The 55664-nt window shown below is 37.8% G+C and carries 67 protein-coding genes and 1 pseudogene (1 of these 68 running past the window's edge); 12 read left to right on the top strand and 56 right to left on the bottom strand.

Features of this window, described 5'->3' with window-relative positions; genetic code table 11:
• The 3 genes from EGI31_RS21565 to EGI31_RS21555 all read left to right on the top strand — a co-directional run.
• On the top strand, positions 1-455 hold the end of the coding sequence (locus EGI31_RS21565; RefSeq protein WP_255039262.1) for a sugar phosphate isomerase/epimerase family protein. The gene continues 535 nt to the left of window position 1, outside the view; 455 of the gene's 990 nt are visible here — the last part of the coding sequence; its start codon lies off the left edge, out of view; it ends in the stop codon at positions 453-455.
• A 101-nt stretch (positions 456-556) separates the two neighbouring features.
• Positions 557-2068: a GMC oxidoreductase gene (locus tag EGI31_RS21560; RefSeq protein ID WP_255039261.1), complete on the top strand. Its 1512-nt coding sequence runs from the start codon at positions 557-559 to the stop codon at positions 2066-2068.
• Positions 2065-3000, top strand: coding sequence for a helix-turn-helix domain-containing protein (locus EGI31_RS21555; protein WP_255039259.1), 936 nt, complete (start codon positions 2065-2067; stop codon positions 2998-3000). Before EGI31_RS21560 ends, EGI31_RS21555 begins: the two co-directional genes overlap by 4 nt.
• 60 nt (positions 3001-3060) lie before the next feature.
• Here EGI31_RS21555 and EGI31_RS21550 read toward each other — a convergent pair whose 3' ends face one another.
• On the bottom strand, positions 3061-4467 hold the full coding sequence (locus tag EGI31_RS21550) for a DUF1593 domain-containing protein (RefSeq protein WP_255039257.1): 1407 nt from the start codon (positions 4465-4467) through the stop codon (positions 3061-3063).
• 39 nt (positions 4468-4506) lie between these two features.
• Entirely contained in the window at positions 4507-5796 is a 1290-nt protein-coding gene (locus EGI31_RS21545; RefSeq protein ID WP_255039256.1) for a nucleoside hydrolase-like domain-containing protein, read from the bottom strand.
• Between the two features lie 1233 nt (positions 5797-7029).
• On the opposite strand from EGI31_RS21545, the gene EGI31_RS21540 reads away from it, so the two are divergent.
• The 4 genes from EGI31_RS21540 to EGI31_RS21525 all read left to right on the top strand — a co-directional run bounded on the left by EGI31_RS21540 (position 7030) and on the right by EGI31_RS21525 (position 11512).
• Complete coding sequence (locus EGI31_RS21540; RefSeq protein ID WP_255039254.1) at positions 7030-8022, top strand: VOC family protein; 993 nt, start codon at positions 7030-7032, stop codon at positions 8020-8022.
• A gap of 150 nt (positions 8023-8172) precedes the next feature.
• Positions 8173-9261 (top strand): alpha/beta hydrolase family protein, encoded by a 1089-nt coding sequence (locus EGI31_RS21535; protein WP_255039252.1) that lies wholly within the window; start codon positions 8173-8175, stop codon positions 9259-9261.
• A 27-nt stretch (positions 9262-9288) separates the two neighbouring features.
• Entirely contained in the window at positions 9289-10425 is a 1137-nt protein-coding gene (locus EGI31_RS21530) for an FAD-dependent monooxygenase (RefSeq protein ID WP_255039250.1), read from the top strand.
• A gap of 133 nt (positions 10426-10558) precedes the next feature.
• The gene (locus EGI31_RS21525) at positions 10559-11512 is read left to right on the top strand and encodes a fumarylacetoacetate hydrolase family protein (protein WP_255039249.1); all 954 of its coding nucleotides are present in this window, start codon (positions 10559-10561) and stop codon (positions 11510-11512) included.
• An 85-nt stretch (positions 11513-11597) separates the two neighbouring features.
• Here EGI31_RS21525 and EGI31_RS21520 read toward each other — a convergent pair whose 3' ends face one another.
• The 31 genes and pseudogenes from EGI31_RS21520 to EGI31_RS21370 form a co-directional block, all read right to left on the bottom strand.
• Positions 11598-11801: a hypothetical protein gene (locus EGI31_RS21520; RefSeq protein ID WP_255039248.1), complete on the bottom strand. Its 204-nt coding sequence runs from the start codon at positions 11799-11801 to the stop codon at positions 11598-11600.
• Positions 11802-11821: 20 nt separating this feature from the next.
• Positions 11822-12463, bottom strand: a complete 642-nt coding sequence (locus EGI31_RS21515) for a porin family protein (RefSeq protein WP_255039247.1) — start codon at positions 12461-12463, stop codon at positions 11822-11824.
• 41 nt (positions 12464-12504) lie between these two features.
• Positions 12505-12681, bottom strand: a pseudogene (locus tag EGI31_RS21510) (hypothetical protein); the annotation flags it as partial.
• A 12-nt stretch (positions 12682-12693) separates the two neighbouring features.
• Positions 12694-12942, bottom strand: coding sequence for a hypothetical protein (locus tag EGI31_RS21505; RefSeq protein ID WP_255039245.1), 249 nt, complete (start codon positions 12940-12942; stop codon positions 12694-12696).
• Positions 12943-12974: 32 nt separating this feature from the next.
• Positions 12975-13163, bottom strand: coding sequence for a CsbD family protein (locus tag EGI31_RS21500; RefSeq protein ID WP_255039243.1), 189 nt, complete (start codon positions 13161-13163; stop codon positions 12975-12977).
• Positions 13164-13378: 215 nt separating this feature from the next.
• The gene (locus EGI31_RS21495; protein ID WP_255039242.1) at positions 13379-13774 is read right to left on the bottom strand and encodes a hypothetical protein; all 396 of its coding nucleotides are present in this window, start codon (positions 13772-13774) and stop codon (positions 13379-13381) included.
• Complete coding sequence (locus tag EGI31_RS21490; protein WP_255039240.1) at positions 13771-14124, bottom strand: hypothetical protein; 354 nt, start codon at positions 14122-14124, stop codon at positions 13771-13773. The genes EGI31_RS21495 and EGI31_RS21490 overlap by 4 nt, the downstream gene beginning before the upstream one ends.
• 61 nt (positions 14125-14185) lie before the next feature.
• Positions 14186-14539 (bottom strand): YtxH domain-containing protein, encoded by a 354-nt coding sequence (locus EGI31_RS21485; RefSeq protein ID WP_255039239.1) that lies wholly within the window; start codon positions 14537-14539, stop codon positions 14186-14188.
• Entirely contained in the window at positions 14536-14694 is a 159-nt protein-coding gene (locus tag EGI31_RS21480) for a lmo0937 family membrane protein (RefSeq protein WP_255039238.1), read from the bottom strand. The genes EGI31_RS21485 and EGI31_RS21480 overlap by 4 nt, the downstream gene beginning before the upstream one ends.
• Positions 14695-14823: 129 nt before the next feature.
• The gene (locus EGI31_RS21475; protein WP_255039236.1) at positions 14824-17184 is read right to left on the bottom strand and encodes a glycosyltransferase; all 2361 of its coding nucleotides are present in this window, start codon (positions 17182-17184) and stop codon (positions 14824-14826) included.
• Positions 17162-18223 carry a glycoside hydrolase family 130 protein gene (locus EGI31_RS21470; protein ID WP_255039235.1) on the bottom strand — a complete coding sequence of 354 codons (1062 nt, stop codon included), beginning with the start codon at positions 18221-18223 and terminating at the stop codon, positions 17162-17164. Before EGI31_RS21470 ends, EGI31_RS21475 begins: the two co-directional genes overlap by 23 nt.
• A 13-nt stretch (positions 18224-18236) precedes the next feature.
• A complete protein-coding gene (locus EGI31_RS21465; RefSeq protein ID WP_255039234.1) occupies positions 18237-18359 on the bottom strand; it encodes a hypothetical protein in 123 nt (40 codons plus the stop codon).
• A 151-nt stretch (positions 18360-18510) separates the two neighbouring features.
• Positions 18511-19395, bottom strand: coding sequence for an MlaD family protein (locus EGI31_RS21460; RefSeq protein ID WP_255039233.1), 885 nt, complete (start codon positions 19393-19395; stop codon positions 18511-18513).
• A gap of 48 nt (positions 19396-19443) precedes the next feature.
• Positions 19444-20184 (bottom strand): ABC transporter ATP-binding protein, encoded by a 741-nt coding sequence (locus tag EGI31_RS21455; protein WP_255039232.1) that lies wholly within the window; start codon positions 20182-20184, stop codon positions 19444-19446.
• Positions 20185-20275: 91 nt separating this feature from the next.
• Positions 20276-21034 (bottom strand): MlaE family ABC transporter permease, encoded by a 759-nt coding sequence (locus EGI31_RS21450; protein ID WP_255039231.1) that lies wholly within the window; start codon positions 21032-21034, stop codon positions 20276-20278.
• Positions 21035-21134: 100 nt separating this feature from the next.
• On the bottom strand, positions 21135-21737 hold the full coding sequence (locus EGI31_RS21445; protein ID WP_255039230.1) for a porin family protein: 603 nt from the start codon (positions 21735-21737) through the stop codon (positions 21135-21137).
• Positions 21738-21855: 118 nt separating this feature from the next.
• A complete protein-coding gene (locus EGI31_RS21440) occupies positions 21856-22248 on the bottom strand; it encodes a low affinity iron permease family protein (RefSeq protein WP_255039229.1) in 393 nt (130 codons plus the stop codon).
• 13 nt (positions 22249-22261) lie between these two features.
• Entirely contained in the window at positions 22262-22480 is a 219-nt protein-coding gene (locus tag EGI31_RS21435; protein ID WP_255039228.1) for a hypothetical protein, read from the bottom strand.
• Positions 22477-23325, bottom strand: coding sequence for a universal stress protein (locus EGI31_RS21430; RefSeq protein ID WP_255039227.1), 849 nt, complete (start codon positions 23323-23325; stop codon positions 22477-22479). The genes EGI31_RS21435 and EGI31_RS21430 overlap by 4 nt, the downstream gene beginning before the upstream one ends.
• A 36-nt stretch (positions 23326-23361) precedes the next feature.
• On the bottom strand, positions 23362-23949 hold the full coding sequence (locus tag EGI31_RS21425) for a YceI family protein (RefSeq protein ID WP_255039226.1): 588 nt from the start codon (positions 23947-23949) through the stop codon (positions 23362-23364).
• Between the two features lie 474 nt (positions 23950-24423).
• Positions 24424-25410, bottom strand: a complete 987-nt coding sequence (locus tag EGI31_RS21420; RefSeq protein ID WP_255039225.1) for an MlaD family protein — start codon at positions 25408-25410, stop codon at positions 24424-24426.
• Entirely contained in the window at positions 25407-26174 is a 768-nt protein-coding gene (locus EGI31_RS21415) for an ABC transporter ATP-binding protein (protein WP_255039223.1), read from the bottom strand. Before EGI31_RS21415 ends, EGI31_RS21420 begins: the two co-directional genes overlap by 4 nt.
• Before the next feature lie 5 nt (positions 26175-26179).
• Positions 26180-26977 (bottom strand): MlaE family ABC transporter permease, encoded by a 798-nt coding sequence (locus EGI31_RS21410; RefSeq protein WP_255039221.1) that lies wholly within the window; start codon positions 26975-26977, stop codon positions 26180-26182.
• 12 nt (positions 26978-26989) lie between these two features.
• Positions 26990-27460, bottom strand: coding sequence for a Dps family protein (locus tag EGI31_RS21405; RefSeq protein ID WP_255039220.1), 471 nt, complete (start codon positions 27458-27460; stop codon positions 26990-26992).
• Between the two features lie 20 nt (positions 27461-27480).
• Positions 27481-27771, bottom strand: coding sequence for a hypothetical protein (locus tag EGI31_RS21400; RefSeq protein ID WP_255039219.1), 291 nt, complete (start codon positions 27769-27771; stop codon positions 27481-27483).
• A complete protein-coding gene (locus tag EGI31_RS21395; protein ID WP_255039218.1) occupies positions 27768-27962 on the bottom strand; it encodes a hypothetical protein in 195 nt (64 codons plus the stop codon). The genes EGI31_RS21400 and EGI31_RS21395 overlap by 4 nt, the downstream gene beginning before the upstream one ends.
• Before the next feature lie 91 nt (positions 27963-28053).
• On the bottom strand, positions 28054-28221 hold the full coding sequence (locus tag EGI31_RS21390) for a Thivi_2564 family membrane protein (protein ID WP_255039217.1): 168 nt from the start codon (positions 28219-28221) through the stop codon (positions 28054-28056).
• A 93-nt stretch (positions 28222-28314) separates the two neighbouring features.
• The gene (locus tag EGI31_RS21385; protein ID WP_255039216.1) at positions 28315-28872 is read right to left on the bottom strand and encodes an NADPH-dependent FMN reductase; all 558 of its coding nucleotides are present in this window, start codon (positions 28870-28872) and stop codon (positions 28315-28317) included.
• A 216-nt stretch (positions 28873-29088) separates the two neighbouring features.
• Complete coding sequence (locus tag EGI31_RS21380) at positions 29089-29763, bottom strand: BON domain-containing protein (RefSeq protein ID WP_255039215.1); 675 nt, start codon at positions 29761-29763, stop codon at positions 29089-29091.
• A 102-nt stretch (positions 29764-29865) separates the two neighbouring features.
• Entirely contained in the window at positions 29866-30735 is an 870-nt protein-coding gene (locus tag EGI31_RS21375) for a cupin-like domain-containing protein (protein ID WP_255039213.1), read from the bottom strand.
• A 10-nt stretch (positions 30736-30745) separates the two neighbouring features.
• A complete protein-coding gene (locus EGI31_RS21370; RefSeq protein ID WP_255039212.1) occupies positions 30746-31288 on the bottom strand; it encodes a heme-binding protein in 543 nt (180 codons plus the stop codon).
• Between the two features lie 275 nt (positions 31289-31563).
• Between EGI31_RS21370 and EGI31_RS21365 the strand changes: the two genes are divergently transcribed.
• The 3 genes from EGI31_RS21365 to EGI31_RS21355 all read left to right on the top strand — a co-directional run bounded on the left by EGI31_RS21365 (position 31564) and on the right by EGI31_RS21355 (position 36453).
• Positions 31564-32025, top strand: coding sequence for a chemotaxis protein CheB (locus tag EGI31_RS21365; RefSeq protein WP_255039210.1), 462 nt, complete (start codon positions 31564-31566; stop codon positions 32023-32025).
• A 62-nt stretch (positions 32026-32087) separates the two neighbouring features.
• Positions 32088-32522, top strand: a complete 435-nt coding sequence (gene tnpA, locus EGI31_RS21360; RefSeq protein ID WP_255039209.1) for an IS200/IS605 family transposase — start codon at positions 32088-32090, stop codon at positions 32520-32522.
• Positions 32494-36453: a CheR family methyltransferase gene (locus EGI31_RS21355; protein ID WP_255039208.1), complete on the top strand. Its 3960-nt coding sequence runs from the start codon at positions 32494-32496 to the stop codon at positions 36451-36453. Before tnpA ends, EGI31_RS21355 begins: the two co-directional genes overlap by 29 nt.
• Before the next feature lie 238 nt (positions 36454-36691).
• Here the strand turns inward: EGI31_RS21355 and EGI31_RS21350 are convergent, their stop codons facing one another.
• From EGI31_RS21350 to EGI31_RS21300, 11 genes are all read right to left on the bottom strand, one after another.
• Positions 36692-36829, bottom strand: coding sequence for a hypothetical protein (locus tag EGI31_RS21350; RefSeq protein WP_255039207.1), 138 nt, complete (start codon positions 36827-36829; stop codon positions 36692-36694).
• Positions 36830-37035: 206 nt separating this feature from the next.
• On the bottom strand, positions 37036-38025 hold the full coding sequence (locus EGI31_RS21345) for a 2-hydroxyacid dehydrogenase (RefSeq protein ID WP_255039206.1): 990 nt from the start codon (positions 38023-38025) through the stop codon (positions 37036-37038).
• 131 nt (positions 38026-38156) lie between these two features.
• Positions 38157-38498, bottom strand: a complete 342-nt coding sequence (locus EGI31_RS21340) for a hypothetical protein (RefSeq protein WP_255039205.1) — start codon at positions 38496-38498, stop codon at positions 38157-38159.
• A gap of 209 nt (positions 38499-38707) precedes the next feature.
• Positions 38708-38980: a hypothetical protein gene (locus tag EGI31_RS21335; protein ID WP_255039204.1), complete on the bottom strand. Its 273-nt coding sequence runs from the start codon at positions 38978-38980 to the stop codon at positions 38708-38710.
• A gap of 17 nt (positions 38981-38997) precedes the next feature.
• Entirely contained in the window at positions 38998-39390 is a 393-nt protein-coding gene (locus EGI31_RS21330; protein ID WP_255039202.1) for a hypothetical protein, read from the bottom strand.
• Between the two features lie 205 nt (positions 39391-39595).
• Complete coding sequence (locus EGI31_RS21325) at positions 39596-40174, bottom strand: porin family protein (RefSeq protein WP_255039201.1); 579 nt, start codon at positions 40172-40174, stop codon at positions 39596-39598.
• A 10-nt stretch (positions 40175-40184) separates the two neighbouring features.
• The gene (locus EGI31_RS21320; RefSeq protein ID WP_255039200.1) at positions 40185-40871 is read right to left on the bottom strand and encodes a YiaD family glycine zipper/OmpA-like lipoprotein; all 687 of its coding nucleotides are present in this window, start codon (positions 40869-40871) and stop codon (positions 40185-40187) included.
• 63 nt (positions 40872-40934) lie between these two features.
• Positions 40935-41249 carry a hypothetical protein gene (locus EGI31_RS21315; protein WP_255039199.1) on the bottom strand — a complete coding sequence of 105 codons (315 nt, stop codon included), beginning with the start codon at positions 41247-41249 and terminating at the stop codon, positions 40935-40937.
• A 423-nt stretch (positions 41250-41672) separates the two neighbouring features.
• Entirely contained in the window at positions 41673-42098 is a 426-nt protein-coding gene (locus EGI31_RS21310) for a response regulator (protein WP_255039198.1), read from the bottom strand.
• On the bottom strand, positions 42091-44358 hold the full coding sequence (locus tag EGI31_RS21305) for an ATP-binding protein (protein WP_255039197.1): 2268 nt from the start codon (positions 44356-44358) through the stop codon (positions 42091-42093). Before EGI31_RS21305 ends, EGI31_RS21310 begins: the two co-directional genes overlap by 8 nt.
• Positions 44359-44459: 101 nt before the next feature.
• Entirely contained in the window at positions 44460-45023 is a 564-nt protein-coding gene (locus EGI31_RS21300) for a helix-turn-helix domain-containing protein (protein ID WP_255039196.1), read from the bottom strand.
• A gap of 348 nt (positions 45024-45371) precedes the next feature.
• On the opposite strand from EGI31_RS21300, the gene EGI31_RS21295 reads away from it, so the two are divergent.
• Positions 45372-46670 carry an MFS transporter gene (locus tag EGI31_RS21295; RefSeq protein ID WP_255039194.1) on the top strand — a complete coding sequence of 433 codons (1299 nt, stop codon included), beginning with the start codon at positions 45372-45374 and terminating at the stop codon, positions 46668-46670.
• A 115-nt stretch (positions 46671-46785) separates the two neighbouring features.
• On the opposite strand, the gene EGI31_RS21290 is transcribed toward EGI31_RS21295, so the two are convergent.
• The 12 genes from EGI31_RS21290 to EGI31_RS21235 all read right to left on the bottom strand — a co-directional run bounded on the left by EGI31_RS21290 (position 46786) and on the right by EGI31_RS21235 (position 54724).
• Positions 46786-47406 carry a dihydrofolate reductase family protein gene (locus tag EGI31_RS21290; RefSeq protein ID WP_255039193.1) on the bottom strand — a complete coding sequence of 207 codons (621 nt, stop codon included), beginning with the start codon at positions 47404-47406 and terminating at the stop codon, positions 46786-46788.
• Positions 47407-47503: 97 nt separating this feature from the next.
• A complete protein-coding gene (locus tag EGI31_RS21285; RefSeq protein WP_255039191.1) occupies positions 47504-47944 on the bottom strand; it encodes a GNAT family N-acetyltransferase in 441 nt (146 codons plus the stop codon).
• A gap of 37 nt (positions 47945-47981) precedes the next feature.
• Positions 47982-48344 (bottom strand): VOC family protein, encoded by a 363-nt coding sequence (locus EGI31_RS21280; RefSeq protein ID WP_255039190.1) that lies wholly within the window; start codon positions 48342-48344, stop codon positions 47982-47984.
• Positions 48345-48432: 88 nt separating this feature from the next.
• Entirely contained in the window at positions 48433-48879 is a 447-nt protein-coding gene (locus EGI31_RS21275; RefSeq protein WP_255039189.1) for a DUF1801 domain-containing protein, read from the bottom strand.
• Positions 48876-49259 (bottom strand): VOC family protein, encoded by a 384-nt coding sequence (locus EGI31_RS21270; protein WP_255039188.1) that lies wholly within the window; start codon positions 49257-49259, stop codon positions 48876-48878. Before EGI31_RS21270 ends, EGI31_RS21275 begins: the two co-directional genes overlap by 4 nt.
• A 122-nt stretch (positions 49260-49381) precedes the next feature.
• Positions 49382-49846: a DUF1579 family protein gene (locus EGI31_RS21265; protein WP_255039187.1), complete on the bottom strand. Its 465-nt coding sequence runs from the start codon at positions 49844-49846 to the stop codon at positions 49382-49384.
• A gap of 512 nt (positions 49847-50358) precedes the next feature.
• Positions 50359-50853: an SRPBCC family protein gene (locus EGI31_RS21260; RefSeq protein ID WP_262925398.1), complete on the bottom strand. Its 495-nt coding sequence runs from the start codon at positions 50851-50853 to the stop codon at positions 50359-50361.
• A gap of 191 nt (positions 50854-51044) precedes the next feature.
• Positions 51045-51923, bottom strand: coding sequence for a hypothetical protein (locus tag EGI31_RS21255; protein ID WP_255039186.1), 879 nt, complete (start codon positions 51921-51923; stop codon positions 51045-51047).
• Positions 51920-52630: a hypothetical protein gene (locus tag EGI31_RS21250; protein WP_255039184.1), complete on the bottom strand. Its 711-nt coding sequence runs from the start codon at positions 52628-52630 to the stop codon at positions 51920-51922. Before EGI31_RS21250 ends, EGI31_RS21255 begins: the two co-directional genes overlap by 4 nt.
• 201 nt (positions 52631-52831) lie before the next feature.
• On the bottom strand, positions 52832-53305 hold the full coding sequence (locus tag EGI31_RS21245) for a DUF4265 domain-containing protein (RefSeq protein ID WP_255039182.1): 474 nt from the start codon (positions 53303-53305) through the stop codon (positions 52832-52834).
• A gap of 2 nt (positions 53306-53307) precedes the next feature.
• Positions 53308-53637 (bottom strand): hypothetical protein, encoded by a 330-nt coding sequence (locus EGI31_RS21240; protein WP_255039181.1) that lies wholly within the window; start codon positions 53635-53637, stop codon positions 53308-53310.
• 382 nt (positions 53638-54019) lie between these two features.
• Positions 54020-54724 (bottom strand): hypothetical protein, encoded by a 705-nt coding sequence (locus EGI31_RS21235; RefSeq protein ID WP_255039180.1) that lies wholly within the window; start codon positions 54722-54724, stop codon positions 54020-54022.
• A gap of 96 nt (positions 54725-54820) precedes the next feature.
• On the opposite strand from EGI31_RS21235, the gene EGI31_RS21230 reads away from it, so the two are divergent.
• Positions 54821-55664, top strand: an 844-nt coding sequence (locus tag EGI31_RS21230; RefSeq protein WP_255039179.1) for a transposase, incomplete at its 3' end; no start/stop codon positions are given.

Raw genomic sequence — 55664 nt, 5'->3', positions numbered from 1 at the left:
TGCGTGCTATTCCTGATGCTTTACTCACCAGCTTCAAGACTTCGGGAGTAACCGATGAAATGATAGCAATTACCAAAGAAATTTGGCATAAAGATATGCCAACAACAGCCAAATTTGGAGAATTGGCTCAAACATTGATTCCAATGGGTGCCACACCACCACAAATAGGTCGTTTGAATATGGCTTTCAGCATGAATGGACGCCAACCTATTGAGGCTTGGGCAGAAATTATGCCTTATGTAGTGCATATACACGGTAAATTTTATGGTTTTGATGAAAACGGAGATGAACCAAGCATAGATTATCCTACTATTTTCAAGGTTTTCAATGAAGGCGGTTACAATGGCTATATTTCATCAGAATACGAAGGTTCAGCCTTTACCGATGAGTTCGATGCCTTCGACCAAGTTGAAAAACAACATCAACTTTTCAAAAGAATAGTAAATGATTTGTAACTAATGGAAAAAATGGTTTGGCACATTTCAAATCAAAAAATTAATAGAAAACGCTCTATTGAAAGAACACATAGCAGTAGATGCTTATTAAAATAACTAAAATGAAAACCGACGTATTAATTATAGGCTCTGGGCCAATAGGTGCCACTTATGCCAGAATTATAGCTGAGCATAAACCTGCTACTAAAATCGTAATGATAGATTTAGGCCCGAAAATTTCGGATAAAATAGGGCAGCACGTAAAAAATATTACTGACCTAAAAACTGCTGAAACAGCTCAAATCTTATCGCAAGGCAATAAAAAAGAGCCATATCCAATGATTTCGGTGGCCGAGCGTGCAGCGGCAGTTCAACGTGGCGACCTACGTCCTGAATTTTTGGCACGTGCCGGCACGCATTTAGTGATTGATGAAATAGCAGATTTGCAAAAAAATGAAATGCCCGCTCTTTCACTTTCGAGTAACCTCGGAGGAATGGGAGTTCATTGGACTTGTGCCTGCCCAAGACCCGGAAATGACGAAAGAATCCCTTTTATTCCAGCTTCAGAAATGGACGATGCTCTTACAAAAGCCGAAGAAATTTTAAGCGTGAGACAAGATGCGTTTCCGAAGAACGAAGTAGGTCAAACCATCTTAAATGTGCTCAATCAAACCCTCGGTACGGCACATTCTACTAAGCGAGAAGCCCAAGCAATGCCTTTGGCTTGTGGGAAAGATGCCGACGGAAATCGCTATTGGACAGCCACCGATACGATTTTAAAAGATACTTTGGAAAATACAAATTTTGAAATTCGTTCAGAGACTATTTGCCGAAAACTGATTCATTCTGAAGGTAAAATTACTGGTGCTGAAATTGAAGATTTGACCTCAGGAATTAAAGAAATGATTGAAGCCAAAATAGTTATTGTGGCTGCCGATGCAATCCGAACGCCTCAATTATTATGGGCCTCGGGTATTCGTCCAAAAGCCTTAGGACATTATCTCAACGAGCATCCATTTATTTTTACATTCGTAGAACTCAATATTCCAAATGCTCAAAGTACTACGTCAAAATCTCATGACCCTCTGACAGGAGTATTTTGGGTACCTTTTGATGCACCAAACCATCCATTTCATGGACAAATTATGCACATGGATTTGTCTCCCATGAAAACAACAGTTTCTGATATATCAAAACACATTGTCGGATTAGGCTGGGGCTGTTTGAAAGAAGTAAATTTTGATGACCAAATCGTTTTTTCAGAAATAGAAAAAGACTACCTTGGAATGCCAAAAATGACTTTCAAGTATAAATATTCTGAAAATGATTTAGCATCTATAGAAGCGGCCAAACAATTTCAAGCTAAAGTCATTGCATCTTTCGGAAAAGAAATCGAAAATGGGCAACAAACTTTAATGCCTGCCGGTTCGTCGCTGCATTACGAAGGCACAACCCGAATGGGAGTTGAAAACAATAGCGAATCGGTATGTGATACATTTGGCCAAGTTTGGAACTTTGAAAACTTATTTGTTGGTGGAAATGGTGTAATTCCAATGGCAACAACCTCAAATCCAACACTTACGAGTGTGGCTTTGGCGGTGCGTTCGGCAGAAAAAATTGTAGAAAAACTATGAAAAAGAGCATTGGTGGTGAGGCTATTCCGATAATTGATACAACTCAATTGGAGTCAGAATTATTATTTCAGGCTGGTATTCCTGTTTCGTCGCTTACCGCCAACGCTCATACATATTTTCATATTAATCGAGTGGAGGATTATTTCAGAATGATTGATTTTCCACTTCCTTCAGACCTACAACCTCGCCGTATGACGGTTTATAATTTCTTTTTTCTAACAAAAGGATTAAGTAGTCGAAGTAGTGGTTTAGATACCTATGAGTTTGGCGAGAATACTTTTTTTTTCGTACCAGCTCATCAGATTACAACTCATAAATTTATTCGTAAAGATGTTGAAGGCTTCTATTGTCATTTCGATATCGAATTATTGACCGATAAAACCAACCTAAGGAATCTACTAAACGAATTTCCATTTTTAGAATTTAACAGCTTCCCGTTAGTAAAAATTGATACACTAACAAAAGGCTACGTGCTACCTCTGCTCGAACGATTATTGATTGAATACAAATCTGATAAAAAAAACAGTTTTGATATTTTTAGGTCTTATCTAATAGCACTTTTTTCGGAATTAAAACCATTTGTCGAAACTTCAACTCCTGTTTCGGCAAATGCTGCTTCCTTGATTACTGAACAATTCAAAAAAGCACTTTCAAAATACATTTACGAAAAAAATAAGATTACCGACTACGCTGAGCTGCTCTCGATATCGCCCAATCACCTCAATAAATGTGTAAAAAACACATTGGGTAAATCAGCCCACGATTTACTCAACGAGATGCTGTTGCTCGAAGCCAAAGTTTTGTTGAAGCAAACCAATCTAAACGTTACCGAAATTGCCTATAAAATTGGTAAAAACGAAGTAACCGATTTTGCTCGCTTTTTTAAGACTCAGACAGGCATGCGACCGAGCGAGTATAGATCAAATAATTAAAGGTTACTCCTTCAGCATAAAGACCTATAATAGTTCTAAGATTCAGAATGATTCTGATTATTATTCTTCAACCTCCACAATCACCCGCTCATAGCGAGTCAAAGCAGGGCTTCCATTATCTGTTACAGCTAAAAGGATGTGCATGGTACCTAAGCGGATACTCTTGGGTACAGTAAACCAAGCCTTTTGTTTGTCGGCATCTTCAATTTTTAAGGGATTCCCTGTTCGGGCGGTTCCAATGGTGAAAGTTCCCACCTCTGGATAGTAAAACCATTTGTATGTAAGTTCATTTCCATCTGGGTCGGTCGAGCCTTCGGCACTTAGGTGGATTTTATCGCCAACTTTAGCTTTAATGTATTTTTCACTACTGACTTTCACTACTGGTGGGTGATTGGCCTCTTTGTAAGGCTTAATGCTCCAATCCATTCTTGCCACAAAATCATTCTGAAAGGCTTCTCTCCAACGCCAAATAGTGGCTTTATTGCTGGTGTGCCAACTGCTATCTGCTCCGAAAACTTCATCTTCGGCATTTGTCCATAAAGGACGGGTTTCGGGTTCTAAAAACCACTTTTCGGTACGGGGTTGATAAAATTCGTATCTACCTCCCCAACTTCCCCAATTTGGATTTTCAGAATTTCCTAAACCATTATTTATCAAATACAAAAAACTTGGAGTATCGCCCTCCATCAAAAACTTGGCAAAAGGATATTGCTGCCCCAAAGGACCTTTACTACGAATGTGAAGGTCGAGCCAAGGATTATCAACGATTTTGAAATTTCCACCTGCAAAACGCCCATGGAATTTATCGCCACTGATACCCGACCAAATGGCGTGATGATAGCCACCCAAAGCATGAAAACCTGGACTGGCAATATAAAATAATTTTGGAAAGGTCTTTCTAATCCACGGACCACTATCATCTTGGTCTGAAATGGTGTAAACCCGCAGCTTAGCCACAAATTTTTCGACTTCTTTGGCATTTCGCGTATTTTTTACTTTCCAAAGTGCCTGTGCAAGGCAATTTGGGCCGCCCCAAACCAATACCCAAACAGGACGTGTATCGGATTTGTCAACTGATTTTATTATCAATTCAGAACCATCCGAATCCATACCTTTACCAACCGCTTGCATACCATAATCTGGTCGGCCATCTTTTATAAGCGAAAGAAGTTTTTCGGCACTCGGATAGCCTGATTCGTGGAGCGAAAGATTGGGCTGAACTTTTCCGTAGGCTTCTACAATTTCTTTGAGTCGCCATGCAGCTACTTTGTCCTTTTGGTGAACAGAAGTCGTAGCAACTAAGCCTTCCACATCAAACTGATTGGAATAAGTAAGAAAACGCACCGTTGACATGGCATCATCGGGTTCGTTTTCGATATCGGTCAATACAATTACTCTTGGCTTAGTATTTTGGGCGTAGAGTTTAGTACAAAAAAGTAGGATAATAATTAGTTTAAGGATTTTCATTGATAATAATATTTAATATTTAAGGTTGAATTTAAAGGGCTATTTTAGCCATTCCCAGCGTTTTGCCCAATCGTTAAGGTAGGCTTTTCGGTGTTTAGAAAGTGTTTTTGCTCCTTGTTGCCCATCCAAAAAGTACTCAGGATTTGGTAAGTCACCGTACCAATTTTTTCCTAATTTGTAATCATCTTTATTTGGCTTACCAGGCCATGGAGCAATACTGGTGTATTCTCCTTTTTGTCCGTTCAATTCCTTGATTTTACTGTGAATAATATATGAACTGACCTCTGGTTTTTTGGAAGAATATCGAACTCCATAAACACCGTTTCCAAGATAATAACCTGGCCATTCTTGCTTTTGGATTTCCAACGTAAAACAAGAGGAATCGGCTGGAATTGTAATACTTGGACCGTTAAACCGCCATTCTACTACTCCATAAGCAGGGAAACTATCTGCTTTGGTGGTATTTCTATCAAAAACATGCCTTGAACTGTAATTAATCGGTTTATATTTTCCGCCCCAATTTTCCCCCTTTGGGTCGTTTGGATTTCCATTCATCAAATAAGCCAACGAGGGTGTGTCACCCATTTTGATATGCCCATTGTAATAGTTAATAAAATCTGCTCCCATTATACCCCGACCTTTGAAGAAATTATTATAATAAGCAGCATCGTGCATGTTCGCGGGAGCGTTTTCATCTTCCATAAACCACCCCCGATAGGTGGCATTGGACTCTATCATCCAGAGGTTTGGGTGATGTTCTACAATGTATGAATAGGCATTGATACTCCATTTTTTATTTGGTCCACCAATCCAAAATACCCTAATCTTACTTTCAATTTCAGGGGAATCATACAGAGCTTGAGCTAAATCTTCCAAACCTCCCCAAACCAATACCCAAAGTGGCTGGTTTGATTTCTTTTTGGCACATTTAACTATCCAATCTGAGCCTTCAGATGATTTTCTGATTCCCGAATATGGTGCTGATTCTGTTTCTCCTTGTTTACATACTGCCCTTAGTGCATCGGGTGTGGCTAACTTTGAATTATACTTTTTAAGCTTTGGGAAATCCTTTTCGAACAAGTCAATCATTTCCAAAAGGTCTTTTTTTCGTCCTTTTCCGAATGGAGAAGAAACTAAACCTTCTATCTGGAACAAGTCAGAATACATCATTAAGTGAATCATTGACTGATTATCGTCGGGGTCGGTTCCGCCAATGTCGGTGCTGATGACAATTCTTGGTTTAGGCGTTTTTTTGGCAAATAATAAGGGATGGAAAACAATAATTATCGTCCACGAGAACAAAGTGCTTTTAATAATATTTTTAATCATAAATTTCATTCTAATTTGCTCTACAAACTTTTTTGAGTAGCAGCCATTTACAAATATATCGAAGGTTATTTTAACATACTACTGCAAACTGAGTTTTGGATTTAAGGGCTTTTTGCAAAATCGTTCCTTCGACTTTTTTTCGTCAGAATATCTGATTTGTATTTTGTTTTAATATATTGAGACCCCATAAAGTTAAGCCCTTAAAAATAAAGAAATAGTCATATTGACGTATGGATATTTGTCTTAATCAATAAGTTAACTGTTCGTATTGACGGCAGTGAGACGTTTCACTTCGACATCATTTATATCAATAATTTTACGCTTATTAATTGTTTAAGGTTTATCAAAGATCACTACTTTTCTACGACAACCGACTTAATATCTATTTGATTGACAGTTTTAGTTGACCAATAAAGAAATGTATCAAGGCAAATAGCTGAATCGAAATAATTTTCATGAAAATACTTTTTTTTGCCACTATACCCAATCATCACTTTTGATTATATTGAACATTACTTTTACGTACAATACTGTGATTTAAGTTAAAACAATTAACTCAAATGTCTTATTATAAGGAATTATATTAAGAATTACCCTTTTTTTGGAATTCCACAGTTTTCCATTGTTAAGCATCAGCAACTTACCACGAGATACCCAATAAGTTTGGTCGAACGGATTTTGGAAAAATAGAAAGTTGATGGAATATGCCCAATGCGTGTTCTCGGTAATTATCTCATTACTATAGTAAGTTAATTGAAGCCTTTGTCGCCAATTCGAGACCTAAAGTTACTTTAATGACCGAACAGATCCCCAATCTTAACTCATTACATCTTTGAAAAATAACAGAATCAGTGACTTTGATAGAAAATTTCTTGGTTTTACCAATCATTTAAATAAATCTGCCAGCGATTCATAAAAATGCCCCTTCGCGAAGCAGAGGTATACTTAAGTAAAACAATATATACATCACTGAAATTAATTCTTGAATAGGCAAAAATGAATTGACTGACTATGTTCGCTTTTTATAAACCAAAATAGGCTTGCGGCCAAGTGAATATCGTGAATTGACTTAAATTATTGTAAATTCGAATATTACTATGCGTCTATTTGTTGGATATAATACAATATAGATTGATAATGAATATTATTGGATTAAAATCGATTAATTAATTTTTAGTGTATATGTTAGTTTTGTAATATTAAATAAAAGTATTTTACAAAAAAAGATATTGTATGGCAAAGAATCCTCATTTTCTTTCCCAAATGGCTCATGTTGAGGTATTGACTACTGATTTAAACAAATCGGTTGAATTCTTCAGGGATGTGGTTGGCATGGATGAAACCGGTCGCGAAGAATCATCAGTTTACCTCAGAGCTTGGGGAGATTATTTTCATCATACCCTCAAACTTACTCAAAGCGAAAAGTCTGGTCTTGGGCACATTGGATGGCGTGCGGACAGTCCCGAAGCTCTTGAGGAGTGTGTGGCTTATTTAGAAAAAATTGGTGCAGGTCGTGGCTGGATAGAAGGCGATCTAGGTCATGGAAGAGCCTATCGTTTTCAGTCTCCAGATGGTCATACACACGAAGTTTTTTGGGATGTAGTGTGGCTTCGAGAGCAAGGCGAAAGAGGTAGTGTTTACGCCGATCGTTACGCAAGTAACCGTATGAAAGGTGCCAACCCGCGTCGCTTTGATCATGTGACTTATATGGTTGCCAAAGGTAAATATGTCGCTGAGAAAGAATTCTGGAAAAATATGGGTTTTAAAAACCCAGACGAAATTAGAATTTCAGATGATATGCCACCTATCGGTGGATTACACACTATTGCAAATCTTTCACATGATATTGCTGTCTTTACAGATCCTAATATTGGAGAAAATGAAGGTGTTCTCAATCATATTTGTTGGAATGTTGACAGTCGCGAGGAGGTACTCTTAGCACTTGATTATTTTATAGAAAAAGGCTACAAGAGTGTAATGGGAGCTCCAACTAGACACAAAGCTGACGAAGGTTTCTTTATTTATATTATTGATCCAGGCAGTGGTATTTTATTTGAATATTACGCTTGTGCTAGGTTGGTTTTTGCTCCTGATCATTTGGATGTTCATTATCTAAAAGACAATCCAAACGATGCGTGGGGAAGTGCAAATCCATTTGCTGAGATGGGTAAAGGTAAAAAAATGGGTCTTTCAGAAGACGGCACTGTGAAGCCTGCGGATGTGTAAGCCCCCTTACCCCCAAAGGGGGGATTTAAACGGAGACTTTTATTCCAATTTGGCCGATTATTTTTAAATATTTAAACCAACTGACCCCAAGTTGAAACCCCCTTTGGGGGCATGGGGGCTAATATGTGGCATTTTTATCCCGGGCAGTACATGCCCTCATATCAAGTTAATAGAGCATTGAGTCAAGCCCATTATGGGGGTGGCGAATTTGCTGAAATTATAGAAGTTGCTCAAAAAATCGACCCAGAAAATCGAGAGAGTTTTAATGTTGCATGGCTCGAAAAAGGCAATCAGGTATTTGGTTGGGCGGAAGATTTTGAAAAGAATAATGCTCCTGTTTCAGCCAGAAGAACCTATTTGAGAGCATTTAACTATTTGCGTACGGCCGAGTTTTTCATGAATCTGAAGGATAGCAGGAAACTCGATACTTATACCAAAGCAAGAGAAGCTTTCATCAGAGCTATTAAATATTTCGATGAAAAACCGCTGCAAATCGAAGTTCCATTCGAGAATTCGTTCTTACCTGCTTATTTGTTTAAACCCGCTGGAGTTAAAAATCCACCGGTGATGGTGATGTTTGGTGGGCTGGATAGCCTGGCAGAAGAACTTTATTTTGGTATCGGAAATCACCTCAACGAAAGAGGAATTGCTCTTTTGGCTGTGGACGGGCCGGGTCAAGGAGCTGCTTTGCGTTTAAATCATATCCATTCACGTTATGATTATAATGTAGCCGGAACAGCTGTATATGAGTATGTTGTGGCAAATCTCAAGGATGAAGTGGATGCAACCTGCATTGGCATAGCAGGTGTATCTATGGGTGGATACATGGCTGCACGTTGTGCGGCATTTGAGCCGCGTTTTAAGGTTTGTATGGTTTATGGAGCCGTATGGTCTTATTACGCAGTGTGGGCTGGCCGAACAGAAAGGCATCCATTGGCCGAAATTGTGATGCACATCTTGGATGCCAACAGTTATGAGGAGGTTTTGGAAAAATTAAAAGGTTTTACCTTGGAGAATGGTGTGGCAGAAATGATTTCGATGCCTACCTTCATTATGCATGGCGGAGACGATAAACAAAACTTTGTAGAGCATGCCATTTCGCTTGAAAAACATTTGACTTGTGAACACAAAATGAAAATAGTACCTGCTGGCGAAAGTGGTTCACAACACTGTCAGGTAGACGATTTTATGCCTACTTTGGAAATGTATGATTGGATTGCAGAAAAAATAAAAACTTAACCCATTTAATTTTCAACCCTAATTAAAATGAGTAACGTAAAAAAAATCTTAATTGTCGGAGCAGGTATTGGTGGACAGTCGGCCGCTATTGGTTTAAAAAAGGCGGGTTTTGAGGTAGACATCATAGAACTGCACAAAGAATTCAACGTTTATGGAGTAGGAATAATCCAGCAAGCCAATGCTTTACGTGCTCTGGATGCCATTGGCGTGGCGGACGAGGCCATGCGAAGAGGGTCGCCTTATGGCAAAGTAAAGCTTTGCCTATCACATGGGGTACAAATAGGGGAGGCAGGAACACCACCAATAGGTCGTTTTCCTAGTCATAATGGTATTTCTCGGAAAATATTACATGAGGTTTTATATGAAGAGGCTCAGCGAGTAGGATTGAAATATCGTATGGGTGTATCAGTTGAAAGTATTGATAATCAGCCTGATGTAGTTAATGTAGCTTTTACAGATGGCACCTCTGGTAGTTACGATATTGTTATCGCGGCGGATGGTGTTAACTCAAAAGTTAGAAAACTGGTTTTTGGAGAATATAAAACCAGCTACGTGGGTCTTTCCGTTTGGCGATATGCTTTCAAACGTCCCGCAGATTTAGATACTGGCTATATTTTCTTTAATAAAAAACATAAACTCGGGGTGATTCCGATGACTGCCGAAGCGTGTTATATATTTCTGAATTCTGCTGAGGGAGATAATCCGCATATTCCTGAAGATCAGCTGGTTGAAAAATTGAAAGCTTATATGTCAGCCTATCCAATCCCTTTAGTTCAGGGATTAATTTCGCAAGTAACTGACGCAAAATTAGTGAATTATAGAATACTAGAAACTCTCAAAATGCCGGCTCCATGGTACAAAAACCGGGTTGTCGTTTTAGGTGATGCTGCTCATACTACCATTCCACAACTCGGTTCTGGTGCCGCTTTAGCAATCGAAGATGCGGTGGTTTTGATTGAGGAATTGCAAAAAGAAGGTTCGGTAGAAGAAACTTTCGACAGATATATGAAACGCCGCTACGACCGATGCAAAATGGTTGTTGATGTTTCTGAAACTTTGGGTGCATGGGAATTACTCGAATATAATGACCAACCACTTCCTGAAGGTGCAAATATGGGTATGCTCATGGGCAAAACTGGAATGGCCTTGACGGAGGAGATATAGTGGATTGGTTACTGGTAAACTGATTATTAGTAAGCTAGTTATTTGGAAAGGGAATTAAAGAGTTATCTCCCAGAACAGCAACTAATTCTCCAGTCAATCAGTAACTAATTTCCCAATAACAAATAACTAAATAATGAAACTCGTATCATTCTTAAATAAAGTCCAAGAAAGCCGCATTGGTTGGCTACAGGGCGAAAGTGTTGTAGATATGCGTTTGGCAAGTGAAAAATTGCCAACTGATATGCTCACATTTATAGACAATCATGAAGATTACTTTCAGATTATCAAATCATTGGGTGCTGTCGAGCCGCATTATACTTTGGATGAAGTAAAACTTTTAGCACCATTGCCTAATCCTCGTAGTATAAGAGATTATGTTGGCTTCGAAATGCACATGCTAAATGCTTCGAGGTCATTTGGGCATACGGTAGGGGAGGCTTGGTACCAAATGCCAATATTTTATTTTACAAACCACCACAATGTATTCGGGCCAAATGATGAAATCAAAAGACCAGCTGGCGAGGCAAAATTGGATATTGAGTTAGAAATGGCTTGCATAATTGGGAAAAAAGGCACAAATATTAAAATAGAGGAGGCAAAAGATTTTATCTTCGGTTATACCATTTTCAACGATTGGACGGCACGAGCAACACAGAGAGTAGAAATGACCGTACCTCTCGGACCGCACAAAGGCAAGGATTTCGCCAATGCTTTTGGACCATGCATCGTGACTGCCGACGAATTCGAACAATATGAGGTTCCTTTTTCTGAGAGTTATTTTGAGTCCCCGCTTAAAGTACCGATGGTGCCTGATGCTAGATTTGATGTAAAAATGACCTCTAGAATCAATGGCGTGACTGTTTGTGAAGGAAACTATAAAACGGTCCATCACTCGTTTGGTCAAATGCTCGAAAGAGCCTCTGAAAATGATGTGAATATTATGCCCGGAGATATATTAGGTTCGGGCACAGTAGGTTGGGGAAGTTTGATTGAGAATAATTTTTCGGTTCATAGGCCGCTAGAACCTGGTGATGTGGTGGAGTTAGAAATAGAAGGAATTGGTATTCTCAGGAATAAAGTGGTATAAAAAGTGCCTAAGCGGTATTACAAAAAAACCACCTTAAATTTAAGGTGGGATTTTCTTGCTAACCCTATTAACCACTATAAAAAAGTCAAGTATTTGAAATGTAATAAGTTATTTTAAATTTCTGAGCATCAGTATTTTTCAACCCTTTTTCGAAGACTCCTAAATGCTTCAATGATTTTTTCCAAAACAAAGACATGTTTTTTTCTGATTTTGGTCTGATGCTGAGCGTAACTAGTTCGTAAGTGCCAATTATCAAAAGCAATGCTAATAATATCAGTTGAATGTCCATGGCTTTGTTTATTGAAAAAATTATAAAATATTAAAACCTATCGTTGCCTGAGTCCATGCGTTTTTGTAACGTGGGTTTGTTGAGGTACCGTCGCCGTTGTTGTTCTGAATATCCCAACCAGCTCTAGCCCCAATAATTACCTTACCCACATTTACGTCAAGTCCGCCAATAAAGCCCAAAATATTTTTACGAATGTTATCATTCTTAAATTCATTTTGTTGTTCGACAGTAGTAAGTGGATTCTCAAAAACATCTTTTTGCTTTAACAAATAAGAATATTGAGGTCCAGCTTGTATCGTCAGGAACTTGGCAGGTTTGATGGATAGCAACAATGGCACGTCTAAATAGTCGGTGGTTCTGGTTAAGGAATATGTGCCTCCAAGAAATTGTCCTGTTTCTTTGTAACCTTTTTGAGAGTACAATATTTCAGGTTGAATGCCCAGGAATTTACCTATTGGAATCCCAAAAAATAATCCTCCTGCCAAGCCAAATTTACTTTCGGCTGTAAATTCCTCGCCCTGTGAGTCGTAGTTGTTGGAGTAATTACCACCAACCTTGATGCCTACTTTAACCTTACCACGGTCGTCAGACATGCTTTCTTGTGCAAAAGTTGTGAAACTTAGTAGCGTTATTATTGTTAAAAATATGTGTGCCTTTTTCATTGTATTGTTTTGATAATTGTAATTTCTTCTCGACTGATTTTTTACTGCTTAACATTTTTTACAGTCAAATCTTTGAATGCCTGTCCGAGTTCGTCCATATCTCGTGAAAATTCAACTTTGAATTTTTCCCAGTTTTCTTTACTGTCGGCTTTGTAGGTTTCCATCTTCATTTTCAGATCAGAATTTTTTGCCTCCAAATCCGCAATTTTCTTTTTGTAGTCCTCTCTTGCTTATTTCTTTTCCGTGCTTATTCTGGTATTGAATTCCGCGATACTTTTTTCGTTGGCCGCAATTTTGTCAGCTGTTTCGATTTTGTACTTGGCTACTTCAGCTTGGTAATCATCGGTGGCTTCTTCCAAGTCCTTACCTGCTTCTACGACATCTGTGGTGGCATCTTCTACTTTTTCTGTATCGGTTTTACAATTTGTAGCCGTAAAAAGTATGGCTATTGCCGCAAGTGTTAGATATGTTTTTCTCATTTTGTCTATTGTTTTTTAGTTTTTAATAATTATTATAATCCGCTGATAAGCGTTTGAATTTCCTCTTTTGTTTTGCCTAATTTTTGTTGAAGTCTGCCCATCAATTCGTCTTGTTTGCCGTCGGCGAGTAGCAGATCATCGTCTGTTAAGATGGCAAATTGTTGCTTTAGTTTGCCTTTTATTTCGTTCCAATTTCCTTTCAATTCAGTAAGATTTGCCATGATTTGTTATTAATGTTTTTTATCTTTTATTGTGAGTCAAAGGTCAGCTTTTTGATTTTCATAAGTCTTACAGAATGTTATTCAAAGTTTATGAAATTCACACATTTAGTTTTATTTAATTGAAATTCAATTATTTGTGAATTTCTTTTAGCTAAAAAATCAACTTCTCAGAAAAGAGAGATTGAGTTTGTTTTGAATTTTTTCAAATGGTATGATTACTTTTCTTCTTCTCCTTTGAAGACTTGGGTGGGCGTGAGTTTTTGGATCAATACCTCACCTATGGCCTGCAACCTTTCTGAGTTATTTGCCACAAATCTGCCAATAGCAAACTGCATAATGGAGCCAATTACTTTTTTGAACGGGTTGGAAGTAGTGCCAAACATTAATTTTTTTGAAATAAATCCAGTTGACATTCCTATTACATCACCCATCAGATTTGAGCTCAAACTCTCGCTTGTATTCTCAGAGCTAATAGCGTTTTTAATGATTTCGAAAGGACTTAAACTACTAAATATTGAGCGAATATCTTCTTTTATAAGTACAAGCTCCAGTTTTTGTTGTTCCTCTAATGCCTGGATTCTCAACTCTAAAATTTCCTTGGGGTTACTCATAAGTTTTCATCTTTAAGGATTTTTGTAAGTACCATTAAGTTGATTTGAAGTTGAAGATATTTGTAAATACTTGTTTTGATGAAAATAGCGGCAATAGCATAAAATGCCGCTAAAAGAAAGAATCCATAGTAGATTTTGCCGAGTATTTCACCCAACCATAGAGACAGACCTATATTCAAGAAAAGGAAAAACAAACCCAAAACCGTAACTATTATGGCTTTCATGGCCAAAAACGTGGCCAAATCCGCGGTTTTATTATACAATTTGAGTTTTATAAGTTCGGTTTGATTGCTAGTCAAATTCTCAATTCTCTTAAAAACCGTTTCTACAATTTCATAATTTGTGTCCATAGCTTTGTTCGTATTTAAAAAACACCCAGCCCCATCGTAAGGCTAGGTGCTTTGTTATTTCTCAGACATTTTCGTTTTTCTGATCCATTATTTTGTTTTTGCCGTTAGTCACCAATTGGTCCACTTCGTGCATGGCTTGGTTATACTTGTTTTTGCCTTTAGCTACCAAACTGTCTACTTCTTGCATGGCATTGCTGTATTTTTTGGTCAAATTAGTGGTCATATCCTCAAACTTTTCTTTCAGTCCTTCGGCATAGTCTTCGCTTTTGTCCATAATTTGTTTTCTGGTTCTAGAACCCTTATCCGGAGCAAATAAGATACCTGCAATAGCTCCAACGGCTGCACCAGCCAATACGCCTAATAATACTTTTCCTGATTTCATTTCATCGATTTTTAATTGTTTCCTATTCTTCATTTTATAATACTTATGCCTTGTATGATTCTCAAAATAACGGCTATCAGTGCGATCACCAGCAGGACATGTATAATACCTCCAGCACTGTAGGCAAAAAATCCTATTGCCCAAAAAATCACCAAAATCACGGCCACGATATACAGTAAGTTGCTCATTTTGTCTTTTTATTAAGGTTTCGAAATCCTAAATTTCTCTTTACAAAGGTCGGAATCATGAACTCTCTATGCATTACACAATATTCCCGAAAACTTATAAAATTCACACCTAGGCATCTCTGCCTTTGCTCATAAGTAAACCTCGACCTGCTGCGGCAATTCTACGGTTCGTATTTGATTGGGCTTTTTTACATTTTCCATGGTTAGTCTGGCCATTAAGTAACTCACGGTAGATTCCGCTCCTTGATTGATATTGATATAGGTGTCTTCAAGACCGTCATAACAACCTCCTGTGCAGGGATTGTAGACTATTTGATGCAAATGATTATTTCCCAAAAACCAGCTAAAGGCCGTTCGCATTTTCTCAGAATAGTTGTTTTCATGAAATACCTTCCTGAATTTATCCAATGCCAAGATGGTGTAGGTAATGTCTATAGCCTGTTCACCGCCTTGTGTAATGCGGTTATCTTCTTCGCCGCGGTGAAGCCAACCATTGTTTGAGATCACGCTAATACCTTCTCCAATGAATATTTTAGAAAGTAAAAAATCAAAGCTAGACTTGGCGATTTCTTTATAAATGGGCTCACTTGTAGCCAAATAGGCACATAACAAAGCCTCGGGTAAAATACTGTTTCCGTAGGTCAGGTAGCTTTCGTACCAGTCCCAGTTTTTTTCAGACTCATGCAGGTACATCTGTACCAATCTATTGGACATTTGCGACAGCAAAATAATATCCCTTAGGTCTTTGTTGACCGTGTTTCTGTAGTATAAGCCTTTGATAATAAAAGCCATAGCTCTGGAAGAGTGAATATCGATTATATTGGTTAAGGCAAAGTCAAGGGCTGTGTGGGCTTGTTTTACCAACTCCTCTGGAAGCGAATCACCTACAGAAATTAAATAACCCAAAGCCCAAATGGCCCTACCGTTGGAGTCCTCAAGATTGGTTTCGTAGTTTTGCTGGGTAAATTGCTTGTTTTCGTCAACATAGTTTAAGAAACGAGTATTAGTCTGCAAGCAAAAAACTATGAAGTTTAGATATATTTTGATGTACGGCAGGTCTGCGGGGTCGTTGGTATTTTGAAAATGCATACAAGTAGCCACCAAAGCTCGGGCGTTGTCGTCCACCGTATAACCCGAGTTTATGTCGGGCTCGTGTATGATAGAAAATTGAATGATGCCAAAATTCGTGGTCATTTTTTTGAGATAATTCAAATTTGCCTCTGGCATTTTGTATTCTAAAACTATCTTTTTCGAAGCTACCTTTTGAAACAACAAGGCATGTGCTATGGCTGCGTTTTCCCATGCTGTGGGAGCCATGCTGTGCAGACCAATCGAACTTATGTTTTTTCTTAACGAATTGCTTTTTAGTAATTTGTTGATTTCCAGAGATAATTTTTTGGAGTCACCAAAATCAAAAATAACTCCAGCATCGTGTTTCAAAACTTCTACCGCGTGCGGTATGGGAGTAGAAACAATAGGACAACCACAGCTGATGGCATACGAAAAAGTTCCACTAACCGCTTGGTTGGGGTCTTTGGATGTAAATACATAAATGTCAGTCAGTTGTAAATATTCAAGCAGGTCGTGCAGGGGTAAAAAATAGTTGACAAATCTTACATTGTTTGTCAAACCCAAAAACTCTACCTTTTCTTTGAGCATGTTTCGGTATTTTTCACCTTCTTGGTTAAACACCGTTGGATGTGTTTTGCCGATAATTAAAAACATGACATTTTTGTTTTTTTTGACTATTTCTGGCAAGGCATCTATGGTAGTTTCTATGTTTTTTCCAGAACTCAATAACCCAAAAGTTGAGAGTACTTTTTTGCCTTCGAGATCATACTTTAATTTGAGTAAATCTTTGTCCTGATGTTCAACTAAATGCGTTCCATGTGGTATAATGACAATTTTATCTTCTTCTATTCCATAGTCTTCTACCAATATTTTCATAGAAGATTTGGTCATCACGACTATTGACGTACTTTCGGCAGCTATTTTAACCACATTGAATTTCAGAGAGGCATTTGGGTTTGGCAAAACAGTATGAAAACCCAAAACGATGGGTTTGTTTATCGCTACCAAAAATTGCTGAAACTCGAATTCTCTTTTTACATAAAAGCCAAACTCATGCTGAATCATAACCATGGCTATGTTTTGGTCCTGATTTATTTCATTTGCAAGAACTGCAAAAGACCCAGGTTGATCGGTATTGAGTTTAAACTTTATTTTTTCTTGATAAGAGTGTTTTTCATTGTCCGACTCTAAAGCACAAATGCTGATATTGAAGGAGTTAACGAATTTGTTCTTCAAGGCAAGGATTAAGTCTTGCGAGTAGGTGGCTATGCCACACTCACGAGGCGGAAATGATGTTATGAAGAGGATTTCGGGTAATTTGGATGCATTTTCCAGATTATTGTGGCTCTTTAAAAATTTAATATTCAGCTCATTACCTCGGATATTATTATTGTAGTTATACGTTTTTTGATTTCTCATGATGTATTGTGTTTAGCTTAAGTTCTTTTAATAATGCGGAAATACTAACTGATGCATAGGCGATGCGTTCGTCAGCCGCACCGTAATAGATGTAAAGATTGTCGTCAAACAATGCCGTCCCAGTAGGAAAACATACGTTGTTCACTTCCCCATTGATTTCCCAAACACGGTTTGGCTCGAACAAAGGATAGGGGAGTCTGGCTATTTCGGTATTTGGATGTTCTAAATCTAACAAAGCGGCACAGGCCGAATAAACATAACCATTTATAGAGTCTTTGACACCGTGATAGATAAATAGCCAACCCTCAGAGGTTTCTATGGGCGGGCAGCCACCACCTATGTAACTTACCTCATGATCGTATTTGGGTGACATCAGAATGTTGTCCTCAAAGTTTAGGAAATATTTTTGCCAAAAATCTTTGGTGATGTCAGTTATGGATTCTACACTCACCAATATCTGAATATCGGGCTTGATACGGTGCAAAAAACAGAATTTACCATTTATTTTTCTCGGAAAAAAAATCAAATTTTTGTCCCACAGCAATACTTCTTTGTTTGTATTTGTTTGAAGGTGATTTTGATCATTAAACCTGCTGTATTTATCATTTAGGATATTTTTTTGGTCCGTCAAATCGTTGAACTCGTCGTAGGTTAGTTGCGGAACAATGATTCCTTTCTTTTCCCAATGGATTAAATCCGAGGAGGTAGCCAACGCTCCGAGGGCATTTATACCATCGTAGGCCGTGTAGCTCAGGTAATAGATTTCGTCTATTTTTACCACCCGTGGATCTTCCACACCACGTGATTCATACTCAAACTCTGGTACGATAATGGGTGTGTTGTTTCGTTTAAGAATAGTTGATGGTCCCTCCAGTTTGCAATAGCCGATAGTGGAAAAGTTGTTAAAGCTAACGGCTCTATAAAATATATGAACAATGTTTCCCTCCTGTACTACTCCAGGATTCAACACGCCACTATCTTCAAATTCAATGGGTGTTTTTTCAAAAAGTATCCCTTGTTTTATCACTTCAACCATCATGTTTTTGTTTATATCAGGTTGAAGATGGACTACGTTTTTCTGCACGTTTCGCCACTTTAGCCGAACGTTTCTCTTTCAGACTTTTGGCGGGAGATTTCTTGCCGGACTTATCTTTGTTATCTTTTTCGTTTGACATTGGGAGTGTTTTTTTATACTCCAAAGGTCTCTTTTTCTATAATAAAATTGTTACGAAATTCTTGCACATTATTATAATATTCACACCTTCAAAAGGCTAAATGCAGAGTGAAATTGCGTCTTAGGATTTAGCTTTGAATAACTTATATTGTTTATTTTAGGCTGTCCTTAGGGGTTTTTATCTTATTTTTTGTATCGTATTTGGCGTCCCGAAGTTTTTGTTTTTCGGTTTCTATTTTTAAGTCTTCTTTGGCTTTTTTCTTGAAGTATCCCTTTAGTAAAATACTGCTTTTGGCAGCATCAATGGTTTCGTTGAGTCCTTTGGTGCCGTTTTGAATATTCATCATGGTCGAGTCTAGCGTTTTTCCGAATTTCTCATCAATCATAAGTTTTGACAATGCACCTTTGCCGTTGTTCATATTAACTGCAAATTTGGCGAATTCGTCAGAACTGTTCTGTAGATTTATCAGTGTCATTTCTAAACTCTTGGAAAAATCCTCGTCTGAAATTAGCTTTGAAAGTGCACCATTGCTATTGTTGATTTTATAACTGAACTGGGCCAAGTTGTCAGATATGAGAGCCACATTATCCATGCTTTTTTTCATGCTCAACATGACATCCTCCATTTCTATGGCCGTTTTTGATCTCAAAATGTCATTGTCTTTTACAGACTTAAAAGTAAATGTGCCCGGAGAAATAACCAGTACTTTTTCACCCATAAGTCCGTCCGAACTGATTCCAACCTTTGCGTCGGTTTTTATAAATGGTTGTGCATTTTTCTGTATAACCAACTCCACCATTACCGAGGTATCAGATATCATTTCTATGGCGTCGACGGTGCCAATATTAATGCCTGAAAAACGAACGTTATTGCCTAGTTTTAAGCCGCTTACCGTTCTGAAGTGGGATTTTAGGTGAATTACCGAACCAAATAGGTTTTTTTGTTTGCCTACAAAATATATCGTGACTGCGAAAAAGAGAATTCCAGCAGTGACAAACACGCCTAGTTTCCATTTAAATCCTGAATCCTTCTTCATTTCTATTAATTTTTATTTCGGGTATTTCGGAATATTTTCTTTTTGGTTTTATATAAAAAATGATCTAACCCATTGATCTTCGCTTTGTTCTAAGTCTTGATAAGTACCTTCGGTGTACACCACACCGTCTCTTAATATCACGATTCGGTTGCTTGTAAACTTGGCACAGGCCATGTCGTGGGTGATGATGATGGAGGTGGTTTTGAATTTCATCTGGATGGATATGATCAACTCGCTGATCTCCCTAGAAGTGATGGTGTCCAGACCTGTGGTGGGTTCGTCGTATAGAAGTATTTCGGGTTTAAGGATGAGTGTTCTTGCCAATCCAACGCGTTTCCGCATGCCTCCTGATAGTTCTGAGGGCATTTTGTCTATGGCTTCTATCAATCCTACGCTTTCTAAAGTTTCCTCAATGGCTATGTTTATCTGTGTATCGGTGAATTCTGGTCTATGCCTTTGCAGGGGAAATGCCAGGTTTTCTCTAACAGACATGGAGTCGTATAAGGCACCATTTTGGAATAAAAAACCTATTCGTAGTCTGACCTGATTCAGCTCGTCTTCTGCAAGGTTTGTTAGTTCTGTGCCAAAGACCTTAATTTCGCCTTTGTCGGCTTCCACCAACCTCACCAAACACTTGATGGTGATGGATTTTCCCGAGCCAGATTTCCCCAAAACAACCAAGTTCTCTCCTTTATTGACATTGATATTGACACCTCTCAGAACGTCTTTATCTTTGCCAAAGGATTTGAAAAGACCTTTGATTTCTATTATTGGAGTTTGTTTTTTCACTGAAATGAGATTTTTCGTAACTAGTCAAATAAGGCCTTACAGTAACATGGTTGGGTTTTAAAAAAGGCTTTTGTTTGTAAAAAATAATTCTTCAGAAAATCAAATCTGTCAACTGAACAGCCAACATATCGATTATAAAAATGGCCAGTGATGCATAAACCACTGCTGAATTGGCTGCTTTTCCGACGCTTTCAGTGCCATTAGAGGCCGTAAAACCCATGTAACAGCCAATGGTGCCAATAAAAAAACCAAAGAAGAACGTCTTGATAGTTGCCGGAAAAATATCCACAAAACCTAGGGTTTCAAAAACTAGCGAATTGTATCTGATAATGTTCAGCTCGCTGTGGATGTTATAACCTACAAATCCACCAAATATGCCAATGCCATCAGCAAATACTACCAGCAGCGGAATCATGAGCGTGGCTGCGAGTATTCGGGTAACTACCAAATATTTGAATGGATTAATAGCCGAAACCTCCATAGCATCTATTTGTTCGGTCACTTTCATTGAACCCAGCTCTGCTCCGATCCCAGAGGCTACCTTACCCGCACAAATCAGTGCCGTTATCACGGGAGCAATTTCTCTAATCAAAGAGAGTGCAACCATACCTGGCAACCAGGACTCGGCCCCGAACTCTGCAAGTGTAGGTCTAGATTGCAGTGTTAGCACCAATCCCATTATAAATCCGGTTATGGCTACCAAGGGAAGTGATTTGTAACCAATTACATAACATTGTTTTATGAATTCCTTTAACTCCAAAGGTGGTTTGAAAAGCTCCTTGAAGAATCTAAAAATAAACAAAATAAATGCTCCGATACCGTCAAAAATATTTCTTATCTCGATTACCATATTTTTGCCTTTTTGGAAGGTTTTATAGATGAATACTAAAACAAAAAGTCTGCTATAAAACCATTTATAACAGACTCTTGCGGTATAGACTTTTCAGGTTTTATTTGATCGGAAAACTCACTCCTACGTTCAGACCGAAGGATTGGTTTTTGAAACTGGCGGTTGGTGATTCATTAACGTCGGCGAATCCTTGACTAAAGCCAGCGTCCAAATTTAACCATGTACGGTCTTGTATACGATAGTTAAATCCAACTCCAACCAATGCACCAACGTCCAATTTTTTATAAACAGGACCTCCGTTTGCTTCCGTAATTTTCACTCCTTCTTTGAGTGTGGCACCTAAAAGTGTACCGATGTACGGCCCGCCGAATATTTTAGGTCTGAATTTATCGCCAACCTCTCCAAAATAGTAAATGGCTGTAATAGGCATTTGTAAGTAATGCAGTCTGTTGATGTAGTCTACATTTTTGTAGTCAGTACCCAGCTGCGAATAAATAAATTTCGCTCCGATGCCTACGTGCTCGTTTACACTATAGTTTGCAAATGCCCCTAAGGCAACACCTGGCAAAAACTTGGTGTTTGTAGGTCCAGAGAAGGTAGAGAAGTTTACCCCAACAACCGGTCCAACAGACAAAGTTTGTGCTTTTAATATACCCACCTGAATGAATAATATAGAGACAATAATGAGTTTAATTTTTGACATTTTGATCGTATTTTTATTAAAAATGATTATGATACAAAGGTCAGGCAAATAGTGGTTCGCCTTGTTATAGAATACTTAAAAACACTTATATAATTCACACATTTAACCTTTGGGATACTTATAATTTGTCTTCAGGTTTTTCAATTTTTTCAACCAATTCGGCGTATTCTTTCTGTAATTCGTGTATTTCTATTTCTGTTTTTGACTCTACGTTTATCACCGAATTGCTCGCAGTTTCGGTAGATGCCACCAGTTCGTTTACCTTTAAATGAAGCGAACCCGAGAATCTGCTGAACTCTTTTTGAATTACAAAGAGACTCAAAAAAGTGATTCCGTGAATCAAGTCTCTTATGACCTCATTGGTATCGTGCTGGCTGTATTGACGGTTAAAAAACCAAAAAACCACCATTACTAAGGCCAGAAAAAAAGTAATTGAACTGCCTAAAACGGCGGTAATCAGGTAAGTTATTTTCTCAAAAAACTTCTCGACTTTTGTGTATGTACGTTTCATTATTGGGCTTAGATCAAATTCTTAATTTCTTTTTATTTTCAATGTAATCTTTAAGCAAGATTTTTAAAGATTCGTAGTATTCTGAAAGTGTACTCGCATTTATTTTTGGAGAAGAGACATTCGGGATCGTCACGGGCATTTCGGTTAGATACATAGATATTTCAGGATAATCTGCTTCAATCATTTGCGATAGTTTTAATATCTTGGCATTCATTTCGGCAACGGTTCTCATAATTTTTCTTTTTTGAAAATCAGTATGGGTATTTTGCTTTCTTCTACAAAATGCTTGGTAATGCTGCTATTGAATAAGTTACTAAAAATGTTTTTATCATAAACCGCCAGAGCCAATACGTCTGGTTTATGGGTTCGGGTATAAGTTTCTATTCCCTCCACTATTTCGTTGCGTTTTAAGTCCTTGAAGGTGATGTTGTTACCGTCAAATTCCTTGCTCAAGTCTGCCATAGTTTCGGCTGATTTTTGTTTGAGGTCTTTATCAAAATAATTCTGAATGTGTATGACTTTGCATGTTGCACCCAAGGGTACTGAGAAATCTAAGAGCGTTTTTGTGGCAGAAACCTCGTCTTCCTCCAGATCAGCCGCATAGATAAATAGCTGAGGAACAGTTAGCTGTGCGTTTGTAGGTACAACCCACACGGGGCATTTGGCGGCTTTAATGACACTTTCGGCATTGGAGCCCATCCATTTGTCAAATACATTGGAAACGCCCTTTGTTCCCATCACAATCATGTCGACATTCATCGCATTAGCCATTTCTAGGATTCCTTCGGTGACAAATCCATACACCAATTGGTGTTCTATCTGAACCTCTGGTAGCTCCGTGCTTAGAAAAACCTTCCCGCTGAAGATTTCTAAATTGTGCATAGAGTTCTTATGGAGTTGCTCCTCGAGCAAGGTGGTTTCATTGATCATATTTAGGTCCGTTCCGAGCGAAATGACATTGCTAAATACATTGACAATGATAAGTTTGGCATCGAAACGTCTGGCCAACATACCCGCATATTGGGCGGCATGCATCGAATTGTCGCTAAAATCAGTCGGAAAAAGAATAGTTTTCATGTTATTAGGGGTTTTGATTAAAATTGAATAATAGAGTTACACTGTTTCTATTGCTGAGTTTTCAACTTCCATTTTTAAGTCTTTGAAGCCAACATTGGTAACTTCTATTTCACAAGCAATATTGATGTCGTCGCCTATCATAATGCCACCAGCCTCTAAGTTGGAGTTCCAAACCAAGCCCCAGTCGGCCCTTTTTATTTTGCCTGTAACCGTAAAACCCGCTCTTTCATTTCCCCATGGGTCCTTCATAATTCCACCAAATTCCACATCGAATTTGACGTTTTGTTTGATACCAACTATGGTTAGTTCTCCCCATAATTCGTGTTTTTGATCCTCATTAATCTTACCGATTGTGCTAGAAACAAACGAAATTTGTTTGTGATTTACCACATCTAAGAAGTCCATAGCCTTGAGGTGTTCGTCACGATTATCGTCCCCAGTTGTTATGGAAGCCGCGTCTATCCAAACATCAATTTCAGCAGTGCTGAAGTCTGTGCCATAGGTGTAAATATTGGCATCAAATGTTTTGAATGAACCCTTCACATGGGCAATCATTAAGTGTCTGATTTTGAAGGTAATATCGCTGTGGGCTTGGTCGATGGACCATTTGGTCTGATTTGGCATGACATTTTCTTTATGATGGTGAATGAAATTTCATAACATAAAGGTCATGCGGAAAAGGAGTTTTTTTGTTACATAAAAATGGTAGAATGTTTCAATATTCACACCTTTTGGAAGTAGTAATGAATATTTTTTTTAAAGAATCTGGGTTAAAGAACTCAATGAATATATACTTTGCGTGCCTTGCCAGGCAGGCATTCTTTTTTTTTGAAAAAAAAGAATGCCTGCGGCCAACCGTCAAAAAAAACACTTTCTGTGCAATGATCCTCTGAAAAATTTCGCTTTTGGCATTCTTTTTTCTAGTGAAATTATTAGTAGCGAAATTTTACAACGGACTGCACAGAAAATATTTGGAACCATTAGTATTTATTTAGTAATCTCTAAAGCTTTGGTTTATAGTATTTTGAATAAATGTATTCCTTAATTATTTCAATATTAAGAGCCCTACTTTATACTGATTGATTATTAAAGGTTAAATTATTTGTTTTTTGCCTTTTTCTTGAAAAATCTTCTTAGTAGAAAATTGTGTTGTAAAGCCTCTAGGTCTTCATCGAGTTTTTTGCTGCCGGATTCTAGATTTTTTAGAGTGGTTTTCATGGCATCGGCGGTTTCGGAGTCATTGAGTAATACGCCCACCGCATTGTTTTTCTGACCTAATTTGTCACTGGCAGATTTGAGGTTTTCGGTGAACTTCGTTACTGATTTTGAGGCTTCATTGAGCTCTGCCAAAGTGGTTTTTAGACTTTTGTAAATGATGGTATCGCTGGCTATGTCGTTGATTGAGTTACCCGGTAGAACCAGTTTTTTTGAGAATCCTTCCAGATTAGCCAAAACCGCCTTGCTGCCTTCAGAAACTGTTTTGAGATTGATTAAAGTGGCTTGCAGATTATTGGTGGATGCTCTTAATTGATTCGATATGGCAGGGTCGTTCAGTAAGGTAGCTAAAGCACCTTCGCCAGTATCTATTTTTTTGCTGATGCTTTTAAAGTCTTTTGTTATCTCTAGGATATTCTTGTTGTTTTCTTGCAAAGTAGCTAGCATATCGTCGGTACTGAGGCCATTTTCTACCTTTAAGAAATCCCCTTTAACTACCTGTGGGACAGATTTATCCCCACCATAAATGATGACTATCTTGTTGCCTATCAAGCCGTCTGATCCTATTTTTGCCTTGGCGTTTTTGCGGATATAGGGCTCCGCTTCTTGTTCAATATTCATTGCCACCATTACTTTGGAATCTCCATAAAAACTGATTTTCTTGATGGTGCCAATTTTAACCCCAGATAGCCAAACATTGCCGCCTTTCAGTAGACCACCCACATTATCAAAAACGGCAAAAAGTGTAAAGGTTTTTACAAAGGTTTTCTTTTGATTGCCCAACGTAAAAACGGTTAGAACCAATATCACCAAACCCAATAAAATGAACATGCCAACTATCACCGGCCGGTTATTTTTCAATGCTTTCATTTTTCATTTATAAAATTGTATTCATAAAAAGATTGAGCTATTTCGTTTTCAGACTTGAAAACCTCCTCAAAACTTCCTGATTGTAAAAACTTACCGTTGACCAAAATTGCCACATTGTCAGCTGTGTTTTTGGCACAAGTGAGGTCGTGGGTAATGATGATTGAGCTGGTTTTATACTGTGTTTGTACTTTTTTGATTAGACTGTTGATTTCGCTGCTAGTGATAGGATCCAAACCTGCTGTGGGTTCGTCATACAGCATTATTTCGGGTTTTAGGATGAGCGTTCTGGCTATCCCTATTCTTTTTCTTTGACCGCCAGACAACTCTGAGGGCATTTGGCTTATAGTTTGTGGCAAACCTACTTGGTTTAAAACTTCCTCAATGGCATGTTGTATTTCGCTTTTGGAAAGGTCTGTTTTGTTCCGAATTAAAGGAAAAGCTAGATTTTCTCTGACCGTCATGCTGTCATATAAGGCACTGTTTTGGAAAGAAAAACCAATTTTAGACCTCAATGTCCTAAGTTCTTTTGTACTGATTTTATCTACTTCCAAACCCAAAACTTCCACAGTTCCTGCGTCGGGTTTCAGGAGGCCCGAAATGATTTTTATCAAAACAGATTTTCCACTTCCTGATTTGCCTAAAACTGCCAAATTTTCACCCAATTTGATATTTAGATTTACCCCGTCTAAGACCTTCAGGCTACCAAACGACTTTTTGAGGTTCTTTATGCTGATAACGGTTGGTTTTGAATCATTTTTTATCATAAATTTTATCGAATAGAATTTACAAATTGAACGATGATCATTTCTTCAATGAAAATCAGAAACATAGCTACCACAACCGCAGTATTGGCCGCTTTTCCGACACCTTGCGTTCCATTTTCGGCATAATATCCTTGATAACAGCCTGCTACACCAATCGTAAATCCATAACAAACGGCCTTGAAAATGGAGGAGTTAATATCTAAAAATGAAATGGTACTGAAGGCGTTTTTTATGAAGGCTGAAAAACTGGTTTGTTCGTTTTGGTGGATGTTCATAAATGATCCTAACATACCTACTAGGCCAGAATAAAGCACTAATACAGGCATCATGAATGTGGTAGCAATGACCCGAGTGACTACCAAATACTTGAAGGGATTGGTAGCCGAAACCTCCATGGCGTCTATTTGCTCGGTGACTTTCATGGAGCCCAGTTCTGCTCCGATGTTGGAACCTACTTTTCCGGCCGCTATTAGAGCCGTTACCAAGGGAGCCAAAGCTCTGATGATGGCTATAGAAATCAGAGAAGGCAACCATGAACTGGCTCCAAAAGTGGAAAGCGATGGGCGTGATTGTTTGGTAAAAACGATACCGATGATAAAACCCGTCAAAGAAACCAGTGGCAGGGATTTGAAACCGACATTAAAGCACTGATTGATAGTTTCTTTCCATTCAAAAGGTGCTGTGAAAGCTTCTTTGAAAAACAAACCTATGAACTTAAAAACATTATTGACAGCCAAAAAAATCGTGTCTAAGCTTCTCGAAAATAGATATTTTTTGCCATCACTATCTGTTTTGGTATTCATAGGTTGATTGGTCTAATTTAGATATCGTCTCAAAATCCAGGCAGTGGTTTCGTGATATTCAAGTATTCCGGTTAGGAAATCCGTAGTACCAGCGTCGCCGTTTTTGTCAGTAGTTTCTATATCTTTGCGGAGATTCACAATTATCGATTGATGGTCATTTACAAGCTCTACTAGCATTACTTTTTGGGCAGGATAAACGCCAGGGTTTTCTTTCAGTCTGGTGTTTTCTAAGAATTCTTTCATGGTGCCTATGGCTTTGCCACCAAGTTTTCCTATTCGCTCGGCCACGGTGTCTATGGTTTCTTCCAACTCTGTATATTGGGCTTGAAAAAGCTTGTGAAGTTCCATAAAACTTTCACCAAAAACATTCCAGTGAAAATTTCGGGTTTTGGTATAAAGCACTACCTCGTCGGATAGTAGGACGGACAATAGCTTAACACTTTTGTTTAAGCTTTCTTCTGATAGTCCAATAGATGGTTTCATATTATTGTTGTTTTTTTGAATTATTTCCAACGACCTGCCACCCAATGGCTGCTATTTTTATTGGTTTTCCAATATCCTTGTCGGTAGTTTCTGTTGGTTTTGGGCTTCGCCCAGTAACCGTTGCTTCTGATGTAATTTCTCTCTTGTCTGTTATAGACCCAGTTGTCATTTAGCCATACATAATTGTTCCCAGGACTTGGCGGCCGTAAAACCTCCGCAATAGTGGGTCTTTCTTTTACATAGTTTGTTCTACAGCTGGTCACTAAAAGTGCGAAAAATAGAATACCAAACAACACTTTAATATTTTTCATGATTCGTCTTTTGTTGTTTTAATGAGTCCGATGCCTGACACAAAGAACAGAATTCCGATCAGACCATAAGTCACGAGTGATTTGATGTTGCGGGTTCCTGTAGAAGTATTTACAAATAAATAGGCGGCATAGATAAGCCCAATAATACCTAAGAATGTAAGTAAGGCTCCGAAAATTCGTTTTAAATTCATAGTGTTTTTTATATTAATGGCTAGAGCTGAATAAAATGTCTTTTAAATAAAAGTTGCGTGACAAATGAGTAACGTAATGCTGCTAAAGGGCTTAAATAGTGATGATTGCGAAAACTTTGAGTAACCAAATGATTACTGCCACCACGACTATGAAATTTAGTATTTTCTTGATTTTGCCATCCATGGGCAAATAATTATTGACCAACCAAAGCAAAAATCCAACAACAATTACAACAATTAGAATATTTAAAATAGGCATGATAAAAGGGGTTTTATGATAGTTCAAAGGTAGGTGCTCCTTGCTCCTCGAGTGTTACAAAATTCCAAACTTGGCTTACATCATTCACACATTTTAACCCACACTTTTGTCAGCCTTTATGCACCAAAATAGTTCTTTTAGGAAGGCTTCGGTGAGGGGTTCGCTGATCTTTTTGTGCAGGCTGTTTCCTTCCTCGTCGTAGTTTTTTTCGACGTCTGGAACACAATATTGCTCCGTAATGGTCCAGGCTTTCATTTTCCAAAGCGAAAATTGGAACGATACCAATACCTGAGTGCCTGCAAATGGACCACCTGAAACCGTCACTATTCCGACCGGTTTGTGTCGCCATTCTTCATAAAGAACATCTATGGCGTTTTTTAAGCTGGCTGGATAGCCGCCATTGTACTCCGGCGTGACTACAATAATGGCATCAGACTTTTTTATTTTTTCGGCAAAATCCAGTAACTTTTTGGAGGGGCTTTTTTGTATTTTAAGCGTTTCGCTAAATATCGGAAAATCATAATCTTTCAGGTCCAAAATATTGGCATTGGCCAAGAAATTATCGTTGAGATATTTCATGAAATACAATGCCAATCTGTGGCTTTTTCTGTCAGGTCTGATGCTCGAGGAAATGATGGCTATATTGTGCATAGTTTTGAGGATATTTTTGTGATTTTGTTGTAAACCAATCGAATGGTGTTTTTAAAGGTGTATAGTTCATTGAGCGAGAAGGCTAAAATTGAGCGAGAAGGCTAAATTCAAAAGAAAAGCAAACACCTATTGTCAAGTATCTTTTCAAGATTGCTTTTTTTAAGTGTCTGCATTTTCAAATTAGTGTGTGTGGCTAGTAACTGCTATTTGAAACTTTCAAGATACATAATCATACTCAGAAATTACCTCCAACTGGTTATCTACTGACCAAACCCCTGGGGCACTCCAAGCCATACGTGAGGCTTCGTCCTTTTGATACCATGATGACACATCGCCTGAAAGCGTTACTCTGTGGTCCATTACTGCCACATCGATATTTTCGTCTTTCACCGACCAGTTTCGTTGGATAGCTGCCTCAATGTCATGTTGTTCTATCTTGTTTTCTACTTCCAATTTGATGGTAATGTTGTTGGTTACACCTTTAATGCCTGTCATGTTTTTGATAGAGTTTCTAGCTTCTTCTCTCTGGTAATTCCAGTTGGTTTCACCATCTAAGGTTATCCAGCCATTTTCTACTTTTACATGAATTTTGTCATTGGGCAGCTGCCAGTTCCATTTGTAGGCGTTTACTATTTCTTTGGCTATATCGTTATCATCGTGTTTGGCCCAATCGGTGTTGAATTTTACCTCAATTTTCTCTACCACAGCTTTTACGCCCATTATGTGTTTTACTGCGTCTTCTGCTTGTATTTTTTTTGCATAGTTGTCCACCGTGCCTGACAAGGTCACAATGCCATCCTGCACCACCACTCCAATCTCTGCTGCATGGAGTTTCGGTTCCCATTTAATGGCTTCCTGTACCTCTTTTTGAAGATCTTCGTTAGATTTCATTTTTTGTGTTTTTATGGTGAAAAAATTTCCACAGCGTAAAGGTGGGGATATTGATTGTGAGGTTGTTGTAAAATATGGGATTGGATTTGTATAATTCACACATTAGGAAAAGCTCAAATTCCTGATGGCCTTATCGGCTCTTTTTTGTGCAATGTTTTCTTTTGCTGCTAGCCATTTTGCACCCAAGGTTTTACCCATTAGTTTGTCAAACGGCATCAGGAGTGTGATGTTCATTAAGCCTCTTAGGTTGGTTTTAATCGAGGGCGATAACTTTCGGTAACTTACCGACATGCTGCCTTCTAGGTAAGTCATATAATGCCAGTAGCCACTGGGCATAAATATAGAATCGCCATGGTTAAGGGTACACTCATAGGTTTTTATGAATTTCAAGCCCGGGTATTTTACAAAATCCAGTTTATCGAGGTTGATGAGCGAGTAGGTGCAGTAGGGTAGGCAATAAAGCAAATTGGTGTATTCGGGTGCTACCAGTACGACTTTTTTCTTTCCGCCAAAGTGGGTGAGCAGCACGTTGGACATGTCAATGTCGTAGTGAATCCTGACCGTGGTGTTTTTGCCACCGAAAAACATCAGACCGAGGTTTTGGAGCATACCTTCAAAAATACTGGGACAAGGAAAATCACTGTTAAGTTGTGGTAGTTCTTTCGAAATCCGCATCCCGAAAATCCTCAGGTCAGTTGTCTCATCTTTTTGTATGATAGACAAATAATCTCCAAAATTCATTTTGAGGTCTGGCGAAGTAAAGGCTGATTTCGCACTTTTCTTGTTGGTATTATCAAAGACACTAACTTCTAAATCGCCTGCTTTCTCTTTGAAATATTTGATGTTCCACTGCTTGCCTGCTACTTTTTGGTCGGCCAGACCTTTTATAACCACAGGTTTTTGGGTTAAGAAATAATCCTCGTTGAATCGCTCAATGTCTTCAAAATCCAATACATCGATTTCTTGCTTCATTTCCATGTTGTTATTGTTTATAGTTTATGTGTACTATTACTTCATTACGTCTTTTAAAGAGCTGAAAGCGTGAGTTGTAGCCTACAAAATGGAAGTTGCCATAATGTCGAATATTAGCTTTTTTTAAGGCCAATACCATTGTTTTTGCATATTTTTTGATGTCGTTTTCAAATGCGAATCCGTCAAAACTGACTACTGCCAGATAGCTTTCATGTTGGTTAGAAGGCTGATTTTGGGCTCTTACATTCTGGCTGGAGTTTAGGTTTCTACTAACCATTAAGCTTGAGAATTTGGCAGAGTTAGTGTTATCCATCAAGCCAAATTGCTTCACATTTTTTATCCCGTTTTTGCTATATTCTTTAAATTTATGTGCTTGCGAATTGATTACCTCTAGAGCTATGGCGTTGTACTTCCTTATCTCGAAGTTTTTGTTGACATGTAACACTTTATAGGTACTTCTGTCTTCTATTCGGTTGCTCGTAACAGCCAAATAGAACTGAGAAATAAGAAAAAGAGCGATTATATTGACGATCAGAACGAATCGGATTTTCATAAATTTCTAACTTATATTTCAAGTCTATTTTATTAATACAAATTTGGTTTTGTTACTCCTTTAAACCATTACAGAATTTAGAAGGGTATTTTCAAGATTCACACATAATTTATTGATTTTGAATAAAATAAGACTATTCTTTGACCGATTTGGGATTAAAAGCAGATTCTGAAAGTCATAATTTATGATTGTCGATAGTTTGTGAGAAACTAAATGGCTAATATGGTTGGAAGCTGGTTTATTAGACTACCTTCGTTGTCTAACAGCATTTAGCCATGAAAGCAAATTCGCCACCTAATAGAAATGTACCCGAAGCACTCGAAGTGTTGCCAAAAAGTATTACTACTGGCACAAAAATCACAAAGGCAAAGAGAAAAAGCATTGTAAAGAAAGAGGTCGAAAGTTCGACTTTTACGATAGTGGCCATTGGGGCTTCGGCTGGTGGCTTAGAGGCTATCATTCAACTGCTTCAGAATCTCTCGCCGGATACAGGCATGGCTTATATAGTGGTGCAGCACCTCAGCCCTGACCATAAAAGCATGCTCTCTCCAATATTGTCGAAAGTAACCAACATGAAAGTGCAGGACATTGATGATATGGAGAAAATGAAGCCCAACAATGTGTATGTGATTCCGTCCAACAAAGGCATAGAAGTAACCGATGGCCACATAAAATTAATTCCTCGCTCAAAAACTGCCGCAGCCATTTCGATAGATGTTTTATTGGTCTCAAATTAAGTTAAAACTATGCAATTTATTGCATGTCACTTTAGTTTCTAAAAAATTTGTAACTTTATGTTATGGAATTTCAAAGAAGTGGCGGACATACAGTATCCCGATTGACTGCTCATATTGTATGGTCAACGAAGTATAGATATTCGGTTTTGGAAGGTGATATAAAGATACGTTGTCGAACTATCTTGATACAAATTTGTGAGGCAGAAGGTGTACAGATTTTGAAAGGTGTTGTATCGAAGAATCATATTCACATGCATGTAGAATACAGGCCATCGCAAGATTTGAGTACTTTAGTGAAGCTGTTAAAGGGGCGTTCATCAAGAAAATTGCAGATGGAATTTCCGGAGTTAAAGAAGAGATATTGGGGTCGTCACTTTTGGGCAATAGGATTTGGATGTTGGAGTACAGGCAATATAACAGATGAAATGGTAAACGAATATTTGGAACATCATAGAAATCCTGATTCTAATGACAATACAAATTTCATCGTTGAATAGGCAGACTTTCAGTCTGTACGAAAACTATGGACTTTTAGTCCATAGTGGTTTATTCGAATCTCTCGCTGAGACCCATAAAGAAAATGTGATTGGCATTGTTCTATCAGGTAGTGCCAACGACGGCACCAAAGGTCTGAAAGAAATAAAACTGGCCGGCGGGATAACCTTTGCACAAGATGAGTCTGCCAAATATCAAAGCATGCCTCAGTCTGCTATTAATGAAGGTATAGTAGATTTTGTGATGACACCGAAAGAAATAGCTGAGGAAATAAATTGGATAAGTAAGCATCCGCTCGTTAATAGAAGTCTGAAGAAAATAAATCCTGAAGATGAAATAGAAAATGAAAATCCAGATTTGGCCAAAATCCTGAACCTGATTTTGATTAAAAAAAACGTTGATTTTTTCCATTACAAAATGAATACCGTCAAACGTCGGATGTTGAGACGCATGATGATTCTAAAATTGGCGTCCATCCATATATATGCCGACTTTTTGATAGAGAATCCGATTGAAATAGACCTCCTTTATCAGGACTTATTGATCAACGTAACCGAGTTTTTCAGAGACCCAGAGACTTTTTTATTGTTAAAGAAGAGTATTCTGCCTCGAATTATAAAATCTAAAAAAGAAGGTGAAACCATCAGGATTTGGGTGGCAGCCTGTGCCTCAGGTGAGGAGGTTTACTCCATTGCTATTGCATTGCTTGAAATCCAGCAAAGCCAATCTGTTAATATTCCATTTCAGATTTTTGCTTCTGATCTTAGTGCAGAGGCCATCGGCTTGGCTCGTAATGGTGAATATACCGAGAGTCAGTTGAAAAACGTGTCTCCTAAACGACTGAGACAGTTTTTTACGAAGTCAAAGGATAAATACCGAATTGTGAAATCGCTTCGCGACGTATGTGTGTTTGCTCAGCACAACATTCTCAACGATCCTCCTTTTTCGAGAATGGACCTGATCAGCTGCCGAAATTTCATGATATATCTGGATACTTTCTATCAAAAAAAGTGTATTAACACCTTTCATTATGCACTCAATGATGGCGGATATCTGATTCTCGGTAAATCCGAGACCATAGGTTCTTCAGCCAAGTTGTTCTCGATAGTGAACAAAAAATGTAAATTTTACAGTCGCAAACAAAACTCGGGATTGGTGAAAAATGTAGATCTCACCACGCGTTTGCCGATTACGATCAACGCTGAGAAGAACAGAACTATCCTTCCAACAATAAAGAAAAACCTCAACAATCAGCCCAGTTCAAACCTCGGAAATACCTTTGATGCAGTGCTTTTGGCCCAATATGTGCCCGCCAGCGTAATCATAAACTACGAACTAGAGATTTTGCAATTCAAAGGACCAACTGGCACCTATCTTCAGAATTCTTCAGGAAAGGCCTCATTCAATATTCTAAAAATGGCCCATGAGGAAATAACTTTTGAACTAAGAAATGCCATTCACCACGCCATTAAAACCAAGCAGGTCATTAAGAAAACGGGAATAGAAATGCACCGTGGCTTGATTCCCAACATGGTCAGGATTGTCAATATAGAGGTAGCACCTTTCAAAATAGAAAACGAAGAGCCGCTTTTGATGGTGGTTTTTACAGAGCAGCAATTAGAGCTACCCGAGGCTATCCCGCATGGCACCAAAAACAATTCTTTGGCAAAAGACCGAAGAATTAAAAAACTTGAGGAAGAATTGACAGCCGCCAGAGCTGACATGGGTTCCATTATGCATGACCAAGAAGCGGCTAATGAAGAACTTCAAAGTGCCAACGAAGAAATAATATCGAGCAACGAAGAAGTCCAAAGCCTCAACGAAGAGCTGGAAACCTCAAAAGAAGAGATAGAGTCAACGAACGAAGAGCTCACCACCAGTAACCAAGAACTCAATGCCCGAATACTACAAATAGAGGAGTTATATACTTATTATGAGGGGATTATCTCCACGGTTCATGAGCCAGTGTTGATTCTCGATAGAAATATCAGGGTTAAGTCTGCCAATAGTTCTTTTTGCAAAATGTTTAAAGTAGCGGAGGATCATTTGTTGGGTGTTTCTATTTATAAAATTAACAATGCCGAATGGAATATACCTGCCCTAAGAGAACTTTTAGAGGATATTATTCCTAAGAACAACAGATTTCAGGACTTTGAAGTCGAACAGACTTTTGAACAAATAGGTCGTAAAACGCTCTTGCTCAATGCCCATAGAATCCAACAAAAAAGTCAGAATGAAGATTTGATTGTCTTAACTATCTCCGATATAACCGAGGTGAAGCGACTGGCTGTAGAACAGCAAATGCGACAGAAACTAGAACTAGAGGCTCAGCTGAATCTTGAAAAAGAAGCCCACCAGACCATAGAAAATAGCAACATTCGATACAACAGATTGTTGATGCAGTCGCCTTTTGCTTTTGCCATATTGCTGGGTGAAGACTCACGCATCTCTTTGGCCAACGACAGTATTAAGGATATTTGGGGAAAAGGAAGGGATATTGAAGGGAAGCTACTTTTGGATGTTATGCCCGAGCTACGGGAAAGTACAATTCCGGCCATTATTGAGGAGGTGATTAAAACCGGTAAGCCTTTTGAGGGTTACGAATATTTGGTTTCTATTCAAAGAAGTGGAAAGTTAGAAAATGTCTATTTCAACTTTGTGTACCAGCCTTATTATGAGATAAATGACGAGATTACAGGTGTGGTGGTAATTGCCCATGAAGTGACCACACAAATACACACCAAGGCGGAGCTGATAGACGCTAAAAACAATGCCGACGAAAAAACCAAAATCGCTGAGTCGGCGGTTAAGGCCAAGCAACAGTTTTTGGCCAACATGAGTCACGAAATACGTACCCCCATGAATGCCATTTTGGGCTTTACGAATGTGGTTTTGAAAACCGAACTGAACAACGCTCAAAGAGAGTACATAAACGCCATAAAAACCTCAGGGGATGCTTTGGTTATTTTGATAAATGACATACTGGATTTAGCCAAAATAGATGCAGGTAAAATGTCCTTTGAAGAAATAAAGTTTGACCTGGCCGTTACTTTAGATACTATGGTTCAACTGTTTGAACTAAAAATAAAAGAAAAAAATCTAGAGTTTATAAAGGATTATGACCCCGATATTCCAAATTTCCTTCTGGGGGATCCTATGCGATTGCGTCAAATAATACTTAATTTGATAAGCAATGCCGTGAAGTTTACAAGTCAGGGAAAGATTGTTTTTGGGGTAAAAAAACTAAATGAAACCGCAAATAAAGTAACCTTGGAGTTTAGTGTTACGGACACAGGCATTGGAATAGAACAGTGCAAGTTGCATCAAATTTTCAACAATTTTGAACAAGCCAGCAAAGAAACCACCAGTTCATTTGGCGGCACGGGTCTTGGTTTGGCTATTGTGAAACAGCTCGTCGAACTTCAAAATGGGCACATCACCATCAAAAGTGAGCTAGGAATTGGTTCTACTTTTGGTTTTGTTCTAGATTTTGAGATTCCGAGTCAGGATACGATAGGGGAGTTATCGAAAATAGAAGCATCTGTGACACCCATACCCAAAACGAATGAGCCGAAAAAAAGAATATTGGTAGTGGAGGATATGCCGCTCAACCAGTTTCTGATAAAAATCATTCTGATAGACTTTGATTTCGAGGTTGAAATTGCAAACAATGGTCTTCAAGCTATAGAAAAACTTGAAAATGAGGTATTTGATATAGTTTTGATGGACCTACAAATGCCCATTATGAACGGTTTTGAAGCTACCGAGCATATCAGACAAATAATGAAATCTGATATCCCCATAATAGCCCTGACGGCAGACGTAACCTCCGTAGATGTTGAAAAGTGTAAGACTTTGGGTATGAACGATTATATCTCAAAGCCCATAGACGAAAAATTACTTTTGAGCAAAATAAACGCTTGTTTCATGTAAGAGTACTTGATTGTCACTAAGCCATATTCACCAATTTCCAAATCCACTGAGCGGTTGTTTGGTCAGGTTGAGCCATTTGTGTAACCATCAGGTTTACAGCATTTTTACTCATTTTCCAATCAATGATAATGCTATGTTGGTGGTCGTCATAAATAAAAACTTTTTTGAAATGATATTGAATATTTACACCGGCCAAATGACAAATCTGCAGTGATTTTCGTAGTGCTTCTTGAATTATTTACTTCGCTATTTTTTCGGAGAAAGGTAGGTGACGAAACGAATATTTGCACAAAGAATCATAAATGGCATTTTCAAAATCGACTACAGCCTTTTGGTTTTGAATAGCAGTGTACCGCACAAGAATGTTTTGTTCCATTGGTTTTTTATTAAAAATTGGCTCTTTATTCAGGACTACTGTGTTCGGCACTCGCCTCATTTATAGACTTCTAATGATCTGATGCTTCCCAGTTTCTGTCATTTTTTGAAGTAATACTTTAGGGTTTATAGCTTTTTTATTTCGCCTTCTGCAACTTTTCAGTCTACGCCTAGAATTTTAAACTTGTCTTAATTTCCCATTATCGACTAAACTACCTCATTTTCAGAGGGTAATCCTTTTTCAAAATCCGAAAAGTTCTTCAAAGTTATTTTAACGATTTGCTCCAAGGCTTCTTCCGTGAAAAAGCCCAGGTGGGGCGTGATCAAAACATTGTGGAATGACATCAAACGCTCGATAACATCGTCTTGAATAAGACTTTCGGACAAATCTTTGAAAAACAAGCTTTCTTCCTCTTCGTACACATCAATTCCCAAATACCCCAATTTCCTCTTTTTTAAGGCTACCACAGCATGAGAAGTATTAATAATGGCTCCACGGCTGGTGTTGATGAGCATGGCTCCGGTTTTCATTTTGTCAAATGCCTTGCTATCAAAGAGATGTTTGGTTTCATGGGTGAGTGGACAATGCAAAGAAACGATGTCTGAGGCTGCCAAAACTTCATCAAAAGTGGTGTAATGAACTCCTTCTGCTTGTAATTCTTTGGATTCTAAAAGATCATTGGCCAATACTTTACAACCAAAGCCAAGCATAATCTTCGCAAAAGCTGTTCCGATTTTTCCTGTTCCGATGATACCAACCGTTTTGCCAAATAGGTTAAAACCCATCAGTTTTTCTACCGAGAAATTGCCCTCTCTTACTCTGTTATAAGCTTTGTGGGTTTTGCGATTGAGGGTGAGGATAAGTGCCACAGCGTGCTCGGCGATGGCTTGAGGCGAATAGGCTGGCACTCGAAGTATCTTTAGATTGTGTTTTTTTGCAGCTACAATATCCACGTTATTGAAGCCCGCACTTCGTAAATCTATTAGTTTGACGCCCAGACTAGCGAGTTTGGCAATCGTATTTTCGTCTAAGATATCACTCACAAAAACACAAACTGCTTCAAATCCTTTGGCTTGTTCTGCGGAGGCCAAATTTAGGGAGTTGTCGAAATAAACGAGGTGGTGGTTACCTTCGTGGTTAAACTTTTCGAGGTATGTTTTTTCGTATGGTTTAGTACTAAATACAGCTACTTTCATGGTGTTGTTATTTTACCTTTATGTCGCTAATTTTTAATGTTTTACAGTAGTTTGTGTAAAATATGGAATGAATTCAGATTTACTATTTTGGATTAAATGCAATTCTGACTTATTTTTTTTTATTCCTTGGGCTATCCAAAAATTGAGGTTAAAAGTAAGCTCAAAAAAAATAAACTGCCAAATGACAAGATGTACAGAAGTTTTTTGTCGCTGTGATTGGCGTCCAATGGGAAGTAGTAATTGGTTTCTAGTTCTTCTGAAGCCGAATTTTCAAAGATGTTTTCTTTATGCAACATTTGATTCCTTTGCCCACTCTCTAATTTACTCAGGTCAGATATTTCTATGAAATCTTTCTCAGAAGCTTTTTTTAGCCATATTTTCTGAAATTCTTTCAAAAAATCTTTAGCCTCAAGTTCTTGCTGAGTTTGGGAGATTTCAGCATCCATTTCTATGAGTTCTTCAGTATTGTTCATGTTTTTAGTGAAGGCTAAGTGTTTCGATTAAGACTTATGTGTCAAATATTATTTGATAGAGGATCGGATATTTTTTTTGGTTCTTATAAAAACTTATTTGGTAAAACTAAATTTATAATAGAAACAATATTCTTCCTAAAATCGTATTTTAAGGCTCTAAATATTAGCTAATTACCTCTTTTTTCATTCAGGACTAATATTTTAAACAGTTAGTTGTCGTGGTTATCACCACCTAGGCTGTAATAGTTATTTTCTTCGTCCTCAGAGCCTATGTTTTCTTGGTCGTTGTCGAGTTCTGAACCTGGAACATCAAGCTGGTCGCCCATGCGGTCTGGATTTAGTGCCTTTAATGGTTGATCTTTAATATCCTTTTTGTTGGCTACTTTCTTAGATTTTACAAAAATATCCTCGCCTTCAGGATACGGAATATATCCTGGCAATTCGATTTTCTTTTTGACTGGTTTTTCTGTGCTGTCTTTCATTGTTATGGTCGTTTAAATCAATAAATGTATTGCTTCGAAAAGTACTCTTTCACATAAGCATGTTGCTGGTTTTCAGTCATTTTGAAGGATTGCTGTACTTCTATTTTTATTTTGTCAAAGTGGTGGTCTTCTTTTAGCATATTTACCAATTCCATTTTGGCGGTGGTTGGTCCAAACAGTAATACGCCCTCATAATTCTTAATTACTTTGGCGATTTCTTTAAAGTATTCGGTCTTTAATTGTTTTTCTTTGGCGTGCATTCCGCTTTCGCCTTTGTTTATACTTTCTTCTTTTACTTCCTGTGTAAATCTCGATTTGATGGTATTTGTGACCATATCCTCGTTGGAATATTCCATAAGATTGGCCTCGGAGTGGTCCATCCAAATGCCCAATAGTGTTGCTTTTGTCATTGTTTTTAAGGTTTATATATTATTTACACTGTCCGAGTATCACCCAAATAATGATGAAAACGATGACCGTTCCGAAGCAACCGCCTCCTAATTTTTTGGCTCCATAGCCAGCTAGTAAGCCTTTAAATATATTGTTCATTTGTAGTGTTTTTTAGGATTAGAATATTCCAGAAGAAATCTCGCCTCTGGAATATTAAGTATTGACTTAAAACTTATAGCCTATAGAAAGTTGCCCTACAGCATTTTTACCACTTCCGAGCAATGCACGGGAATTGTCTTGGGTAACGTCTATAAAACCTTGGTTGTAGCGTACGCCAATCATCATTTTGTTGAAATTGTACCCCAATCCGGCCGTAAGGCCAGCATCAATTTTTTTGAAGGCATCTACCAAAACAGAATTGTTGTTGTAGTAGGTATAATCGGGTGTAGAAATCAAGTAAGAGGCAAATGGACCCACATTGATGTTAAAATCGCTCATTTTAAACGATACTGGCAAAAAGAAATCTACGTAGTTCATGTTGATGGATTGTTTTTCGGACAATACCTTGAACGCTGTTCCTTTTGTGGAATAACTCAATTCTGGTTGTACCGACATAAAATCCTCTACTACGGGTATATCCGTAAATAAACCCACGTGGAAACCTATCTTTTCTGATTTGTTAGGTAGGTTGGGGAATGACACGTTGGAGGCGTTTAGTCCAGCCCTGACACCGAATTTAAGTTGGGCCTTAGTTCCGAAAGAAATCAGGAACAAAGCGAGTATCAATATTGTATTCTTATTCATATTTTTCATTTTAAATGGCTTCTTTATTGGCCTCAGTTTTCATTTTTTTGTTGGCATAGATGGCTATTTCCACTCTACGATTCTGCGAGCGACCAAGGTCTGTCTCATTGGTTTCTGTTGGTTGACTTTCGCCTTTGCCTTTGATTTTAACCCTTGTTTTGCTTATTCCAGTAGAAGTTAGTTCACCAGAAACGGCAGTAGCTCTTTTTTTTGATAAGGCTTGGTTAAACGACTCTGAGCCCACGTTGTCGGTGTGACCTACTATGAGCACGTCGGTATCGGGGTATTGTTTCAGTGTATTGGCCAATTTCCATAAATCATCTTTGTTAGACTCACGGAGGCTGGCTTTTCCAAAATCGAACAGCAATTGGCTGTCAAAAGTCAGTTTTATTCCTTCACCCACACGTTCTACTTTGGCTACATTTCCCAATTCGTCTTGGATTTTCTTGGCTTGTTTGTCCATTTTGTTACCAATGATTACACCCACGGCTCCACCTACGGTAGCTCCAAGTATAGCTCCAAGAGCGGTGCTGTTCTTCTTATTGCCCAATATTCCGCCCAAAACAGCTCCTGAAGAAGTACCAATAATGGCTCCTTTTTCGGTCTTGCTAAGATTAGATTTTTTCTGACTTTGGGTAGTCTTACATCCTACTATTAAGGTAGTTATAGTCAGAAGTGATATTATTACTTTCTTCATTTTAGTATTTTTTTGAATTCGATCTGTATTAAAATAGGTGCGGACCTAGTAGGTTGTTTGTACTTATAACAATAGAATTAGTATCAGAAGAATGATGATGATTCCACCTGCTGACAGATAGACACCAGAACCCAAATCTGCCAAATTTGACTTTATGGTTCTCACTTCTTTTCTCAATTCTTTCTTTTCACTTCTGGTCATTTCTGATTTGTCCATAGCTTTTATAGCATCTAATCTTGCCAACAAAATCTTGGCTTCTTCAGACTCAACTTTTTTGGTTCTTTCTTTTAAAATGGCAGTTGGTTCAGCTTTCGATTGTAATGGTGTCAAACTCAACAACATAAACAAGGTCAGGAAATACATGGTATATTTTTTCATCAGCGTAGTTTAAATCCCACTATTGGTGGGGCAAGTGTGAAATGATTTTCACCATGCAAAGGTCTGATGTTTGAAGGTGTGGAGTGTTACATAAATATCGTTTAAACTTACATTATTCCCACATTTGGGGATTCGCAACGGATTTGAGTTAATTGGTATATGTCTTTGAAATATCACATATGGACCTCATAATCAAATCTTTACCCAGGCCATCACTATATTTTCATTGTGCTCAGTGGCCAGTAACTTGTAACTAATCAACCAATAACCAATCAACCAATAACCAATCAACCAATAACCAATCAACTAATAACCAATCAACCAGTAACCAGTCCACCAATAACCAATCAACTAATAACCAATCAACCAATAACCAATCCACCAGTAACCAGCCAACCAGTAACTAATCAACCAGTCCACCAACTACATCCTATCCATATACCAGTTAAGCTCTTTTTGGATTTTTTGGAGGTGAAAAACAGAATCTATGGCCTTTCTTAGTCGGACGAAGGCGGTTTCGCTCTTAACGACGTAGTCGAAGGCGTTGTGGTGCATGCAGTTTACGGCCACCTCTATTTTATCTTGTGAGGACAAAATAATGACCGGAATATCTTTGTTGATAGATTTTATTTTTTTCAAAGTTTCTAAGCCGTTCATGGCTCCGGGATTTATACCGTCGAGATGATAATCTAGAATTATGATATCGGGCTTTTTGGACAGATTGGCTATGCAAAGCTCACCTGAGATAAAAGTTTCTATCTCAAAGTCACCATTGTCCATGAATTCTATTTCCAGCGATTTCAAAAATAAGGCGTCGTCGTCTACCAAAAACAATTTTATTTTATTCATTGCTAGTGTTTTTTAATTTGTTGAGTTCTTCCTCTAATTCTTCACAGGCCTGAAGGCATATATGCTCGAGTTTCATCACCAAATCCGATATATGATTCGAAATCTCTTGCTGAATGGCATATTCTTGGATTTTTTTTGCCATGTCTTCAAAATTATTGTCCATGCCCATAATAGAAAACGATGGTATCATTTTATGTACTGCCGAATTCAATAATTTCCAATCGCTGGTCTGAAATCCCAACTTCATGGCTGCTATCAAGGGTGGAGTTTGCTCCAAATATAGCTTAATCATCTCTGCCATCAGTTTTGGATTAGACTTCGTTTTTTCCAAAAGATAGCTCAAGTTAATACATCTCACCTTCACTATCAGTTCTTCTGTTTTTAATTTGTCATCTAATGAGATTGTTCGTTTAACCAGTTCTATTATTTTCGAATAAAGTAGTTTTTCGTCCACTGGTTTAGCGATGTAGTCATTCATACCCACAGCCTTACATTTTTCTAAATCTACAGTGGTGACATCGGCTGTAAGGGCCATGATGGGTACTTGGAGTTTGAGAATATTTCTGATGTATTTGGTGGCATCGAAGCCATTCATTTCAGGCATTTGCAGGTCCATCAGAATGATGTCATAGCTTTTCTCTGTTAAGCGTTGGACGGCGAGCTTCCCATTGGTAACGATGTCGCATTCAAACTTAAAATCTTCCAATAGGGTTTTCATCAGTAGTTGATTGAGCTCCATATCTTCTACCACAAGAACCTTGATTCCCACCATTTCGTCTTCAAGATCTTGGCTGGCTTTTCTGTTGGTTTCTTGTTGGATGGTTTTTTTGAAAACAAGCTGAAAACTAAATGAAGAACCAATGTCTAGCTGGCTATCTACTTCGATGTTACCGCCTTGTTTTTCAACCAGTTGTTTTACTATGGCCAGGCCCAAACCAGTACCTCCGTATAGTCTTGAGGTACCGCTTGTGGCTTGCTGAAAATTGTCAAAAATATGCTTGATTTTGTCTTTTGAAACACCGATTCCGGTGTCTGAGATTTCAAACTTTATATTCACCTCTTCCGTATTTTCTGAAAGCATTTCTACCTTAACAGTTATCTTACCGGTGCTTGTAAATTTCACAGCATTACTCACCAAATTGAGGATTATTTGATTTAACCTCACCGAATCTCCAACCAAAACCTCGGGAATATTTTCGTCATAATCAACTTCTAGCTCCAGGTTTTTCTCTTGTATTTTGGTTTCGAACAAATGCAGCATGGCTTTTATAGAGGCTGCCATTTTAAACGGGATTTCCTCAAAAGTCATTTTGCCGGCATCTACTTTTGCCAAATCTAAAATATCATTGATGAGAACAATAAGGGCATCTCCACTGATTTTAATAGCCGACAGATATTCTCTTTGTTTGGCCGTCAGCTCAGTCTTTAGAACCACTTTGGTAAAACCGATGATGGCGTTCATTGGCGTTCGGATTTCATGACTCATGTTCGATAGAAATTGCTGTTTCGATTTCACAGCATTTTCAGCAATATGCATGGCATTTTCTGACCTTTTCTGAGTCTCTTCTGCTATTTCTGTAGCCAACTCCGCAAAAACTTTGGCTTCGATTAGCTCATTTTCTATTCTTTTTTGTTCGGTTATTTCTCGGGCTACCACCACTACACCCACCACTATGCCCGCCTCGTCTTTAAATACAGAACCGTTAAACAAGACCTCCGTGAGTTTATGATCTCTGATGGTCAGTGGATAGTCGCTCACAAAACCTTTGTCGAACACTTCCTTGTAGACTTCTCTGGCCTTTTGTGGTTCTGTAAAATGTTCAAAAAAATCGGTCCCGAGCAAATTTTCCCTGCTCATTCCAGTAATTTTGGCTGAGGCATTGTTCAGATCTGTAATTTTCCCGCTTGGATTGATGGTGAAAAGTGGATCATGACTCGCCTCTATGAGTATTCTGGCCAAGTTAGCCTTGGTAAGTTCTGCAGCCCTTTTTTCTTTTTCTAGGTTCTGAAAAACCAACTCTTTGTTTGCCAAAACCAATTCCTCCGCACGTTTACCTTTTTCGTGAGTTTGAAAAGCCAGTTCAATATTTGCCAATGCCAATTCTTCCTCTCTTTTGCTTTTTTCAAGGTTTTGAAACGCCAATTCCTTGTTGGCAACCACCAACTCCTGAGCACGTTTTTCTTTCTCGATATTTTGCAAGACCAACTCCTTCTTGGCAATATCTAATTCATTGTCATGTTTGTTTTCTTCTTTTTTCAATTTATTGTTAGATGATATAATCACCGAAAATGTATACTTATTGATTTTTACTTTTTGGTATATGTCGGTCGTATTTGACACGATTGTCAAATCATAATAGTTTATCCTATTTCTTCTATTGGGCTTCTTTTTTTGTCTTTTAATTGTTTAAAATGGGTAGGAGTAAGGCCAGTAACTTTTTTGAATTGGCTCGACAAATGGGCTACACTGCTGTAATTCATTTTGTAGGCGATTTCGGTGATGTTCAACTCCCCGTATATAATCAACTCCTTGATGCGTTCGGTTTTGTGAGCTATGATAAAGTGCTCAATAGTAGTGCCTTGTACTTCTGAAAAAAGATTGGCCAGGTAGGTGTAATCGTGGTTTAATTTACCACTTATAAAGTCCGAGAAGTTGGTTTTGGGCAGTTCGTCAGAGTGGTGGACCATTTCTATCACCACATTTTTGATCCGCTCAATCAACATGGCTCGCTTATCGTCCATGAGTTCGAGACCCGCCTCGTTCAAAACCGCCTTCAGCGATAATATCTGGTTGGCTGTGAGGGTTTCCATGACTTCTACCACGCCCAGCTCCACCAATATAAAATGAAGGCCAAGGTCTTTGAGGGCTTCTTTGACCAATATCTTGCAACGATTGCTCACCATATATTTAATGTAGAGCTTCATTGGTCAGTCATTATTATGTTTTCTCAAAGCTACCCAATAAAAGCCGTATTAGCGAGGTTTATATTTTTTGTGGGTGTTGGCGGTAGTTAATTGGTAGCTCAAAAAACTGTTAATATTTTGAAAATCAGCATTGAATGGTGCTTGAAAGGTGTTTGAGATGTCTTATTGATTGTTTTCATTATTTTCGATTTATTTATTATTTGTGATAAGAATCATTAAAAAGAAGGGATTCAAGGAGTCAATATTATTCCAAAAAGCAAATAATCTCTATTTTACCTTATTTTTTCTAGGATAAATACACTAATTTTAAGTTTTAAAATAATCAACCCTACAATAGATTTTATAAGAATGGAATTCTCTTCAAAAGCCTTGATTGACTCTAATCCTCTCTCAAAACTTCAATTTGCCACCATCATTATATGTTTTTTGATGAATATGCTCGACGGCATGGACGTTTTGGTTATTTCGTACACGGCACCCGCCATAGCAAAAGCATGGTCAATTGGTCCAGAGGTTTTGGGGACGGTTTTTAGCTCAGGACTCATCGGTATGACGCTTGGAACACTCTTTATAGCACCTTATGCAGATAAAATCGGGCGGAAAAACCTTATACTAATCAGTGCTGTGGTGATGGGCTCTTGTATTTATTTGACTTCTTTTGCCACCAATGTGAACGCCCTACTCGCTTATAGATTTCTGAGTGGATTGGGTATTGGCTGTATGCTGGCGAGTACTGCCGCACTCACGGCTGAGTTTACGCCCAACAAAACCCGTGATTTTTGGGTGAGTTTTGTTATTTCAGGTTACCCCATAGGAGCCGTGATATCTGGTCTGGTAGCTGCAAAGGTGATTCCAGCAGAAGGCTGGGAGCAGATGTTTGCTTATGCAGGCATGGCTTCTTTATTGGCTATTCCATTGATTATCATATTTTTGTCGGAGTCCATAGATTTTTATATCAAGGCCCAGCCGAATAATGCATTGGAAAAAATCAACACAATTTTGCGTAAAATGGGTCACGAGGCCATATCTGTCCTTCCTGCCAAAGCCGATAAACAGTCTGCTATACCGGTTGGTAAACTCTTATCAGGCAAATATAAAAAGCCTTCCGTAGAACTTTGGATTGCCTTGTTTATGGCTTTTGCGGCCTTGTATTTTATGACCAGTTGGATACCGAAATTGGCCTCTGATGCTGGTTTGTCGTTGAGTTTGGCTATTTATGCAGGTACTGTTTTTAATATTGGAGCATTTTTTGGCATCGTTACACAGGGGTATTTTTCGAGTAAATTTGGTCTTAAAAAAACCATTGGCGTTATATTGATTCTAACGGCTGTATTGATGGCGTGTTTTAGATTTTTTATTGGTTCGGATATCATCCTGTTGGTATTTGCCTTCTTGGGGTTTGGTATTCAGGGCGGATTTGTAGGCTTGTACGCTTTTGCGGCTCGCATGTACCCGAGCGAATTCAAAACCACAGGTATCGGCTGGGCAATGGGAGCGGGGCGAATTGGTGGCATAGTCGGCCCAAAACTTGGCGGACTTTTGATAGGAATGGGCTTGACGATCGGTGCTAACTTCATGATTTTTGCCATACCCGCACTCATAGCGGGTATCATGACATGGAGAAATAGCTCTGAAGATGTGAGTTAGGAATTTCTACTTTTTTCAAGAATTTATCCTCAAAAGAAGAGATGCTTTCTGCCATTGATGAATAGGTCCACAGTAAACTAACTGTAGTAAAAATTGACAGTTTAAATTGCTTTTTCTATTTCTTTGTCAGTATATATCTCAAATGAGTAGTCAGCTCTGAGTGTATCACTTCAGCTATTTGTAAGTCATACTTATCTTTGTCGATGCCTTCAAAGAGACGTATTCCACTTCCTAATAAAACAGGCGAAATATGAATAAAAAATTCGTCTATGAGTCCCGCATTTAGATATTGTTGAATAGTATTGGCACCTCTTTGAATCCTTATATCTTTGCCTTTTGCTGATTTTCTGGCTTTTTCCAAGGCACTTTCTATTCCGTCATTGATGAAGTAAAAAGTAGTGGTACCTTCTTGTACCCAAGGTTCTCGCTTTTCGTGTGTAAGTACATAAACGTCAGCTTTGTATAAATCATTTGGCCAAACCGCTTCGCCTTCTTCGAACATTCGCTTGCCCATAATATAGGCACCAGTTCGTTCGATGGTCTCTCTAATATATTTTCCATCCGCTCCATCCTCATTGCCTCCAGCTAATCCTAGGTGTTCCCAAAAAGCCTTTTGATTAAACATCCAAGAGTGTATTTGTCCCGAAACTCCACCCATCGGGTTTTGAGGTCCTCTGTTATCACCTGCGAAAAAGCCATCTAGTGATATTCCGCTGTCAAAAATTATTTTGCTCATTTTAATATGTTTTTTGTCTCTTTTATTTGGCTTTAATCACCCTTTTAATTCATTTTTAAATGGTCCATCTTTTTTTTAACAACCAGTAAGTGAAAATTTATTCTCTAGCTAAGGTCCACAACCACGCATCGCCAATTTCATGGTCTTGGACTATTCTGGTATACTGAAATCCATTTTTCTGCAGAATTTTTGTGGAAGCATTAAATTCTGGAGCTGTTTTGGCTGTAATGATTAAGTTTGAATCTGTCCTCTGAGCAATGGAAACGAGTTCTTTACAAGAAAATGACGCGATTCCTTGGCCTTCAAATGCTTTGAATGTCCAGTAGGCTATTTCGACTTTTCCGTCCTGTGGTTCTCCCGTAAAGCCACAAGACCCCACTATTTGGTTTTGGCTGACAACAAAATATCCGACCCATGGCTTATGAAAACCAATGGTTTGATAGTAGTCCTCATACGATTGCAAGAGCATCTGGCAGTCCTCAGACGAATAAAGGCCCTCAGTTTTGTCTGTATCACGTTCAATTATTCTCAGTTCCATTGCAAAAGTTTCGCCTTTTATAAGATCAAATATTGTTTTACCACTGTTGAAAAATTATGCAAACCTGATGATCTCGTAAAGCGAATTCCTTGGCAGTCCATGGCCGAACTGTAACCTTACTGAGGTTAGGGTGAAGAAATTCAGGGTGAGACTTGGAAATCTTCTCATAAATATCTTCAATGTTTTTGGTCACTATCCTGAACTCAGGATTATGTTCTGCGGCAAGGTGGGAATGTTCAAAAAGATACATTTGTAAGCCATCTTTTTCAAGTACACAAAATGGTTCTTTAGACTTTATTTCGTTGTGACCTATAGAAAAACCGAGACATTCCACAAAGAATTTTAAACCATCATTGATGTCAGTATAGTACACATTTGGGACTAGTTTTTCGTAGGTCATAGCTTTATTTTTATCTGAGTTGAAAAGGCTGTTTCTATAGTTAACTGGGCTTGATGGTATTGTGGCTTTTTCCCATTTTGATATAAGTTTAGGCTTTACTATTTCTTGATTTTCGAAAGGTCTTTCCAATCGACTTCGTCGGTTTGTCCATGTCCTTAATGGCAAAATTAATAGCCTCCTCTATTAAAGCTTTCACCTCGGGGTTTCTGTAGTCGCTTTTTTTCTCTATATCGATGTGCCTAATTAAGTTACCGGTTCCCGTTAACAATTTATGGGGGTCTTTCAGCAAGGTGCCTTTGTTGAAGCCAAGGTTAAGATGATTGGTATAGATCGGCAACATACAAAACGCATCTGATAGCTTGTCGGAGATGGAAAAAACTGCCGTTAAGGCGTGGGTATGATACAGCAATTCGTTACAGTCGGGATACAGTTCGAGTATGAATTCTCGCAAATCTTTAAACAAATCAATTAATTCTCTATCTTTAAAATCTAACAGGAATTCAAAGTCTGGTTGGAGTGGTCGTAATGTTTTCATCTGGCAGTTTGATCATATTGTATCCCACAAATTAAATTACCTTCGGTGTCTAAAAACTTAGCGATATAACCTACGAAGGGTATAGTCGTTTTGGGCATCACGACTGTCCCAGCATTCTTTTCAACTTTTGCGATGATTTCATCAATGTTTTCAACCCCGATAGAACATTCCAAACCAATGACTTTTTCTGGTATTGGTGAATACTTTCTGGACTGTAATGCTCCAATAAGTTCCCCATTGTTAGACTTGTCGGCCTTGATTTGTAAAAAGTCAGCTTGTCCGTAGGAGTTAAATCCCCAATCAAATACACCCTCATAGAAAGACTTTGCCCGTTCGAGGTCATCAATATGAATGGCAAAATGTGTCAGTTTATTGCTCATTTTTTATTGTAAATTTATTGCGATTTCAAAAGAAACAAATATCAAGAATAAAAGCCAGAATCAACAAAACACAAACATTACACCGCTTGAAAGCGAGTATATTTTCATAGAACCTTCATTTCTCAAACTTTACTATAATTGGCATCACCCGCAAAGAAGTCCTGACCTTCAGGCGATACATTATACATCTTGATTTGTAAAGCATTATCGGTTGGACAAGGAATTTCTATTCTCCAACCCCAATCTGGGCTATTATTTACTTCGTAAGAGCCTGTCACCGAAATGTCGCCCTCATCGTCCACCGTTCCGAAACAGTTCATAATTTTACCACTCATACCCCAAGAGTCTACCCAAGATGCAGTTACTTCAAATTGCTTATTGTTGTTGCCAATTAATATCATACCGTGCTGATCTAAGCCATCGTGTTGCCAATCATAAGTCATGGTAAGAAATTTGCCATTGGCCACGGCCTTGATTTCCATGTGGGACTCCGAGATGAAGTCAGGATTAGGTAACCAGCTTAATATTAAGCGATAAGTGCCTTTCCATTGTCCAACATATTTGCTGTTTAGGTCAACGATCTTCATGTTTTGTTTTATATGTAAACGATAAACGGATTTCTTAGTAAAACTATCTTTTCTATACTAAGCATTCAAAAGCCAGAGGGACAGCAATAGATTTTCAAGGGAATCAGCCAATTCAAAAATATAAAAAAAAGGTTAATTTTCAATTCTGAAGCAATAAAAACTATTTATTACAAATTTGAAATTACACGAATCCGAGATAAATAAATACTTATGGTTCGTTATATCAGCCAGCACTGTTTGAACACAATCAAAATTCTCCCACAGTAAATTTCAAATTTGAAACAAATGTTTTGGAGAATTTTGAGTGTGTGAGTTTGCTGGGTGCAGTTTTTTTTGCTTCGTTTTTTTTTGAAAAAAAATGAAGGCCCAGCCGGCAGGCGACACAAAGAGAATTAGGAGCGTTTTCAAAAACTTAAAAAATGGGTTTCAATTGTACAATTAAGCACGATTTAATGGTAATAGTAAATTTGGACGGATTACAGTAATTTCGAATCAATTCAGAACCACATTATTTACTTCAAGCTTGGTAAAATGGCTTCTAGTGCATTCAATGTAGCTGTAAAACCTTCTTTGAAGCCCATTTCTATCATCTTTTCCATTCTTTCAAGCGATTCGTTATAAATAGAAATACTCACTTTTGTTATTCCATTTTCTTCACTAAAAGTTAAATCCCAAGACGAACCCGGAGGAAAAGGATTTTCGTCTTTATCGGCAAACACGCTTTCAAATTTGAAATTAGTTTTTGGTGAAATAGATGTATAAGATTGAACGGAATAATTTAATTCCTGTCCTTCTGCACTCACCATGGCATAAAACCTACGGCCGCCAACTCTGAAGTCCATCACCATTGTTCTGGATTCGAAAGGCTTGGGTGCCCACCATTGGTCGAGGATTTTTTTCTTTGTAAACGCATCCCAAACCAGTGAAAGCCCGGCATCAAATTCTTTCTCGACCAAAACCGACTTGGTAGTTTTGTCCACCGTAAAGCCAAATAATAAATTGCTCATGATTAAATATTTTAATGAAACTAATCGGTTGCGAATATATGTGCAACTATTTGGTTTCGCAAATTTATTCTGGAAAATATTTTATCATATTAGGTAAGGTTGGATTTTAATTAACGAATTTGACTTAAAAGATTAATTTTAAAAAGCCAGAAACAAAAATTTATTAAGTCCTAAAGATTCGGTCTTCCATATTAAACATTATTGTGGGTGTCATTGGTTGATTTGGTGATGACATACTCAAATTCCGCAACCTTAACATTCCATAGCTTTAGGGTTTGTTTTGCTTTCAGATTTTCGTTTTCATCTCCGACTACAAGTTGGTCCGTAAATGGTTTGACATATTGGCTCCAAAAAATACCTTTTGAATCTTTGAGAAGAAAATAGAATCCAGCGTCACCAAACTTTTTCCCTGAAGAATCCAAAATTAGTTCATGCCTGCTTCCAATAGACGGTTTCAATATTACCGTTGCATTTCCTTTCGGTAAGGGGAAAATAGCTTTTATACAAGTCGTTTTTGAAGGAATTGTGCAGGTAGTATAAATACCGGAGTAGATAACTTTTCCTGTTGATTTGAATTTACGGAGCCAAATGGTATACTTTAATTCATTGTTCTCAGAAATCAATTCAATTATTTCACTTAAAAGCTTTTCTGATTCCTGAATATTTTCAGTTGGAATATTCAATTGATTGATTCTTCGACTGAATAATCTGTTAACAAGATAACCAAATATCTTAAAGAGCGGATTCCATTTTACCTGTAAATCTAAATTATAATCTGCTGTTTTTTCGTAGAAATGAATTACATTCTGAGAAAGTCTTTCAATTTCCGTCTCTGTAAATTTAAGATCTGCGATTGACTCTAATAACCCTTTTGAGGTTGTATTTCTTACAACTTTTAAATTTTCTTTTGATGCCAATTGGTAAATAAAGTCTTCACCTATTCCATTTATTTCTCCAAAAGGACCTGTGAGCCACTTATATTCTTCAAAGTCAATCTTTCTTCCCCAAAGTATTACCCATTGTTGTGTAAACCAATCCTGAAAGTTTTGCCTTGAGTACGCTAAATTCATTGAGCATCTGGTTTATTTGGAATATAGGAGTGATTATTATTCCATTCCCCGAATTCCATCAATGGTTTAAATCGCAAAGTTGTAAATTCGAAGTGGAAATCTTTTCTATCACGTTCTTTCATGGCATTGCTGTGTCTCTTTGGTTGAGGCATTTTGCTATGACCATGAACCATATCTGTCATTTCTCTTTGTGTTTTCCATATAGAGAAGGTAGAAATAGTGTTTGGATACCGAATCGATGCCAGAGATAGAGTGGTTGCATCGTTGTCTCGAACTTGTTTTTCTACCGGTCTTCCCCAACGAAGGAAACGTGGTATTTGAGAGTACTTCATTCGAGCGATAGTTACTGCCACAACTGGTTTTTGGTTTTCAAATTCTACATTTAAATTAGGTATTTGGAATCCTGAAATGTTGCCCCATTGTCTTAAATACTCCAATCTTATATGCCATCCTTTTGAGATAAGTTTTCCGATTGTATTGGACTTCAAAAAATCATTCAAGAATTCTTCATTTTTCCATTGAGCAAAAACAACAATTTCTCGGCTATAAATTCTAGATATTGAGAAAAGAGGTGAGCCCAAAATCATTGCAGACATTGTTTCGGCATGTATTAATCCTTTTATTTTTTTAGAATTAATGGGAAATATCATAACCCTGAGTGCTTCTGTGAAAGATAGTCTAACAATATGATAAGAAAATAAGCTCATTTTTTACACTGTATATTGTTGGTAAGTGGTTTTGTTTCAATAGATAAGTTTTTTTGAGTTTGAATAAGGTAAAGTTTAGGAAGTGTCAATGTTTAATTTTTTATAAAATGTAATTTATATTATCTATTCTCAACTTTCTACTAAAGGAACTCTGTTTTTATGAACTTTTGCTAGTGGTCCGGTTTTGATTCTTAATCGTTTTTATTCAATCTCTGTTATCCTATGCTGTTCGGATAAACAAGGTTCTGCATATCCAATTATTTCATGAACTTCCAACTGGTCAAGTTTTTCCTTTATCGGTTGGTAGTCAACGAATGCCGGAATTTCCATAGAAAAATATATCTTGTTCATTTTTTCCGAAATGCAACCAAGTTCTTCAAACATTTTACGAATAGAATTTATATCCCCTGATTTGTCCATCAACACAACCTGTATGGTTGAGTTGCCGGAATATTCTACCGTTCTTCTATAGCAGAGCATTTGTTCCATTTCATCAAATTCTGCAAATACGATGTCTGCAGAGGCAACCAGCGGTGCATAAAAAGGTATATTGTCAATTTTATAAAGTCCATTGGTTTTATCAATAGTCGTAGCCCACAAAGTTTCTACCATTTCTTCATCAAAAATGTCACTATGAAATCGAAACAATATTTTAACACCCTCTTCTTCTTGCATAATTATTGCTTTGCTTGGCTTTTGAATTTTTCAACAAAGTCTTTGGCATCTCTCATATTTTGTGGGTAAGTGGCTAAGTTTTCAGACTTTGTGAAACCGTTTACTGACTTCGACGCATTTTCGTAAATGTGTTGAAAGTAAAAACCATTGTCAATTAAAAACTTAACGGTCTCCCATTTTTTATGTTCCGACTTTTTGGGTGGCCGAAATCTATGTGGTAAGAGTGTCATTGGCTTTCCGCATTCAGAACAAAGATAACTTGATTCTGAATCACTGGCATAGGTGCTGTTGAGTGTTACTCTACATTCTAAACAAACTTTTTTATGTCCCATTTTATTCAAGATATGTAGTTCAAAGTTGACAGAACATCGATCAAGCCTTTTGGCAGGTGGGGAAATAGAATTCCTTCTGCTAAGCCTTAGTACAAATGTATAATAAAGTTCAATATGTTCAATTACTTCCAACTGTCTTACTTGCCATAAGCTTGATGTATATGCGGGTAATTCCGATAACTATCGGGACGCATTCCACCAAAACGAAGGAAATATCCTTCGTACAACGGATGATATTGAATTTAAAATATCTTCATTAAGATTGGAAATCCTAATTTATCTAGCTTCGACATGTCTTTCAGAACATGTCGAAGAGCGGGAAGCTCAATTACTTCCTTCCGCCAGCCATATAGCAAATACTATGTTAGCCATCGTTTTTGTTTTATTCACAACCAATTCCTAACATTTTATTTCTAAATCTTTGTGGCGTAATATCTATTCCATTTTTTATCATTAAGGCTTGTTTCCAAGTGCCTTGTCCGTAAGAATTAGTAATAAAGGCTATGCTATGGTTTGGTTGTTTTGGGCCATAAATATACTTTTGAATGGTCAAATTGCTGCTATCTGATTTGCTTTTGTAAAACTTCCCGATTACGATTAATGTGTTTGTTTCGTCAAATTGTTGAGGTCGTGTTTTTCTTATTAATTGTCCAGTTTGTGTGTCAAATTCCATTTCAAAAAAGTTAAATGTCGCAATTGAGAAAACAGAGTCACTTTTTGTCATTTTAAAATCATTTAATGTCCATATTGTATGCCAAACAGACTTAACCACACTGCAAGTGTCTGATAATAAGTCAACAAGTCTATAATTAGATATTAGGTTACCTGAATTGTAAAAATATAAAACTTTTCTTTGGCTAATTTTATGTCCCTCAATAAAGTCGTCAATTACTGTTATTTTTTTTCCATCATTTGATATTAAAATTGTCATACTAGTAAATCCAGCATCTTTAAAACTGTATAATTTTTTTCCGTTTTCGTCAATAAGATTCCATTTTTTTCTATTGTATTTTAAAGTAAATTTTCCATTTTCAGATTTGAAAACCGTTGTCAATCGTTGTTCATCAGCAAAAGCAAAAAATGTCAAAAAGGTTAGTATAATTGTCAGAGTGTAATGTTTCATAAAATGGCACATAACGGCAGTCTGTGAAAAAACTGCCTTTACAAAACTAAATAAAAGGTTTTGAAAACATACAGAGTTTTTGTATTTTTAATACATCAAAAAACGCTTTCTGCCTTGCCAATTCAATCAAAAACAGACCGAAATCAAGTCCAGTTTTCTAGTTTTGAGGAGCGAATCAACAATGATAATCCTGTTCGGTTTATTGACGCCTTTGTTGATAAACTAGAGATGACTAAACTTGGCTTCATTTCTCAAACTTTCAAAACTGAAGGCCGACCTACTTTTGAGCACTCATTATATTTAAAGCTTTATTTATACGGCTACCTAAACGGTTTACGCAGCAGCCGCAAGCTTGAGAGGGACTGCGTGCGTAATGTAGAGGTTTTTTGGCTGCTTTGCGGTCAGCAGCCTAATTACCACAGCATAGCTGACTTCCGAAAAGACAATCCTAAGGCCCTAAAAAACACGTTCAAACTCTTTGTACTATTTTTAAAAGAATGTGAGCTAATTGGAGGGCGTACAGTAGCCATTGATGGTACTAAAGTAAGAGCAAGTAATTCCAAGAAGAACAACTATAATCAAAAGAAAATAGACCGCCATTTAGCTTATATCGAAGAAAAGACCACGGAATACTTAAAGCAGTTAGAAGAAAATGATAAGCAAAACACTGGTTTAGATGTAAAACATGTTCAGGCCAAAATAGAACGTCTTGCTGGAGCCAAAATCAAATATGAAACACTGGAAAAGCAGCTTTCGACTACAGACGAACCCCAGGTAAGTACGACTGACACAGACGCCAGAGCCTTATTGGTACAAGGACAAGTAGTAGAAGTGAGTTATAACCTACAAGCTGCTGTAGACGAACAGCACAAACTGGTGGTAGCTACACACACACTCAACCGCA

The sequence above is a fragment of the Lacihabitans soyangensis genome (assembly GCF_024343775.1).
GTDB lineage: Bacteria > Bacteroidota > Bacteroidia > Cytophagales > Spirosomataceae > Leadbetterella > Leadbetterella soyangensis.
The sequence above is the reverse complement of the archived record's forward strand: the minus strand, read 5'-3'. Positions and strand labels throughout refer to the sequence as shown.

What these genes read in the sequence shown, in the direction of transcription:
- EGI31_RS21300 (WP_255039196.1), bottom strand. Translation starts at nt 45,023, where the DNA reads ATGAAGCTCTACATTAAATATATGGTGAGCAATCGTTGCAAGATATTG.
- EGI31_RS21395 (WP_255039218.1), bottom strand. Translation starts at nt 27,962, where the DNA reads ATGAATTTAAAACGAATTTTCGGAGCCTTACTTACATTCTTAGGTATT.
- EGI31_RS21365 (WP_255039210.1), top strand. Translation starts at nt 31,564, where the DNA reads ATGAAAGCAAATTCGCCACCTAATAGAAATGTACCCGAAGCACTCGAA.
- tnpA (WP_255039209.1), top strand. Translation starts at nt 32,088, where the DNA reads ATGGAATTTCAAAGAAGTGGCGGACATACAGTATCCCGATTGACTGCT.
- EGI31_RS21560 (WP_255039261.1), top strand. Translation starts at nt 557, where the DNA reads ATGAAAACCGACGTATTAATTATAGGCTCTGGGCCAATAGGTGCCACT.
- EGI31_RS21490 (WP_255039240.1), bottom strand. Translation starts at nt 14,124, where the DNA reads ATGGACACAAATTATGAAATTGTAGAAACGGTTTTTAAGAGAATTGAG.
- EGI31_RS21530 (WP_255039250.1), top strand. Translation starts at nt 9,289, where the DNA reads ATGAGTAACGTAAAAAAAATCTTAATTGTCGGAGCAGGTATTGGTGGA.
- EGI31_RS21390 (WP_255039217.1), bottom strand. Translation starts at nt 28,221, where the DNA reads ATGCCTATTTTAAATATTCTAATTGTTGTAATTGTTGTTGGATTTTTG.
- EGI31_RS21405 (WP_255039220.1), bottom strand. Translation starts at nt 27,460, where the DNA reads ATGAAACCATCTATTGGACTATCAGAAGAAAGCTTAAACAAAAGTGTT.
- EGI31_RS21290 (WP_255039193.1), bottom strand. Translation starts at nt 47,406, where the DNA reads ATGAGCAAAATAATTTTTGACAGCGGAATATCACTAGATGGCTTTTTC.
- EGI31_RS21410 (WP_255039221.1), bottom strand. Translation starts at nt 26,977, where the DNA reads ATGAATACCAAAACAGATAGTGATGGCAAAAAATATCTATTTTCGAGA.
- EGI31_RS21320 (WP_255039200.1), bottom strand. Translation starts at nt 40,871, where the DNA reads ATGAAGAAAGTAATAATATCACTTCTGACTATAACTACCTTAATAGTA.
- EGI31_RS21540 (WP_255039254.1), top strand. Translation starts at nt 7,030, where the DNA reads ATGGCAAAGAATCCTCATTTTCTTTCCCAAATGGCTCATGTTGAGGTA.
- EGI31_RS21335 (WP_255039204.1), bottom strand. Translation starts at nt 38,980, where the DNA reads ATGAAAGACAGCACAGAAAAACCAGTCAAAAAGAAAATCGAATTGCCA.
- EGI31_RS21415 (WP_255039223.1), bottom strand. Translation starts at nt 26,174, where the DNA reads ATGATAAAAAATGATTCAAAACCAACCGTTATCAGCATAAAGAACCTC.
- EGI31_RS21310 (WP_255039198.1), bottom strand. Translation starts at nt 42,098, where the DNA reads ATGAATAAAATAAAATTGTTTTTGGTAGACGACGACGCCTTATTTTTG.
- EGI31_RS21340 (WP_255039205.1), bottom strand. Translation starts at nt 38,498, where the DNA reads ATGAACAATACTGAAGAACTCATAGAAATGGATGCTGAAATCTCCCAA.
- EGI31_RS21505 (WP_255039245.1), bottom strand. Translation starts at nt 12,942, where the DNA reads ATGAGAAAAACATATCTAACACTTGCGGCAATAGCCATACTTTTTACG.
- EGI31_RS21385 (WP_255039216.1), bottom strand. Translation starts at nt 28,872, where the DNA reads ATGCACAATATAGCCATCATTTCCTCGAGCATCAGACCTGACAGAAAA.
- EGI31_RS21270 (WP_255039188.1), bottom strand. Translation starts at nt 49,259, where the DNA reads ATGAGCAATAAACTGACACATTTTGCCATTCATATTGATGACCTCGAA.
- EGI31_RS21285 (WP_255039191.1), bottom strand. Translation starts at nt 47,944, where the DNA reads ATGGAACTGAGAATAATTGAACGTGATACAGACAAAACTGAGGGCCTT.
- EGI31_RS21440 (WP_255039229.1), bottom strand. Translation starts at nt 22,248, where the DNA reads ATGAAACGTACATACACAAAAGTCGAGAAGTTTTTTGAGAAAATAACT.
- EGI31_RS21280 (WP_255039190.1), bottom strand. Translation starts at nt 48,344, where the DNA reads ATGACCTACGAAAAACTAGTCCCAAATGTGTACTATACTGACATCAAT.
- EGI31_RS21330 (WP_255039202.1), bottom strand. Translation starts at nt 39,390, where the DNA reads ATGACAAAAGCAACACTATTGGGCATTTGGATGGACCACTCCGAGGCC.
- EGI31_RS21535 (WP_255039252.1), top strand. Translation starts at nt 8,173, where the DNA reads ATGCCCTCATATCAAGTTAATAGAGCATTGAGTCAAGCCCATTATGGG.
- EGI31_RS21480 (WP_255039238.1), bottom strand. Translation starts at nt 14,694, where the DNA reads ATGAGCAACTTACTGTATATCGTGGCCGTGATTTTGGTGATTTTTTGG.
- EGI31_RS21420 (WP_255039225.1), bottom strand. Translation starts at nt 25,410, where the DNA reads ATGAAAGCATTGAAAAATAACCGGCCGGTGATAGTTGGCATGTTCATT.
- EGI31_RS21325 (WP_255039201.1), bottom strand. Translation starts at nt 40,174, where the DNA reads ATGAATAAGAATACAATATTGATACTCGCTTTGTTCCTGATTTCTTTC.
- EGI31_RS21240 (WP_255039181.1), bottom strand. Translation starts at nt 53,637, where the DNA reads ATGGGACATAAAAAAGTTTGTTTAGAATGTAGAGTAACACTCAACAGC.
- EGI31_RS21435 (WP_255039228.1), bottom strand. Translation starts at nt 22,480, where the DNA reads ATGAGAACCGTTGCCGAAATGAATGCCAAGATATTAAAACTATCGCAA.
- EGI31_RS21380 (WP_255039215.1), bottom strand. Translation starts at nt 29,763, where the DNA reads ATGAAATCTAACGAAGATCTTCAAAAAGAGGTACAGGAAGCCATTAAA.
- EGI31_RS21355 (WP_255039208.1), top strand. Translation starts at nt 32,494, where the DNA reads ATGACAATACAAATTTCATCGTTGAATAGGCAGACTTTCAGTCTGTAC.
- EGI31_RS21345 (WP_255039206.1), bottom strand. Translation starts at nt 38,025, where the DNA reads ATGAAAGTAGCTGTATTTAGTACTAAACCATACGAAAAAACATACCTC.
- EGI31_RS21500 (WP_255039243.1), bottom strand. Translation starts at nt 13,163, where the DNA reads ATGGCAAATCTTACTGAATTGAAAGGAAATTGGAACGAAATAAAAGGC.
- EGI31_RS21260 (WP_262925398.1), bottom strand. Translation starts at nt 50,853, where the DNA reads ATGAGCAATTTATTATTTGGCTTTACGGTGGACAAAACTACCAAGTCG.
- EGI31_RS21425 (WP_255039226.1), bottom strand. Translation starts at nt 23,949, where the DNA reads ATGCCAAATCAGACCAAATGGTCCATCGACCAAGCCCACAGCGATATT.
- EGI31_RS21495 (WP_255039242.1), bottom strand. Translation starts at nt 13,774, where the DNA reads ATGAGTAACCCCAAGGAAATTTTAGAGTTGAGAATCCAGGCATTAGAG.
- EGI31_RS21255 (WP_255039186.1), bottom strand. Translation starts at nt 51,923, where the DNA reads ATGAATTTAGCGTACTCAAGGCAAAACTTTCAGGATTGGTTTACACAA.
- EGI31_RS21430 (WP_255039227.1), bottom strand. Translation starts at nt 23,325, where the DNA reads ATGAAAACTATTCTTTTTCCGACTGATTTTAGCGACAATTCGATGCAT.
- EGI31_RS21245 (WP_255039182.1), bottom strand. Translation starts at nt 53,305, where the DNA reads ATGCAAGAAGAAGAGGGTGTTAAAATATTGTTTCGATTTCATAGTGAC.
- EGI31_RS21445 (WP_255039230.1), bottom strand. Translation starts at nt 21,737, where the DNA reads ATGTCAAAAATTAAACTCATTATTGTCTCTATATTATTCATTCAGGTG.
- EGI31_RS21485 (WP_255039239.1), bottom strand. Translation starts at nt 14,539, where the DNA reads ATGAAGAATAGGAAACAATTAAAAATCGATGAAATGAAATCAGGAAAA.
- EGI31_RS21450 (WP_255039231.1), bottom strand. Translation starts at nt 21,034, where the DNA reads ATGGTAATCGAGATAAGAAATATTTTTGACGGTATCGGAGCATTTATT.
- EGI31_RS21315 (WP_255039199.1), bottom strand. Translation starts at nt 41,249, where the DNA reads ATGAAAAAATATACCATGTATTTCCTGACCTTGTTTATGTTGTTGAGT.
- EGI31_RS21545 (WP_255039256.1), bottom strand. Translation starts at nt 5,796, where the DNA reads ATGATTAAAAATATTATTAAAAGCACTTTGTTCTCGTGGACGATAATT.
- EGI31_RS21465 (WP_255039234.1), bottom strand. Translation starts at nt 18,359, where the DNA reads ATGTCAAACGAAAAAGATAACAAAGATAAGTCCGGCAAGAAATCTCCC.
- EGI31_RS21250 (WP_255039184.1), bottom strand. Translation starts at nt 52,630, where the DNA reads ATGAGCTTATTTTCTTATCATATTGTTAGACTATCTTTCACAGAAGCA.
- EGI31_RS21555 (WP_255039259.1), top strand. Translation starts at nt 2,065, where the DNA reads ATGAAAAAGAGCATTGGTGGTGAGGCTATTCCGATAATTGATACAACT.
- EGI31_RS21295 (WP_255039194.1), top strand. Translation starts at nt 45,372, where the DNA reads ATGGAATTCTCTTCAAAAGCCTTGATTGACTCTAATCCTCTCTCAAAA.
- EGI31_RS21350 (WP_255039207.1), bottom strand. Translation starts at nt 36,829, where the DNA reads ATGGAACAAAACATTCTTGTGCGGTACACTGCTATTCAAAACCAAAAG.
- EGI31_RS21550 (WP_255039257.1), bottom strand. Translation starts at nt 4,467, where the DNA reads ATGAAAATCCTTAAACTAATTATTATCCTACTTTTTTGTACTAAACTC.
- EGI31_RS21520 (WP_255039248.1), bottom strand. Translation starts at nt 11,801, where the DNA reads ATGGACATTCAACTGATATTATTAGCATTGCTTTTGATAATTGGCACT.
- EGI31_RS21370 (WP_255039212.1), bottom strand. Translation starts at nt 31,288, where the DNA reads ATGAAAATCCGATTCGTTCTGATCGTCAATATAATCGCTCTTTTTCTT.
- EGI31_RS21470 (WP_255039235.1), bottom strand. Translation starts at nt 18,223, where the DNA reads ATGATGGTTGAAGTGATAAAACAAGGGATACTTTTTGAAAAAACACCC.
- EGI31_RS21460 (WP_255039233.1), bottom strand. Translation starts at nt 19,395, where the DNA reads ATGAAGAAGGATTCAGGATTTAAATGGAAACTAGGCGTGTTTGTCACT.
- EGI31_RS21275 (WP_255039189.1), bottom strand. Translation starts at nt 48,879, where the DNA reads ATGAAAACATTACGACCACTCCAACCAGACTTTGAATTCCTGTTAGAT.
- EGI31_RS21515 (WP_255039247.1), bottom strand. Translation starts at nt 12,463, where the DNA reads ATGAAAAAGGCACACATATTTTTAACAATAATAACGCTACTAAGTTTC.
- EGI31_RS21400 (WP_255039219.1), bottom strand. Translation starts at nt 27,771, where the DNA reads ATGAAAAATATTAAAGTGTTGTTTGGTATTCTATTTTTCGCACTTTTA.
- EGI31_RS21375 (WP_255039213.1), bottom strand. Translation starts at nt 30,735, where the DNA reads ATGAAGCAAGAAATCGATGTATTGGATTTTGAAGACATTGAGCGATTC.
- EGI31_RS21525 (WP_255039249.1), top strand. Translation starts at nt 10,559, where the DNA reads ATGAAACTCGTATCATTCTTAAATAAAGTCCAAGAAAGCCGCATTGGT.
- EGI31_RS21475 (WP_255039236.1), bottom strand. Translation starts at nt 17,184, where the DNA reads ATGAGAAATCAAAAAACGTATAACTACAATAATAATATCCGAGGTAAT.
- EGI31_RS21265 (WP_255039187.1), bottom strand. Translation starts at nt 49,846, where the DNA reads ATGAAGATCGTTGACCTAAACAGCAAATATGTTGGACAATGGAAAGGC.